This is a genomic window from Streptococcus sp. 2018110, assembly GCF_019754115.1.
Lineage (GTDB): Bacteria > Bacillota > Bacilli > Lactobacillales > Streptococcaceae > Streptococcus > Streptococcus hashimotonensis.
On sequence record NZ_JAIJZO010000012.1, the window covers coordinates 1 to 57,671 of the forward strand.

The 57,671-nt window shown below is 40.0% G+C and carries 52 protein-coding genes and 3 pseudogenes (1 of these 55 running past the window's edge); 46 read left to right on the forward strand and 9 right to left on the reverse strand.

All coding sequences use genetic code 11. The features are described 5' to 3' along the window. The 7 genes from K5Q34_RS07755 to K5Q34_RS07785 form a co-directional block, all read left to right on the forward strand. Nucleotides 1-3,831, forward strand: a 3,831-nt coding sequence (locus tag K5Q34_RS07755; RefSeq protein WP_221864800.1) for a gp58-like family protein, incomplete at its 5' end; no start/stop codon positions are given. A gap of 12 nt (nt 3,832-3,843) precedes the next feature. After that, on the forward strand, nt 3,844-4,050 hold the full coding sequence (locus K5Q34_RS07760) for a hypothetical protein (RefSeq protein ID WP_024411431.1): 207 nt from the start codon (nt 3,844-3,846) through the stop codon (nt 4,048-4,050). A gap of 5 nt (nt 4,051-4,055) precedes the next feature. Further along, complete coding sequence (locus K5Q34_RS07765; RefSeq protein ID WP_105123792.1) at nt 4,056-4,424, forward strand: hypothetical protein; 369 nt, start codon at nt 4,056-4,058, stop codon at nt 4,422-4,424. Continuing rightward, nucleotides 4,402-4,797, forward strand: coding sequence for a holin family protein (locus K5Q34_RS07770; protein ID WP_024388660.1), 396 nt, complete (start codon nt 4,402-4,404; stop codon nt 4,795-4,797). Before K5Q34_RS07765 ends, K5Q34_RS07770 begins: the two co-directional genes overlap by 23 nt. Nucleotides 4,798-4,803: 6 nt before the next feature. Then, complete coding sequence (locus K5Q34_RS07775) at nt 4,804-6,273, forward strand: LysM peptidoglycan-binding domain-containing protein (protein WP_221864801.1); 1,470 nt, start codon at nt 4,804-4,806, stop codon at nt 6,271-6,273. Nucleotides 6,274-6,495: 222 nt separating this feature from the next. After that, nucleotides 6,496-7,737, forward strand: a complete 1,242-nt coding sequence (locus K5Q34_RS07780) for a recombinase family protein (RefSeq protein ID WP_205032537.1) — start codon at nt 6,496-6,498, stop codon at nt 7,735-7,737. Next, entirely contained in the window at nt 7,700-8,992 is a 1,293-nt protein-coding gene (locus K5Q34_RS07785) for a recombinase family protein (RefSeq protein ID WP_253214106.1), read from the forward strand. Before K5Q34_RS07780 ends, K5Q34_RS07785 begins: the two co-directional genes overlap by 38 nt. A 151-nt stretch (nt 8,993-9,143) precedes the next feature. On the opposite strand, the pseudogene K5Q34_RS07790 reads toward K5Q34_RS07785, so the two are convergent. Next, nucleotides 9,144-9,257 (reverse strand): annotated as a pseudogene (locus tag K5Q34_RS07790) (IS3 family transposase); the annotation flags it as partial. A 110-nt stretch (nt 9,258-9,367) separates the two neighbouring features. On the opposite strand from K5Q34_RS07790, the gene K5Q34_RS07795 reads away from it, so the two are divergent. From K5Q34_RS07795 to K5Q34_RS07850, 12 genes and pseudogenes are all read left to right on the forward strand, one after another. Then, the gene (locus K5Q34_RS07795) at nt 9,368-9,982 is read left to right on the forward strand and encodes a CadD family cadmium resistance transporter (protein WP_029179152.1); all 615 of its coding nucleotides are present in this window, start codon (nt 9,368-9,370) and stop codon (nt 9,980-9,982) included. 12 nt (nt 9,983-9,994) lie between these two features. Continuing rightward, on the forward strand, nt 9,995-10,333 hold the full coding sequence (gene cadX, locus K5Q34_RS07800) for a Cd(II)/Zn(II)-sensing metalloregulatory transcriptional regulator CadX (protein ID WP_000711078.1): 339 nt from the start codon (nt 9,995-9,997) through the stop codon (nt 10,331-10,333). 455 nt (nt 10,334-10,788) lie between these two features. Beyond that, nucleotides 10,789-11,238, forward strand: coding sequence for a CopY/TcrY family copper transport repressor (locus tag K5Q34_RS07805; protein WP_221864802.1), 450 nt, complete (start codon nt 10,789-10,791; stop codon nt 11,236-11,238). A gap of 18 nt (nt 11,239-11,256) precedes the next feature. Further along, nucleotides 11,257-12,699 carry a multicopper oxidase domain-containing protein gene (locus K5Q34_RS11985; RefSeq protein ID WP_221864803.1) on the forward strand — a complete coding sequence of 481 codons (1,443 nt, stop codon included), beginning with the start codon at nt 11,257-11,259 and terminating at the stop codon, nt 12,697-12,699. Between the two features lie 8 nt (nt 12,700-12,707). Continuing rightward, a pseudogene (locus tag K5Q34_RS11990) lies at nt 12,708-12,845 on the forward strand (CopY/TcrY family copper transport repressor); the annotation flags it as partial. Nucleotides 12,846-12,864: 19 nt separating this feature from the next. Continuing rightward, a complete protein-coding gene (locus K5Q34_RS07820) occupies nt 12,865-14,994 on the forward strand; it encodes a heavy metal translocating P-type ATPase (protein WP_221864804.1) in 2,130 nt (709 codons plus the stop codon). Nucleotides 14,995-15,363: 369 nt separating this feature from the next. Next, nucleotides 15,364-15,708, forward strand: coding sequence for a hypothetical protein (locus K5Q34_RS07825; protein ID WP_205032540.1), 345 nt, complete (start codon nt 15,364-15,366; stop codon nt 15,706-15,708). Between the two features lie 507 nt (nt 15,709-16,215). Then, the gene (locus tag K5Q34_RS07830; protein ID WP_221864805.1) at nt 16,216-18,816 is read left to right on the forward strand and encodes a GbpC/Spa domain-containing protein; all 2,601 of its coding nucleotides are present in this window, start codon (nt 16,216-16,218) and stop codon (nt 18,814-18,816) included. A gap of 49 nt (nt 18,817-18,865) precedes the next feature. Then, nucleotides 18,866-19,738: a hypothetical protein gene (locus K5Q34_RS07835; RefSeq protein ID WP_221864806.1), complete on the forward strand. Its 873-nt coding sequence runs from the start codon at nt 18,866-18,868 to the stop codon at nt 19,736-19,738. Beyond that, on the forward strand, nt 19,735-20,253 hold the full coding sequence (locus K5Q34_RS07840; protein ID WP_221864807.1) for a hypothetical protein: 519 nt from the start codon (nt 19,735-19,737) through the stop codon (nt 20,251-20,253). Before K5Q34_RS07835 ends, K5Q34_RS07840 begins: the two co-directional genes overlap by 4 nt. A gap of 7 nt (nt 20,254-20,260) precedes the next feature. Further along, nucleotides 20,261-20,770, forward strand: coding sequence for a hypothetical protein (locus K5Q34_RS07845; protein ID WP_221864808.1), 510 nt, complete (start codon nt 20,261-20,263; stop codon nt 20,768-20,770). 7 nt (nt 20,771-20,777) lie between these two features. Beyond that, nucleotides 20,778-21,287 (forward strand): hypothetical protein, encoded by a 510-nt coding sequence (locus K5Q34_RS07850; RefSeq protein ID WP_221864809.1) that lies wholly within the window; start codon nt 20,778-20,780, stop codon nt 21,285-21,287. A 266-nt stretch (nt 21,288-21,553) separates the two neighbouring features. On the opposite strand, the gene K5Q34_RS07855 is transcribed toward K5Q34_RS07850, so the two are convergent. From K5Q34_RS07855 to K5Q34_RS07870, 4 genes are all read right to left on the reverse strand, one after another. Further along, the gene (locus tag K5Q34_RS07855) at nt 21,554-23,272 is read right to left on the reverse strand and encodes a phospho-sugar mutase (RefSeq protein WP_221864810.1); all 1,719 of its coding nucleotides are present in this window, start codon (nt 23,270-23,272) and stop codon (nt 21,554-21,556) included. 90 nt (nt 23,273-23,362) lie between these two features. Further along, nucleotides 23,363-23,932: an ECF transporter S component gene (locus K5Q34_RS07860; protein ID WP_014638079.1), complete on the reverse strand. Its 570-nt coding sequence runs from the start codon at nt 23,930-23,932 to the stop codon at nt 23,363-23,365. Continuing rightward, nucleotides 23,919-24,467 carry a phosphopantothenoylcysteine decarboxylase gene (gene coaC, locus K5Q34_RS07865; RefSeq protein WP_172114754.1) on the reverse strand — a complete coding sequence of 183 codons (549 nt, stop codon included), beginning with the start codon at nt 24,465-24,467 and terminating at the stop codon, nt 23,919-23,921. Before coaC ends, K5Q34_RS07860 begins: the two co-directional genes overlap by 14 nt. After that, nucleotides 24,460-25,155 carry a phosphopantothenate--cysteine ligase gene (locus tag K5Q34_RS07870; RefSeq protein ID WP_172114756.1) on the reverse strand — a complete coding sequence of 232 codons (696 nt, stop codon included), beginning with the start codon at nt 25,153-25,155 and terminating at the stop codon, nt 24,460-24,462. Before K5Q34_RS07870 ends, coaC begins: the two co-directional genes overlap by 8 nt. 299 nt (nt 25,156-25,454) lie before the next feature. Between K5Q34_RS07870 and K5Q34_RS07875 the strand changes: the two genes are divergently transcribed. Then, complete coding sequence (locus tag K5Q34_RS07875) at nt 25,455-27,125, forward strand: formate--tetrahydrofolate ligase (protein ID WP_172114758.1); 1,671 nt, start codon at nt 25,455-25,457, stop codon at nt 27,123-27,125. Nucleotides 27,126-27,168: 43 nt separating this feature from the next. Here the strand turns inward: K5Q34_RS07875 and K5Q34_RS07880 are convergent, their stop codons facing one another. Further along, complete coding sequence (locus K5Q34_RS07880; RefSeq protein WP_114866538.1) at nt 27,169-27,978, reverse strand: PrsW family glutamic-type intramembrane protease; 810 nt, start codon at nt 27,976-27,978, stop codon at nt 27,169-27,171. A gap of 214 nt (nt 27,979-28,192) precedes the next feature. On the opposite strand from K5Q34_RS07880, the gene K5Q34_RS07885 reads away from it, so the two are divergent. After that, complete coding sequence (locus K5Q34_RS07885) at nt 28,193-29,509, forward strand: FAD-containing oxidoreductase (RefSeq protein ID WP_208546509.1); 1,317 nt, start codon at nt 28,193-28,195, stop codon at nt 29,507-29,509. A gap of 269 nt (nt 29,510-29,778) precedes the next feature. Here the strand turns inward: K5Q34_RS07885 and K5Q34_RS07890 are convergent, their stop codons facing one another. Beyond that, nucleotides 29,779-30,510, reverse strand: coding sequence for a PrsW family glutamic-type intramembrane protease (locus tag K5Q34_RS07890; RefSeq protein WP_239016723.1), 732 nt, complete (start codon nt 30,508-30,510; stop codon nt 29,779-29,781). A gap of 267 nt (nt 30,511-30,777) precedes the next feature. Between K5Q34_RS07890 and K5Q34_RS07895 the strand changes: the two genes are divergently transcribed. The 4 genes and pseudogenes from K5Q34_RS07895 to K5Q34_RS07910 all read left to right on the forward strand — a co-directional run bounded on the left by K5Q34_RS07895 (nt 30,778) and on the right by K5Q34_RS07910 (nt 32,834). Then, nucleotides 30,778-31,395: a DUF5052 family protein gene (locus tag K5Q34_RS07895; protein WP_024400873.1), complete on the forward strand. Its 618-nt coding sequence runs from the start codon at nt 30,778-30,780 to the stop codon at nt 31,393-31,395. Then, nucleotides 31,396-31,905: a GNAT family N-acetyltransferase gene (locus K5Q34_RS07900; RefSeq protein WP_172114764.1), complete on the forward strand. Its 510-nt coding sequence runs from the start codon at nt 31,396-31,398 to the stop codon at nt 31,903-31,905. Beyond that, nucleotides 31,895-32,538: pseudogene (locus tag K5Q34_RS07905) on the forward strand (DNA alkylation repair protein). The gene K5Q34_RS07900 and the pseudogene K5Q34_RS07905 overlap by 11 nt, the downstream one beginning before the upstream one ends. An 8-nt stretch (nt 32,539-32,546) precedes the next feature. Further along, the gene (locus tag K5Q34_RS07910) at nt 32,547-32,834 is read left to right on the forward strand and encodes a DUF1905 domain-containing protein (RefSeq protein WP_172114768.1); all 288 of its coding nucleotides are present in this window, start codon (nt 32,547-32,549) and stop codon (nt 32,832-32,834) included. Between the two features lie 294 nt (nt 32,835-33,128). Here the strand turns inward: K5Q34_RS07910 and K5Q34_RS07915 are convergent, their stop codons facing one another. Next, the gene (locus K5Q34_RS07915; protein ID WP_208546510.1) at nt 33,129-33,905 is read right to left on the reverse strand and encodes a glycyl-radical enzyme activating protein; all 777 of its coding nucleotides are present in this window, start codon (nt 33,903-33,905) and stop codon (nt 33,129-33,131) included. A gap of 131 nt (nt 33,906-34,036) precedes the next feature. On the opposite strand from K5Q34_RS07915, the gene K5Q34_RS07920 reads away from it, so the two are divergent. The 19 genes from K5Q34_RS07920 to K5Q34_RS11840 all read left to right on the forward strand — a co-directional run bounded on the left by K5Q34_RS07920 (nt 34,037) and on the right by K5Q34_RS11840 (nt 54,869). Next, nucleotides 34,037-34,780 (forward strand): DeoR/GlpR family DNA-binding transcription regulator, encoded by a 744-nt coding sequence (locus tag K5Q34_RS07920; protein WP_114866534.1) that lies wholly within the window; start codon nt 34,037-34,039, stop codon nt 34,778-34,780. A gap of 12 nt (nt 34,781-34,792) precedes the next feature. After that, entirely contained in the window at nt 34,793-35,764 is a 972-nt protein-coding gene (locus K5Q34_RS07925) for a sugar-binding transcriptional regulator (RefSeq protein ID WP_221864811.1), read from the forward strand. Nucleotides 35,765-35,955: 191 nt separating this feature from the next. Further along, on the forward strand, nt 35,956-36,279 hold the full coding sequence (locus K5Q34_RS07930; protein ID WP_024376531.1) for a PTS lactose/cellobiose transporter subunit IIA: 324 nt from the start codon (nt 35,956-35,958) through the stop codon (nt 36,277-36,279). A 33-nt stretch (nt 36,280-36,312) separates the two neighbouring features. Beyond that, nucleotides 36,313-36,618 (forward strand): PTS sugar transporter subunit IIB, encoded by a 306-nt coding sequence (locus tag K5Q34_RS07935; RefSeq protein ID WP_002935430.1) that lies wholly within the window; start codon nt 36,313-36,315, stop codon nt 36,616-36,618. 12 nt (nt 36,619-36,630) lie between these two features. After that, complete coding sequence (locus K5Q34_RS07940; protein ID WP_221864812.1) at nt 36,631-37,932, forward strand: PTS sugar transporter subunit IIC; 1,302 nt, start codon at nt 36,631-36,633, stop codon at nt 37,930-37,932. A gap of 151 nt (nt 37,933-38,083) precedes the next feature. After that, entirely contained in the window at nt 38,084-40,528 is a 2,445-nt protein-coding gene (locus K5Q34_RS07945) for a glycyl radical protein (RefSeq protein ID WP_024407593.1), read from the forward strand. Nucleotides 40,529-40,542: 14 nt separating this feature from the next. Further along, nucleotides 40,543-41,211, forward strand: a complete 669-nt coding sequence (locus tag K5Q34_RS07950) for a fructose-6-phosphate aldolase (RefSeq protein ID WP_024382948.1) — start codon at nt 40,543-40,545, stop codon at nt 41,209-41,211. 31 nt (nt 41,212-41,242) lie between these two features. Next, on the forward strand, nt 41,243-42,199 hold the full coding sequence (locus K5Q34_RS07955; protein ID WP_221864813.1) for a glycerol dehydrogenase: 957 nt from the start codon (nt 41,243-41,245) through the stop codon (nt 42,197-42,199). Between the two features lie 118 nt (nt 42,200-42,317). After that, the gene (locus K5Q34_RS07960; RefSeq protein WP_024384405.1) at nt 42,318-43,412 is read left to right on the forward strand and encodes a glycerol dehydrogenase; all 1,095 of its coding nucleotides are present in this window, start codon (nt 42,318-42,320) and stop codon (nt 43,410-43,412) included. A gap of 168 nt (nt 43,413-43,580) precedes the next feature. Beyond that, entirely contained in the window at nt 43,581-44,657 is a 1,077-nt protein-coding gene (locus K5Q34_RS07965; protein ID WP_221864814.1) for an aspartate-semialdehyde dehydrogenase, read from the forward strand. Nucleotides 44,658-44,729: 72 nt separating this feature from the next. Continuing rightward, a complete protein-coding gene (gene dapA / locus K5Q34_RS07970) occupies nt 44,730-45,665 on the forward strand; it encodes a 4-hydroxy-tetrahydrodipicolinate synthase (protein WP_044759666.1) in 936 nt (311 codons plus the stop codon). A 399-nt stretch (nt 45,666-46,064) separates the two neighbouring features. Continuing rightward, nucleotides 46,065-47,417: an FAD-dependent oxidoreductase gene (locus K5Q34_RS07975; RefSeq protein ID WP_208546516.1), complete on the forward strand. Its 1,353-nt coding sequence runs from the start codon at nt 46,065-46,067 to the stop codon at nt 47,415-47,417. Then, nucleotides 47,407-48,864, forward strand: a complete 1,458-nt coding sequence (locus K5Q34_RS07980) for a helix-turn-helix domain-containing protein (RefSeq protein ID WP_221864815.1) — start codon at nt 47,407-47,409, stop codon at nt 48,862-48,864. Before K5Q34_RS07975 ends, K5Q34_RS07980 begins: the two co-directional genes overlap by 11 nt. A 228-nt stretch (nt 48,865-49,092) precedes the next feature. Further along, nucleotides 49,093-50,607: a glycerol kinase GlpK gene (gene glpK / locus K5Q34_RS07985; RefSeq protein WP_014638061.1), complete on the forward strand. Its 1,515-nt coding sequence runs from the start codon at nt 49,093-49,095 to the stop codon at nt 50,605-50,607. Nucleotides 50,608-50,682: 75 nt separating this feature from the next. After that, on the forward strand, nt 50,683-52,512 hold the full coding sequence (glpO, locus tag K5Q34_RS07990; RefSeq protein ID WP_221864816.1) for a type 1 glycerol-3-phosphate oxidase: 1,830 nt from the start codon (nt 50,683-50,685) through the stop codon (nt 52,510-52,512). 13 nt (nt 52,513-52,525) lie between these two features. After that, nucleotides 52,526-53,233, forward strand: a complete 708-nt coding sequence (locus K5Q34_RS07995; protein WP_205028126.1) for an MIP/aquaporin family protein — start codon at nt 52,526-52,528, stop codon at nt 53,231-53,233. A 131-nt stretch (nt 53,234-53,364) separates the two neighbouring features. Next, nucleotides 53,365-54,315, forward strand: coding sequence for a VOC family protein (locus K5Q34_RS08000; protein ID WP_205028124.1), 951 nt, complete (start codon nt 53,365-53,367; stop codon nt 54,313-54,315). A 12-nt stretch (nt 54,316-54,327) separates the two neighbouring features. After that, nucleotides 54,328-54,588 carry a hypothetical protein gene (locus tag K5Q34_RS11835; RefSeq protein ID WP_238140152.1) on the forward strand — a complete coding sequence of 87 codons (261 nt, stop codon included), beginning with the start codon at nt 54,328-54,330 and terminating at the stop codon, nt 54,586-54,588. Next, nucleotides 54,576-54,869 carry a hypothetical protein gene (locus K5Q34_RS11840; protein WP_238140151.1) on the forward strand — a complete coding sequence of 98 codons (294 nt, stop codon included), beginning with the start codon at nt 54,576-54,578 and terminating at the stop codon, nt 54,867-54,869. The genes K5Q34_RS11835 and K5Q34_RS11840 overlap by 13 nt, the downstream gene beginning before the upstream one ends. Before the next feature lie 28 nt (nt 54,870-54,897). Here K5Q34_RS11840 and pepF read toward each other — a convergent pair whose 3' ends face one another. Beyond that, entirely contained in the window at nt 54,898-56,688 is a 1,791-nt protein-coding gene (gene pepF / locus K5Q34_RS08010) for an oligoendopeptidase F (RefSeq protein ID WP_221864817.1), read from the reverse strand. 166 nt (nt 56,689-56,854) lie between these two features. On the opposite strand from pepF, the gene K5Q34_RS08015 reads away from it, so the two are divergent. Together K5Q34_RS08015 and nox are read left to right on the forward strand one after the other, a co-directional pair. Next, complete coding sequence (locus K5Q34_RS08015) at nt 56,855-57,193, forward strand: ATP cone domain-containing protein (RefSeq protein ID WP_002935455.1); 339 nt, start codon at nt 56,855-56,857, stop codon at nt 57,191-57,193. A gap of 185 nt (nt 57,194-57,378) precedes the next feature. Continuing rightward, nucleotides 57,379-57,671: the start of a H2O-forming NADH oxidase gene (nox, locus tag K5Q34_RS08020; RefSeq protein WP_171935671.1), read on the forward strand. 1,075 nt of this gene lie beyond the right edge of the window; the window shows 293 of its 1,368 coding nt (coding positions 1-293); it begins with the start codon at nt 57,379-57,381; its stop codon lies off the right edge, out of view.

Below are 57,671 nucleotides of genomic sequence, written 5' to 3' on the forward strand. Positions count from 1 at the left end.
ATCAATGAAGTGACCTATACCAATAATAATCTCAAAACTCGACAGGAGTTAATAGAGTGGGCTAGTAGCAAGTTTCGCTTAGAGGGAATTGATAAACCAAAAGATGCCATCATCATTGAGGCATTTGAGTTAGACGGTCAAACAGTTCATCTAGGCGATACAGTGACTTTAAAAAGCAAGTTACACGGCATTGATGTGAAGAAGAAAGCCATCGCCTATGATTATGATCCTCTAGCTAAGAATTACCGCTCTATCACTTTTGATGATAAGGCAAGTATCGGAACAAGTAAAACTGGCGATAGCTTGACTACCTTAGCAAATAATCTCATTGATGGGAATAAGCGTAGTGAGGATGTTGCCGTTGAAATTGCCCTTGAGAATACCAACAAAGCCTTTGATGCGGAATTTGAGAAACGTCAAGTAGCCATCGATAACGCTATCGAACAGGCTCAAAGTCGTGGGGAAGTCTATGCGGATCGATTAAAGGCTAGCATTGATAATGAACTTTCTTCTATTCACCAACAGATGCGGCAACAGGAAGAGGAGCAGCAACGCACAACTCGTGATTTAATGGCAAAGGCTGGGGTAAATACCAACCTAGCCACAGAAGCCAAACTGAAGGCGGAACAGGCTCAAACTGGGGCAACTGAAGCTCTCAGAAGGGCAGAACAATCCAAGCTTGATGCCATTCAAGAAGCTAACCGATTGACTTCAACGGAGCGTAGTCAAACAGAGTCAAAGATTGCGACAGCTAAATCACAAGCTATCACTGAAGCTAGTCGATTAGTTGATGTAGCAAAAGCTCTATTAGGTGGGCAGTTGGCAACTGTCAGTACCAATCTCTCACAAACCAAGGAGGATATAAAACTTCTTGCGAGTAAGCAACTGGTGGATAGTCTGACTGGTCGAGTAACCAGTGCAGAATCCATGATTCAAGTACAAGCAGACCAAATTTCTCAGCGTGTTAAAACCAGTGATTTTAACCAAGCAAAACAGAGAATCGAAACTGCCGAGTCATCGATTACGCAATTGGGGAATCGCATAACAACTGAAATCAGTCAGGTGGATGCGAAAATTCCAACTAGCCTAGACGGTCTCAATTTGATGACTGGTACTCGTGATTGGTCAAATAAAGGAAATGCATGGCATTTAGGAAACAACTGGTCTACCGAAACAGAGAATTTCAGAGGACTGGTTGTTCGTTCAACCCAAGCAGGGTTCAACGGAAGTCATCAGAATATTGTTGTGAAAGCAGGAGATGTCATTACTTTTAGCTTTTATGCCAAAGCGAATCAGCCACTTTCTTCCATCAAAGTTTCAGCGATTTGGTCCGGTTCGAGTGTCTATCGTGCTCCAGTCGCAAGAGTGAGAGAGTCTGACGATATTATTTCTGTCACCAGTGACTGGAAACGCTACTGGAAAACAGTTCATGTATTATCTGATGGTTCACTCCAATTTCGGACTGAGTACAATGGCAGTACTATCCCAAATGGCAATAAATTCTATGTGGCAGGATTGAAAGTCGCAAAGACCTCACTAGACACAGGTTATTCAGAAAATCCAGCAGATATAGCTGGTGAATTGACCACCCAACGGACACTCATCACTCAAACGGCTTCTGGTGTAGAGCAGATTTCTACAAGATTAACCGAAGCAAATGGAAAGATTTCTAGTAGTGAAACCCAGATTCGACAATTAGTTTCGGATGTATCCTCAAAGGTCAGTCAAACGGATTTTAATAACTTGAAACGGACTGTTGAGGGACATACTACATCCATCCAACAAACACAGCAATCTATTTTGCTTAAGGCTGATAAGACAGTTCTTGAAGGTGTAAAAACAACCGCTGACAATGCCTTGGCTAAGGCCAATGCAAACGCAAGTCAGATTACTCAAACAAAGGCAGATTTAAGGATTTCCAATGACGCCATCTCACAGAAAGTAGCAAAGACTGATTTTAATAGCTTGACTGGTCGAGTAGCAAGTGCAGAAACCACTATCCGAACACATGCTGGGCAAATTGAACAACGACTTACAAGTACGCAAGTTGAATCTGCCATTAACTCAAAAGGCTACCAAACCAAGTCTCAGGTTGATTCCAATATTGCGGGTCGTGGCTATCTTACGAGCAGTTCGTTACAACCCTATGCGACGACAACTAGTGTACAGAATTTGGTTAGAACCACCTCTGATAGTTTTACCCAGCGAATCAGTCAAACGGAAAGCAGAATCCCTACCTCAGTTTCGCATCGCAACTTGATAGCTGGTACTTCGGATAGATGGGGTGCTTATCAGACGATAAATGCCAATAGCAACTGGGTAGCCTCTTTAGGAAGGGTGCAATTTGGAGATGGAAGCGGTATATATGTTGGGTCAAAAGTGCATTTATATGTTCATATCTCAGCGGATGAGATTACCTTTGACCCGGCGGTGACGACTCGTTCTATGAAACTTCAAGGTCCAATCTTGGATAATCAAAATACTTGGACATGGACCAACTGGAATTTGTATCACCCTTTCTACAATAAATGGAGCAGTAATCTAGCGACGGGTAACAACTATCGGTTAATTAAACTAACCTCTACCATCACTCATGAGATGTACCAACACTCTAAAGGTTTTGAACTTCAAGTCAGAATTGATGGGGTTAAGACAGGTAAGTTTCATGTGAGAGCCTTAATGGTATCAACTGGTGATATCTTTCCAGACTATTGGACACCGTCATTAGACGACTTTACGACTGTAACTGCCTTTCATGAAGTGCGGGATACTGTAAGCAGTCACGCTCGGACCATTGGAGATCACACTAATCAAATCAGTCAGGTTGTTCAAACGGCTACTGGGATTGTGACACGAGTTGGCAATCTAGAAACAAGTCGAGCAACAACTGCCACAGTAAATGCCATTCAAACGCAGGTTTCAACACTTGCAGGGGCGTGGTCGGTTCGAAATCTGACCAGTGCAGGGACAGTCCTGAGTCAGCTCAATCTTAATAAGGATGGCACAGTCAAGATTGATGGAAAACTCGTTCAAATTACTGGCACTACCTATATCCAAGATGGTGTGATAGCGAGCGGTAAGATTGCCAGTCTTGATGCAGGCAAGATTACGTCAGGCATCATCTCAGCAGCTCGAATTGGAGCAGAAGCCATTACTGCGGATAAGATAAAGGTTGACCAAGCTTTCTTTACCAAGTTTATGGCTACAGAAGCTTATCTCAAGCAGTTATTTGCCAAATCAGCCTTCATAACCCAAGTGCAGGCAGTGACCCTATCTGCCAACAAAATTTCTGGAGGTATTTTGTCAGCAATCAACGGAGCTATGAAAATCAATCTATCACTTGGAAACATTAAGTTCTATACCAACTCTCCATCCATTTCTCGAGAGGTTAGTGGGTATCCGCATCAATGGGTTTCCTTTGAGACAGGAACATCAAACGGGAAACCATGTGGTGTAACCATTATCGGTTCGAATCGATGGAACAACTGGAATGCCAATGACGGTGGCTTTGTAGGGATTCGAGCATGGAATGGTACTGATACCGACCAAATTGATGTGGTGGGCGATAAGGTACGTTTAGCTAGTGCTCCATATACCAATCCAGATGGCTGGGAAATAGTAACCTTGCCTAACCGATTGAGTATTGATGCCTTTAAAGCATCTGACCGACCAAGTTCTATTTTGAATATCGGAGATATCCGCATCTATCGAAATGGGACAACCTATGTCAGCTTGAAAGATGTCCTTCATCAATTCAATCACAATTTTAAACACTTAGTAAATATCACAGGTCGAGGTGATGTCATCTTGACATGGGATACGATTAAATAAAGGAGTTCACAGATGAATCTAGAACAAATCAACCAATCATTAAAACTAACTATCCAAGAGCTTGTGACCAAGCTATCTGATGAAATCACCGCTAAGAACCTCATTGCCATCCAATTGGTGGAAAGGGATGAGGAACTTAGCCTATTGCGTAAAGAAAAACAGGAATTGACTGAGCTGTTAGAAGTTCAGACAAAACCTGAAGAAAGGAAAGGAGAATAGTTCTCATGGCACTTCTCAATATTGACAAAGTAACAGAGCCATTTGATTTGGAGACAGCTCTCACTTACATGCGTAAGAATGGAGAGTTCATTCGTTGTAAGACAGCAGAGCAGGATTTTTACATGTATCTTGAAGAGGTAAGGCGACCTGCCATAAAAAATGGAAAGCGGCAGTTGGTTACAACAGAAACAGTTTGGGCTTTTAATCAGTGGGGTAGTACGACATTAACTCTGAACCTTTCTGATTTATTCCATGAATGTTTTTATCTGATGCGGTTTGATGAGAACGGTCAACCGGATTGGTCAGACCCTACCATTGTGCAGGAAGGTTCAGTAGAAAGTGAGGTGACTGATGAAGGAACTGTTAACTCTTAATAAGATTTTATTTTCCATGATTGGAGGCTTGATTGGTAGTTTATTTGGAGAGTTGGATGGTATTCTATATGCCCTACTTGTCTTCATTATTATTGACTATCTAACAGGAATTTTTGCGGCGGTTGTAGAGAAACAATTGTCTAGTAGTATTGGTTTTCGTGGCATCTTTAAAAAGATAGCCATTTTATTTTTAGTTTCCCTAGGTCATATGATTGATACTGCAATCATCAAGCAGGGTGGAACAATTCGAACCATGGTCATTTTCTTTTATCTCAGTAATGAGGGGTTAAGTATTTTAGAAAATACCGTTCGAATTGGTCTACCAATACCTGAGAAACTACAAGCAATCTTAAAACAAATCAACGAGAGGTGAGAAGATATGGGAAAACATCTAGTCATTTGTGGTCATGGGCAAGGGCGAACAGGCTATGATCCTGGAGCAGTGAATGCCAAACTAGGTATCACAGAAGCAGGAAAGGTTCGAGAATTAGCCAAGTTAATGTCTAAGTACAGTGGACAACAGATTGATTTTATTACCGAACAAAATGTTTATGATTATCGGAGTATTTCTAGTATTGGTAAGGGATACGACTCAATTACTGAATTGCACTTCAATGCCTTTAATGGTAGTGCCAAGGGGACAGAAGTCTTGATTCAATCTTCCTTAGAAGCGGATAAGAAAGATATGGCTATCCTATCTCTCCTTTCACGTTATTTCCAAAATCGTGGCATTAAGAAGGTAGATTGGCTCTATAATGCCAACCAAGCAGCAAGTCGTGGATACACCTATCGTTTGGTGGAGATTGCCTTCATCGATAATGAACAAGATATGGCGATTTTTGAGAACAAGAAAGAGGACATTGCGAGAGGTCTTGTATCAGCTATAACAGGAGTTGAAGTCAAGACCATAGTTCCCTCGACACCCAGTTCAACCGTTGGGAGTTCAGGAACTCCTTCAAAACCAATCTATCTTGTTGGTGATAGTCTTAGGGTGTTGCCTCATGCGACTCATTATCAGACTGGTCAGAAAATCGCCAACTGGGTTAAGGGGCGCACTTACAAAATCCTCCAAGTGAAGAATGTTCACCAGTCCAACAGTAAGAGAGCTTATCTACTTGATGGGATCAAGTCATGGGTGCTTGAGCAGGATGTAGAAGGAACAACTAAAGGCCATAGTGAGCAGACCTATCAAGCACAGAAAGGCGATACGTATTATGGAATCGCTCGGAAGTTTGGTTTAACAGTTGATGCCCTTCTTGCGGTGAATGGCTTGAAGAAGACGGATATTTTAAGAGTTGGACAAACTCTAAAGGTCAATGCGGCTTCAAGGACAACAACCGCTATTCCAACCAGTGTTGCAAGCCGTGTGGTTGCGTCAGCATTATCCAAGGTCGGTCAAAAGGTGACTGTTCCATCTAACCCTTATGGTGGACAATGTGTTGCCTTGGTGGATAAGATTGTTCAAGAACTTACGGATAAGAATATGTCCTATACTAATGCGATTGATTGTTTGAAGAAAGCAAAATCAAATGGTTTCCAAGTAATCTACGATGCTTGGGGTGTGAATCCTAAAGCAGGTGATTTTTATGTCATTCAGACGGATGGTTTGGTATATGGTCACATTGGTGTCTGTGTGACGGATTCAGATGGAAAAAGTATTGATGGTGTGGAACAGAATATTGATGGGTATTCTGACCATAATAAGAACGGAATCAATGACCAATTGGAAATTGGTGGCGGTGGTATCACTCGTCGTGTGAATCGTCAATGGATGGCGGATGGCTCACTCTACGATTCTACTGGAACAGTTAAACTTGGTAAAGTTGTTGGTTGGTTTAGAATTTCATAATTAAGATATAAGCCTGGTGGGAACATCAGGCTTTATTTTTTTGCCTTTTTTTCAAAAAGTGCGGAAAAATCGCTCCCAAACCTACCTAGTAAAGTAGGAGGAATATTTGTATTCCATGAACTATGGCATAAATTTATCAGGCCGAATTAGTTTGTCTGATAACTTGACTAATATCCTTTTTAGAGTGATATATAGTGTGCCATTACATAGGAAGGAGAGTAAATGTCCGTAAAGAAGATTAGAGTCAATAGACAAAAACATAGGAAGAGAGTCTGTGCCTACATTCGAGTTTCGACGACCAATGGAAGTCAGTTAGAATCGTTAGAAAATCAGAAACAGTATTTTGAAAACCTGTATTCCAATAGAGACGATATTGATTTTGTAGGTGTTTATCATGATAGAGGTATATCTGGTTCTAAGGATAATCGTCCAAATTTTCAAGCTATGATTGAAGATTGTCGTAAAGGTATGATTGATGTTATCCACACCAAGTCTATTGCCCGCTTTGCCAGAAACACGGTTACAGTTCTTGAAATTAGTCGTGAACTGAAGGCAATTGGAGTAGACATATTCTTTGAGGAACAAAACATTCATACCCTTTCAAGTGAAGGGGAAGTGATGCTTTCAGTATTAGCTAGTATCGCGGAGGATGAATTGAGGAGTATGAGTGGTAATCAACGTTGGGCATTTCAAAAGAAATTCCAACGAGGAGAGCTGGTCATTAACACCAAGCGATTCTTAGGATACGATGTTGACGAAAACGATGAATTGATTATCAATCCAGAAGAAGCCTTAATAGTTAGGGAAATATTTTCACTTTATCTTGCAGGAAATGGTACACATCGTATTGCCAAACACTTAAATGAAAAGGGAGTTGCGACTGTTACAGGTGCTAAATGGCATGACACAACAATCCGTCAAATGTTAAGCAATGAAAAATACAAAGGTTCAGTCTTATTGCAGAAGTATTTCCATGATGGTGTGAATGGTCCTAAAAAATTGAACCAAGGAGAACTTGAACAATACTTGATAGAAGATAATCATGAAGCCATTATTTCAAAAGAAGATTGGCAGAGTGTCCAAGATAAGCTGAATAGTAGAAGATGGCAACAAGGCAGAAACAAAACTTATAAATTTACAGGTTTGTTAAAATGTCAGCATTGTGGTTCGACTTTAAAGAGACAGGTTTCTTATAAGAAAAAAATTGTTTGGTGCTGTTCCAAATACATAAAAGAGGGAAAAGTAGCCTGTCAGGGGATGCGAGTGCCAGAAGTAGAAATTTCAAATTGGGAGATAACCTCAACAGTTACAGTAATAGAAAGGGATAGAAATGGGGAAAAGTATTACAGTTATTCCGGCCAAGAAAGTGCAGACCAGCGTTCTACATCAGGTCAGGAAGAAAATCAAAGTAGCCGCATATTGTCGAGTGTCCACCGACCAAGAAGAACAGCTATCAAGTTATGAAAACCAAGTTAATTATTACCGAGAGTATATCTCCAAACACGAGGACTATGAGTTAGTTGACATCTATGCGGATGAGGGCATTTCAGCAACCAATACCAAAAAACGTGATGCCTTTAACCGCTTGATACAAGATTGTAGGGCAGGTAAGGTGGATAGGATTTTGGTCAAGTCAATCAGTCGATTTGCAAGAAACACCCTTGATTGTATAAAGTACGTCAGAGAGTTGAAAGAGCTTGGTGTTGGTGTGACCTTTGAGAAGGAGAATATTGACAGCCTAGATTCTAAAGGTGAAGTTCTCCTGACCATCCTTTCTTCCTTGGCACAGGATGAGTCACGTTCCATTTCAGAGAATGCGACTTGGGGAATCCGCAAAAAGTTTGAACGTGGTGAAGTTCGAGTGAATACCACTAAGTTTATGGGGTATGACAAAGATATGAATGGTAGACTCGTCATAAACCCTCAGCAAGCTGAAACAGTTAAATTCATTTACGAGAAATTCTTAGATGGGTATAGTCCTGAGTCCATAGCTAAGTATTTGAATGACAATGAAATATCTGGTTGGACTGGGAAGGCAAATTGGTATCCAAGTGCTATACAGAAAATGCTTCAAAATGAAAAGTACAAGGGTGATGCCTTATTGCAGAAGACCTTTACCGTTGATTTTTTGACTAAGAAACGAGTTCAAAATGACGGTCAGGTTGACCAGTACTATGTAGAAAATAGCCATGAAGCTATTATTGACAAAGACATTTGGGAATTAGTACAGTTGGAATTGGCAAGGAGGAAAGCCTACCGAGAGGAGCATCAGCTCAAGTCCTATATCATGCAAAATGACGATAACCCTTTTACAACTAAGGTGTTCTGTAAAGAATGTGGTTCAGCCTTTGGTCGAAAGAACTGGACCACCAGTCGAGGTAAACGCAAGGTTTGGCAATGTAACAATCGATATAGGGTCAAAGGACAGATTGGCTGTCAGAATAACCATATTGATGAAGAAACGTTAGAGAAAGCCGTAGTAATGGCTGTAGAACTATTGAGTGAGAACGTGGATCTGTTGCATGGGAAGTGGAATAAGATTATAGAAGAAAATCGTCCGCTAGAAAAGCATTATAGTACAAAGTTGGCTGATATAATAAACAAGCCATCCTGGGAATTCGATTCGTATGAGATGTGTCAGGCATTGGATAGTATTACAATTGTGGAGGATGGACAGATAACTGTCAGATTTTTAGAAGGAACTGAGGTAGACTTGTAACTAGGCTATTACTCTAGTTAATGTTTGCAATTAGACATATATGCATCATACGAGATTTCCAATGGCTCATAAATCGAAATAGTTTTAAGCTCAATCAACGGTCGTGGGGCTGACCCCAAAAAAGTGAGAATTTAATAAAAACACCCTAGGGCTACCGTCTCCGGTATTCAACCGGAGACAGGTAGTCCAATTTTTGTTGGATTCTTTTTTCATTATAATATTTGATGTAATTTTCTACAATTTGAATTACAATATATTTCTGAAACAACACAATACAAATATTGACATGCAATTATTAATTGGTGGATTTTAAGTTGACATCTACAAAGTTTAATGTTAAAATTCATTCAAAAATATATTTGAATGAGGTGTTTTATGATTCAAAATGTTGTTACTTCAATAATCCTGTATTCTGGGACAGCCGTAGACTTACTTATTATCCTAATGTTATTTTTTGCCAAAAGAAAAAGCAGAAAAGACATCATTAACATCTATTTAGGACAATTTCTAGGCTCTGTTAGTCTAATATTGCTAAGTTTGCTTTTTGCATTTGTCTTAGATTATATTCCTAGTAAAGAGATTTTAGGTTTGCTCGGTTTGATTCCAATTTTCCTAGGCCTCAAAGTTTTGCTTTTAGGAGATTCTGATGGAGAAGCTATTGCCAAAGAAGGTTTGAGCAAAGATAATAAAAACCTGATTTTTCTAGTCGCTATGATTACTTTTGCAAGTTGTGGTGCTGACAATATTGGTGTCTTTGTCCCATATTTTACTACCTTAAATTTAGCGAATTTGATAGTGGCTTTACTGACCTTTCTAGTCATGATTTATCTCTTGGTTTTTTCTGCCCAAAAATTGTCACAAGTCCCTTCTGTTGGAGAAACTTTGGAAAAATATAGCAGATGGTTTATTGCCGTTGTCTATTTAGGATTGGGGATGTATATCCTGATTGAAAACAACAGCTTTGACATGCTATGGGCTGTGTTAGGCTAGGAGAAAAAAATTATGAAAAAAGATAGTATCTGTCAAGTGGATGTTATAAATCAACAAAATGTTACAACCGCAACGAACTACCTTGAAAAGGAAAAAGTCCAAAAATCACTTCGCATTTTATCAAAATTTACCGATAATAAACAGATAAATATCATCTTTTATCTCCTTGCCGTCGAAGAACTCTGTGTCTGCGATATAGCCTGTTTATTAAATCTCAGTATGGCATCTGCCTCCCACCATCTTCGTAAACTAGCCAATCAAAACATCTTGGACACTAGAAGAGAGGGGAAAATTATATATTATTTTATAAAAGATGAGGAAATCAGAGATTTTTTTAATCAACTAGGATAACAACTATTTTTACTACTTTTCCATGATTATAGGGAGATTATATATGAAATTTTTGATGAAAATTACTCACAAGAAATACCTACTCGTATCAAATGTTTAAGAAAAAAGTATAGTTAAAGCAAAGCGACCTACGATTATATCAGCGTTTACAGACATTCAAGAGAAATCTCTTGGATGTCTTTTTGGGCTAAAGCAAGGCTATGATTAGCCTTGGCAAATTTGCCTAACAGCTCCAAACCTGTCATCAAATGAAATCGATGACTTATCAGAATGAGTCGTAGCCTTCATCTCACAGTATAGGTAGATGGCTAATTTCATTTTAAAACTTTCAGTTTTAAGGGACTGACCCCAAAAAGTGAGAATTTAATAAAAAGACTTGACATATTTCGTTTACAATAGTAAACTTATTTTGAACATATTCGTTTACATCTGTAAACAACAAGGAGGAAAGGAAAATGTGCACAATAGAACTTAATACTTCTATCACAGATGCTGAATGGGAAGTCATGCGTGTAGTTTGGGCAAATGATCGAGTAACTAGTAAAACAGTCATCTCTGTATTGAAAGAAAAAATGGACTGGACAGAATCCACTATCAAAACGATCTTAGGTCGATTAGTTGAAAAAGGCGTACTAAATACAGAGCAAGAAGGTAGAAAGTTTATTTACACTGCCAATATTGTAGAGAAAGAAGCCGTAAGGGATTATGCAGAAGATATTTTTAACCGTATTTGCAAAAAGAAAGTCGGAAATGTAATAGGAAGCATCATTGAAGATCATGTTTTAAGCTTCGATGATATAGATCGACTAGAAAAAATATTAGAAATGAAAAAATCTTTCGCAGTAGAAGAAGTGGATTGCAATTGTCCAGAAGGACAATGCGAATGTCATTTACATCATCATTAAGAATAAGGAGGAATAAAAATGAGTAAGAAAAAACATATGTTATTAGGTATTGGACTTACAGTCGGATTAACTGCAGTTGGATATATTACACTTTTAGAACCAATGATTAGTTATTTTAATATAAACCAGAGTGCAGTTAATATAGATATTCAAACAAGTAAAACAAAAAGTACACTTCCTATACCACCACTATTAGAGGATAAAAATCCAGATCCTAATATTGCGGATTTTACTTTAGAACCTCAAGAAGGAGAAACTTCATTTTTACCAAATACCAAGACACGAACTATGGGCTACAACGGAAGCTTCTTAGGCCCTGTCATCAGAGTAAGTAAAGGTGAGCAAGTAAATGTGCACGTAAATAACAAGCTAAAAGAAGCAACTACAGTTCACTGGCATGGACTAGAGGTAGAAGGAGAAAAGGATGGGGGCCCTCATCAAGGAATTGAACCAGGAACAACTTGGGAGCCTAGTTTTACAGTAAATCAACAGGCTGCAACATTGTGGTATCATCCGCACTTTGGAGGAAATACTGCTACCCAAGTTTATAAAGGTTTAGCAGGACTATTCTATGTGGATGATGAAGTATCAAAAAGCTTAAATATTCCTAAGGAATATGGAGTAAATGATATACCTTTAGTAATTCAAGATAGAAGCTTTGGCAAGGACGGCAGTTTTATTTATAATACAAATATGATGGATGGAGCAACAGGGGATACTATCATAGTTAACGGAGCTATTAAACCTAATTTAGAGGTTAATAGAGTCAAGATGAGATTTAGAATAGTTAATGGTGCTAATGCAAGTAACTTTAATTTGAAGTTAGATAATAGAGATGGATTCTATCAAATAGCATCTGATGGTGGATTTTTAGAAAAACCGGTTAGTAAGAGAAATATTATGTTATCACCTGGGGAAAGAGCAGAGATAATAGTGGACTTTTCAAAGTATGAAAAGGGAATGCAGCTATCACTTATGAGTAATAAGGAAGCCATTATGACCTTTAATGTTAAAGGCGATGGGAAAGATGATACTGAAGTACCTAGCACTTTAACGAATATAGAAAGAATGTCAGAAGCACAAGCTACTAAGATAAGAAGTTTTGAGCTTCAAGGTATGGGTCACATGGTATCAATAAACGGTAAAAAGTTTGATATGAATAGAATTGATGAAACAGTGAAGCTTGGAGATACAGAGATTTGGGAAATTACAAACCCAGGATCTATGATGCATGAAATGGGACACCCATTCCATATTCATGGCACCCAGGTTCAAATTCTATCAAGAAACGGTAATGCGCCTTCTCCAGAGGAGAGCGGATGGAAAGATACTGTATATATTGAGCCTAACGAAAAAGTAAGACTTATAGTTAAGTTTAATAAGAAGGGTAGTTATATGTACCACTGTCACATTCTTGAACATGAAGAAGCAGGTATGATGGGACAAATTAAAGTAGAATAATAAATAATATTGAAGATCATGTCTTAAGCTTCGATGATATAGATCGACTAGAAAAAATATTAGAGATAAAAAAATCTTTCGCAGTAGAAGAAGTGGATTGCAATTGTCCAGAAAGACAATGCGAGTGTCATTTACATCATCATTAAGAATAAGGAGGAATTTAAAATGAACAATAACAACAAACATTTATCCCACTGTCACCATAATCATGGCGACATGGATCATTCAAAACATGAGCACGTAAGCACGGAAGAACATGGAGACCATAAGAATCAACATCAAGAACATCATGCTGAGCATGATCACAGCGGGCACAGTGGGCATGACCACAGTGGGCATCACGGAGGGCATGAACACCATCATCACGGTAACTTTAAGGAACTTTTCTTAAAATCATTGCCACTAGGAATCATTATTATGCTCTTATCCCCTATGGCTGGGTTTGACCTACCATTCCAGTTTACTTTTCCATATTCTGATATTGTAGTAGCTATTTTATCTACTATATTAATTATTTATGGTGGACGTCCATTCTATCAAGGCGCAGTTGACGAATTTAAACAAAAAGAACCTGGAATGATGGCTCTAGTTTCTTTAGGTATAAGTGTTTCATATTTATACAGTATTTATGCTGTTATCATTACCTACGTAACGGGTGGACACGTGATGGACTTTTTCTTTGAATTTGCTTCATTATTATTAATCATGTTATTAGGTCACTGGATTGAGATGAAAGCTATTGGAGAAGCAGGAGACGCACAAGCAGCATTGGCTAAGTTGGTACCAAAAGATGCTCACGTTGTGTTAGAAGATGATTCAATTGAAATACGTCCAGTTGCTGACTTACAGGTAGGCGATTTAATTCGTGTTCAAGCCGGAGAAAATGTGCCAGCAGACGGAACTATCGAGCGTGGCGAATCACGTGTAAATGAAGCTCTTTTGACTGGAGAATCAAAAGCAGTTAAAAAAGGTCCTGGCGATGAAGTAATCGGAGGCTCAACAAATGGAGAAGGGGTTCTTTATATTAAAGTGAATGAGACAGGTGATCAATCCTTTATCTCTCAAGTACAGACTTTAATTAGCCAAGCTCAAAGTCAGCCTTCCAGGGCAGAAAATATTGCGCAAAAGGTTGCAGGGTGGCTCTTCTATATTGCTGTTATTGTCGCGCTAATTGCTTTTGTAGTGTGGATGATTATTGGAGATATCCCAACGGCAGTTATATTTACTATTACTACATTAGTTATTGCTTGTCCGCACGCATTGGGTCTGGCTATTCCATTGGTAACCGCCCGAAGCACAAGCTTAGGGGCTAGCCGTGGCTTACTAGTAAAAGACCGCCAAGCCTTAGAAATAGCTCAAGATGCAGATGTGATGATTTTAGATAAAACGGGTACTTTAACAACTGGTGAATTTAAAGTATTAGATGTAAAACTTCTTAATGACAAATATACAAAAGAGGAAATCATTGCCTTATTGGCAGGTATTGAAGGAGGATCTAGCCACCCAATTGCTCAATCAATTATAAGTTTCGCCGAGCAGCAAAATATACGTCCAGCATCTTTTGATTCGATTGATGTGATTTCCGGTGCTGGAGTAGAGGGTAAAGCAGGTGGGCACCGTTACCAATTAATCAGTCAAAAAGCCTATGGACGTAATCTTGATATGGATATTCCAAAAGGAGCAACTCTTAGTGTCTTAGTAGAAAACGATGATGCTATTGGTGCTGTAGCTTTAGGGGACGAATTAAAACCAACGAGTAGAGAGTTAGTTAAAGCTCTTAAAAAGAACAATATTCAACCAATTATGGCAACAGGTGATAATGAAAAAGCGGCTCAAGGCGTGGCAGTAGATTTAGGGATTGAATATAGATCAAATCAATCTCCACAAGACAAATATGAGTTAGTTAAAACACTTAAAGATGAAGGAAAGAAAGTTATCATGGTAGGTGATGGTGTAAATGATGCTCCTTCTCTTGCCTTAGCAGATGTTGGTATAGCTATAGGTGCTGGAACTCAAGTTGCATTGGATTCAGCTGATGTCATATTGACTCAATCCGATCCAGGAGATATTGAATCATTCATTGAATTAGCACACAAAACAACTCGAAAAATGAAACAAAACCTATTTTGGGGAGCTGGTTATAACTTTATAGCTATCCCTCTAGCTGCAGGAATTTTGGCTCCTATTGGTATCACATTAAGCCCTGCATTAGGAGCAATCCTAATGTCTGTGTCAACAGTCATCGTCGCCATTAATGCTATGTTATTAAGTTTAGATCCAAAAAATAACGGTTAACAGATCGAATGATTGAAACTCCTTAAAGTATTAAGATACAATAGTTTTACAGGAGAAAAAGAGATGTAAGTACTGGCTCTTTGTAAAATCGTGTTGATAGAAGTAGACGATTGATTTAGATCGAGAAGTAGTATTAGTTGCTGCTGAAGATGATGAAATTATAGGTGCAATTTGGGAGAGATTGCTTGATGCAGATAAAAGAGGCTGAAAAACTAGGAGCACAGAAATCTGCAGGCTATAAAAAAGTCAATAATACTAGAAAGAAGGGATTGAGCTTTACAAAGAATTAAATAAATAACAGAATCGCCGTTTCGTTTTGAGGTGGTGATTTTTTGCTAGTCTTTTTGATAGAAAAAGCATATCTATGAAATGACAGGTGCAGATTTGTGTAAAAAATGTATTTTGAAAGATAGTGTTCTTGTAATAGCATTGTTGCACTATATGCAAATTGATGAGGAACAGGGTAAAAAGTTGATTCAATCAATCCATTCAAGCTATAAGGATTTTCTAAAACATTTTGAAGATGCTGATGTATTTGCGAATCTCTCTTATCAGATATTGAAGGGGAGCTATCCCTACCCAGTTAATGAGGTTGCAGCAGATATGCTAAGGTATGTAGCCTATGACGTTAATAGGTTCCATGCACGGGATAAAGTTGAGGAACTATTAGCTACAGGGGTAGAACCACTTATTGAGGAGATTTTAGAAAGATAGTCAATATTAGGGCTACTGTTCCGTTCCACAGTATAATCTTAAAATCATTTCCACTCCCTTTCGTCTATTAGTATAGAAGAAAGCTCTCAGCACACATAGAAGTTGTGAGTTTATTGGAAAAACGCAACTAGATTGTCCAGCTTGCTCTCTCATTTTTGGGCAAGCTGCTTCCAAGGTCCACAGGACCTTGGAACTCCCAAATACGCATCACGTGGAGTGTGTTGCTCTGCTCGTAAAAGCCTAGAAACCTTTGAATGAAAGGGATAATGAAAAGCCTTGATTGTAAGGCTTTTTGCTTTGTGGTGGGGAAGTATCAGAGTGAGTAGAAGTGATAGTATGAAATTATCTAATTCTGTTTCCAATCCCCTTGTGGGGATATGTTTATTTCTATTGACAAGGAATTTTTAGGAATAGAAGCGTATTCACCCGTTAAAAACAAGACAATAGATTATCCTAATACAATTATGTTATAATGTTCTTTATTAAATAATTTGAAATTGAGGTAATATGAAAAAGAAAAGCACTTTATTACAATCATTTGGACTAGTTCTTTTTAGTACAGTTCTACTGTTACACACAAATAATACCGTATTAGCCGATGATATTGTCAGTACCAAAGGAGATAACACTGCTTATAACTCTAATTCTTCTCCAAATACACTAGATACATCAATTGAAGCTGCCAAGCAAAATGGAATTATCTTAGTTGAAACTAAGGAACAGGTATTTCAAGACGAGACATTAGCTGAGCAAGATACTCAAGAACAAATCAATACAATCAACCAAGCAGTGGAATCTGCAAAAATAGAGGAACAAACATACAAACAAGAGGTTCAGAATTATCAAACTTATCTGGAGGATAAGAGTAAATATAAGCAAGATAGTATCAAGTATGAAAACTACCTAAAGGAAATTGCAGTTTATCGGGAAAACTATCAGCAATATGAGGCTGATAAAAAATTGTATGATGAAACGTTAGTAGCAAACAAAGAAAAACAAGATACCTATCAATCAGAACTTAAGACCTATGAAGAAGCGTCTCGTACATATGAAGATAATCTTCAAGCCTATGAAAATGGTCAATTAACAAATGAAACTCTTCAAAAGCAATATGAAGAAGCGAAACAAAAGTACGAACAAGACTTATTAGCTTACCAAAATTTAAAGAAAAACTATGATCAAGCTCAATTAGACGATTTAGAAGCGGAAAAACGTTATCAACAAGCCCTAGAAATCTATCAAAACCAGCAGAAAACTTATATACTGGCTAAAGCGAGATATGACGAGGAAATGCTGGAAGCTCAAGGGAAACTTGGTCAAACAGGTTACCTAACAGAGGTGCTAGCTCAAAATTTAATTTTCCGATCTGAACCAAATACAACTCAAACTTTTACTGGAAAATACATCTCTCCTGAACAGTTAGCACTTCTATCAAAACATACAAATAACTGGTTTGACCCTGGAACAGTCAACTTTCCAATTTCTACAAAAACGGTTACCACTAAAGGTCAATGGAACGCTGCCTATATGAAAATTGGTGACAGTGTACAAGTTGACTATAGCGGGCTAGAAAATTCTAGTTTCTCAGGTCATAAACTGGCTCGCGTGAGATATACCTATACCCTTTTAAACTCTACACATTATGATAAGTCTGTCATTCTTCAGGCCATTGATGATCCAACTGTTACTGCTTATGTTCATATTTATAATAAAGATGATCGAACAACAGGGTCATTTGAAATAGAAATGAAGGTACAGTTTTTTGACAATGAGGGTAAGGAAATCATTCCAAATGATAAACAGTATGCCTTAACCAGTTTTGCCAGTATCAATTCCCTAAACGGCAGTGGTGAGTATGTCGCAGGATACAATGGTACTTTGTTCCCAATTACCGGTTCTACAATTACCATAAAAGACGGGCGTGCAATGAACTTTTCTTCTACACCTCAAGAAAGCCTAGCATCAGGCTGGGATAGTAATACTAGCCCAGATGCCTACATAGGTGCTATAGTTGGAAAGTCTACCGAAACAATTCGTTTCAACTTTGGAAATAGTAATGGTTTCGCCTATTGGTTCGCCTTTAATAGTGATGTAAAAGCCAAAGGAATACTCGGTCCAGAACCTATTGCACCTATTAAACCGATTCGTGAAGTTATCAATATCCCTAGTGAGCCAGTAAGACCTATTGAGCCTCTAGTTCCCAATTATCAAATCCTTAGCAAACCCATACCTCCTGTAAAACCAAGTGAACCCAAGCTTATCTCTGTTTTACTTCCGCTGGAACCTGTCAAACCAAAAGAAGTGAAAAATCCAAAGGAGCCATTGGTTGTTAAAAAGCCAATCTCTCCGAAGCCAATGGTTGTCTTTTATCATAGAAGTATTTATAGACCACCTACAAAACTACCTTCGCGCTCTAATAAACCAGTAGTAGCAATCAAAACTCTACCAGCGCGTGCTATTCCTCCTGTAACAACCTATCCCGTTAATAAGCCACGAATACATAGCAATCTTGAGCCAAAGTCTCCGATAGTTTCCCATTACCCTACCTATCAACCGTCAATAGTAAACAAAGCAAGCAAGACTTCTCCAAAGGTAAAACCATGGACACATGCTTCAACACCCTCTCTTATGGAAAAGGAGCTAAAAGACAAGCAGGCCAAACTTGATATCAATGATTATTTCCAGAAAAATCTAAACATCGACACTCGAGCTAATTCGGTCAGCACACTTGATTATATTGACTTTTTAGCTAAAAAATTAGGTGAAAAGCATAAAGGAGATCAGGCAAAAATCAATCGTGATTTGGCTATAATGCTTGCTTATAGTAGTTACAGTACAGATAAATTACAAAAATTACTTAATAATTTTGTTGAGCCGTATGACCATATTAATAAAAATAAGATAACTTTAGTGATTGATGCTAATCACAGAGATTCAACTGCACAAATTGATTTTGCGCATACAATGACAACCCTGGCTTCACTTGAAAAGCAAGACAATCATCTGAATAATATGACTAAAGGAATCTTTAGTTTAAAACATCCACAGTACTTGTGGTTATTAGCAAAAAGTGGGAAACTAGGAGAGGCATTGGTACAAGCGGATTAAAGCTTACTATGGTCAGAGTGATTTAAATGAAAAACGGCAGAAACTGTTTTTGGAAAGCTATGACAAGAATACAAAAAAAGCAGGAGAAAAAGCGGCACTTGATATGATTGAGGCGAGCCTGACCATGGGGGGAGTACTAGCCCTTGGCTATGCTTTATTGAATAAGCGGAAACCAAAGGATATTGCTCAAAACCTTGCTATCACAGATAAGGTAGCGCTAGGAGGCACCTTTGACAGATGGCGTCAAAAACCATTTGAAGCTATCAAGGATATTTCTAGTATCTATATTGAAAAAGCTGTAAACAAGGTTAAAGCTATTGTGTCCCCGATTGTCAAAATAGGAAAAAAAGTTGTAAACAAGATTAAAGATACATCTAATTCACTTGTCAAAACAGGAAAAAATATTTTAAAATCAGGAAAAAAACAATTCAATAAATTTATGGAATTTATCTCATCCAAGAAGAAAGGATCTACCTCAAAACCAGCTAAAAAATCTCCCATAAAAGTTTCAAAATCTTTCAGTAAGATTGGTCGTAACATTACAAGACCTATAACTAGAATGCTTCAGAAACTGACAGGAAACTCGAAGGTTTCTCCAAAGCCAAAAGCTTCTGCTAAACCTAAGGCTAGTCCAAAACCCAAACCAACTGCAAAACGCAAAACAAGTCCCAAGCCCAAACCAATTGCAAAACGCAAAGCAAGTCCAAAACCAAAAACTACTGCAAAACGCAACGCAAGTCCGAAACCCAAACCAACTGCTAAACGCAAAGCAAGTCCGAAACCCAAACCAACTGCAAAACGCAACGCAAGTCCGAAACCCAAACCAACTGCTAAACCAAAGGCTAGACCGAAACCCAAACCAACTGCTAAACCAAAGGCTAGACCAAAACCCAACCCAAAATCTAAAGGAAAAAGAAGATGAAAAAGAAATTACTTGCTGCCCTTATCCTAACCTTCCTAAGCCTCTTGCTTTGGGGGATTGGAAAACTGTATATCGCATATAATCTATCACACTATGCAGGGTACTATGTCCAACAGTTGCCTCGGAAAGAGGGGACGAACCCAGAATTAGTCATCATTTTAACTCATTTGGACAGTATTGAAAGACCTTTGACCAATAACTTGTCCTACGACCTTGATGGAAATGGCGCAGTTATTGTAGATAATCAATCAATTCTTTCTTACATGACAGATATGTTTAATTTATATCCAACAGAAGGTAGTGAAAATTATATATTAGATGTCAAAAATGGATCATTTCTCTATCATGTCAAAAATCTTAATTTTCAAGAAAAGGATAAAAGTAAATCCAAGGAGCTAGAAGCCAAAAAACTTCTTGATAAAATCCTACCTCCTATCCTAGAAGCGCAACCTAAACCTAAAATCAACCTTCAAAAACTATTTAACGACAAATACTACAAACAGTTTAATGAATAAATTATCTATGAAAAAGAAAATAATTGTTGCCCTTATCCTAACCTTCCTAAGCCTCCTGATTTTGGGGATTGGAAAGCTGTATATCGCATATAATCTCTCTCACTATGCAGGGTACTATGTCCAGCACATACCTCGGAAAGAGGGGACGAATCCAGAATTAGTAATCATTTTAACTCATCTGGACAGTATTGAAAGACCTTTGACCAATAACTTGTCCTACGACCTTGATGGGAATGGTGCAATTTTATTGGACAAGTCATTAATATTAAGTCAAAGAATAGATATTCATCTTTGGAATCATACTGAGAATAAGAAATATGTTTTCAACAAAGTAGGTAATTTTTCTTATTATTACACTGATGATATCAACAATACAACTTCTGACACACAATATCAAAAAGAGGCGGAATTACTTCTTGATAAAATCCTACCTCCTATCCTAGAAGCGCAACCTAAGCCTAAAATCAACCTTCAAAAACTATTTAATGAGAAGTACTACAAACAATTTAATGAATAAGCTATCTATGAAAAAGAAATTACTTGTTGCCCTTATCCTAACCTTCCTAAGCCTCCTGCTTTGGGGGATTGGAAAGCTGTATATCGCATATAATCTATCACACTATGCAGGGTACTATGTCCAGCACATGCCTCGGAAAGAGGGGACGAATCCAGAAATGGTCATTGTATTAAAGTATCTAAATGATATAGAGAAACCTACTACAAATAACTTATCCTACGACCTTGATGGGAATAGTACAATTTTACTAGATAATTCTATAATATTAAGTAATGGTCCCTACATTCGTATTTGGAATTATACAGAAAATAAAAAATATATTTTCAATAATTTCGGTAGTTATTCTTTTTATTACACTGACGATATAGACAAAAAAAAATATGATTCACAATATCAAAAAGAGGCGGAATTACTCCTCGATAAAATCCTACCTCCTATCCTAGAAGTGCAACCTAAACCTAAAATCAACCTTCAAAAACTATTTAACGACAAATACTATAAACAGTTTAATGAATAAGCTATCTATGAAAAAGAAAATAATTGTTGCACTTATCCTAACCTTCCTAAGCCTCCTGCTTTGGGGGATTCCGTAGGAGAAGTACCCATTTTCTCTAATTAGATAAAATGTAACCTCTGTTATTCTTGTATAACTACTTTACAAGTTTTGAAAATTTGGTATTATCTGTATCATTTATATATTTGTATATTTATGTTCGAGAAAATCTATATGCATAGTTAAGAAAGAAAAGAGCCGCGAAAGCGACTCTTTTTGGTTTTAAATGATTACCCAACAAACTCGTTGATTTCTTTTTCGATGTTGGCGATTTTTTCTTCCGCCTCGGCAAGTGTTTCACCAACTGTTGCGATGTAGAATTTGATTTTTGGTTCTGTTCCTGAAGGACGAACGGCAAACCAAGAATCATCTGCCAAGGTGTATTTCAAGACATCTGATGGAGGAGTAGTGAGTTTTTCAACGTTTCCATCTTTGTCTGTCTTAGTTTGAAGGGCAAAGTCTTCAAAGACCGCGATGTCTGTTGCGTTGAATTGTGCTGGTGAGTTATCGCGGAATTTAGCCATGATTGCCTTGATTTGTTCTGCACCGTCTTTACCAGAAAGAGTAACAGAGATTGTTTTCTCAGCAAAGTAGCCATATTCTTTGAAGATTTCATCGATACCGTCAGCCAAGGTCATGCCACGTGAACGGTAGTAGGCAGCAATTTCAGCAACCATAAGCACAGCCTGGATAGCATCCTTGTCACGTACAAATGGTTTGATCAAGTAACCAAAGCTTTCTTCAAAACCAAACATGTAAGTATGGTTGTGTTTTTCTTCGAACTCTTGGATTTTCTCAGCGATGAATTTGAAACCAGTCAAGACGTTGAACATGGTAGCACCGTAGCTTTCAGCAATCTTAGTTACCAACTCAGTGGATACGATTGACTTAGCAAGGGCAGCGTTTGCAGGAAGTGTGCCTGCTTGCTTGTGGGCTTCAAGGATGTATTTAGCAATGATAGCGCCGATTTGGTTACCAGAAAGGTTCCAGTATGAACCGTCAGCTTGACGAACTTCAACACCAACACGGTCAGCGTCAGGGTCAGTTGCAAGAAGGACATCTGCACCGACTTCACGGCCCAATTCTTCCGCAAGGGCAAATGCAGCTTGGCTTTCTGGGTTTGGTGAAGCGACAGTAGAGAAGTCAGGGTCAGCAGTTGCCTGTGCTTCAACAACTTGGACAGACTCAAAACCAGCCTGTGCAAGGGCACGACGAGCCAACATTTCACCCGTACCATGAAGTGGTGTGTAGACAATCTTCATGTCTTTACCGTATTCAGTAATCAATTCAGGGTTGATGTTGAGGTCTTTGAGTTCTTCAAGATATTTAAGGTCAGTTTCTTCGCCAAGAACTGTAATCAAGCCATTTTCCTTGCTAGCTTCAAGGTCGGCCAATTCAACTGCAAATGGATTGTCAATGGCACGGATGAAGTTGGTCAATGCATCTGCATCAGCTGGTGGCATTTGTCCGCCGTCTTCACCGTAAACCTTGTAGCCGTTGAATTCTTTCGGGTTGTGGCTAGCAGTCACCATGATACCTGCGATGGCATTGTAATGACGAACTGCAAATGACAACTCAGGAGTTGGACGAAGGCTTTCAAATACATAAGATTTGATACCATGCGCTGCCAAAACTTGAGCTGATTCAAAGGCAAATTCTGGCGAGAAGTGACGTGAGTCGTAAGCGATGGCAACACCACGTTTTTTAGCTTCTTCACCTTTTGATTCTACCAATTTTGCCAAACCTTCAGTAGCTTGACGAACTACGAATACGTTGATGCGGTTGGTACCAGCGCCAATATAACCACGCATACCAGCTGTACCAAATTCAAGATTTGTATAGAAGGCATCTTCTTTTGTTTTTTCATCCATTGCGACTAATTCTTCACGCAAGTAATCTGGAAGGTCCGCAAAGTCGAGCCATGTTTGATAGGTTTCTTGATAAGTCATCTCATATCTCCTTAAAAATTTTTATATTAAACGCTTTCATTATACCATGTTTGAAAAGAAAAATCACGCTTTCACGTGATTTTCTGATATTTATTTTTGAACTTTCTGTAAAACTGGAACGATAGCTATGGTTAAGAGACCGGAGATGGTTAATTCTGCAATAGAATTGAATGAGACGATACTAGCTAGTAACAATTTTATATCCCCAGCATATACATTAGAAAATAGGAAGAAGATACCAGTCAAGACAAAAATTGTATTTGTCAAGGTACCAGTAAGACCTGCTAGTAGAAGCCCCTTTTTGTTTTTCATCAATTTGTAAACAAAATATGGTGTAACTCCGATTAAAATACGTGGAACTAAGGCAATCAGGATAGAATTGAAGTTTCCATGTTCTACGAAAGGAGAGAAAACATAACTCATCGGTGAAAGGATTATGCTATTGCGGATGATACTCATTATTCCCATAAAACCACCCAGTTGTGCCCCTAAGCGTGGACCGTAAAGAATGGAAGCGATGATGATGGGAATATGGGTAATAGTCGGTTTTATTGGCAAGATAAAATTAGCAAAAATCATCTGACTGACCACTTCAATGACAATCATGATTGTTAGAAATATTGCAAGAGTCGCAACATCCCTGGATTTATTTGTTTTCATTTAGAACCTCCATTACTTTATTAAGAATCACATCAACCTCGGCCAGAGCGCCTGTACCAAAGTCGCCGCAAGCAAGCAGAGCTTCACGCGGTTTGATTTCCTCAAAACCATACTCTATGAGGGTTTTGATATTTTTCTGGGTAGCAGGATTGAGGTACATGTTAGTATTCATAGCAGGTGCCAGCAGTTTTTTGGTACCAATTGGCAGAGCCAGAGCTGTTGCAGTAATAATGTTGTCAGCCATACCATTAGCTAATTTAGCTATCGTATTGGCAGAAGCAGGGGCAACTAAAAATAAGTCTGTTTCTTTGGCAATATCGATATGCTTGATAAGAGTAGGATTTTCTTCGATCATGACATCTGTATGAACCAGATTTTTTGATAAGGATTGGAGAGTCAAAGGTGTGATGAAGTCCATAGCAGAGCGACTCATGAGGACTGTAATCTGATGACCGAGCTTGGTCAATTGACTGGTTAGGTCAGCTGCTTTATAGGCTGAAATAGAGCCAGTAACGGCAAGTGTGATATTAGCCATTTTTTTCTCCTTTTTCTAGGGTATTTAAAATGAGCTGAGCAATTTCATCTTTTGTCTGTGCTTGAATTTCCCTTGTTTTATCAACTAAATAGGCAATGTGTTGATTTTCTCCAATGTCCTTCAAGTCATTAGCAAGTATATAATCAGCGCCATTTCGTTCAATGCTTTGGCGAGCTACGGCAAATAATTCCTCCTTAGGAACATTAACCAATAGTTTGAAGCCAAAGAGTGTGATAGCTGGATTCCATGTTTTTACATAGGAAATGACCTTGGGAGTTTTTTTCAAGAAAAGAACTTGGTAGTCATCCTTGGATGAAATCTTGCTTTCTGTATTCTGTTTTTTTAGTAGACTAGAGATGTCTTCAGTTGCTCTTAGTTCATCTAAACCAGTCATATAAACAGGTGTATAATCAGATACAGCCATGCTATGAATCAGGGCCTGATGGGTTTTGACTAAAGGTTCTAATGTTTCTTTCAAACTATCAACATTTGTGATTTCGATAATGGTTAAATTCTTCTGAGAATTTGGTTTGACAGCCTGTCTTGTAGTCACAAGAGTAACTTCATGACCACGTTTCAAGGCTTGTTCGGCAATGATTTTTCCAAGATGTCCAGAAGCATGGTTTGTAATAGCGCGGACTTGATCGATAGCTTCGCTTGTTCCGCCTGATGTAATCAATAGTTTCATGTTCATATTTTACTAGAATTTCTATTTTTCGTAAAGTTTGCACTAACTCATTTGCTAATAAATCTGTGACACTGGAAAATGATAACACTAATAAAAAATATAAGGATTAGTCTTAGACGGAAGTATAGAGCTATGATATGATGAGAATACAGTTTTTAAAAATTTGTATCTGTTTAAGTAAGGGAACCTGTAGTTTTTCTGAAAATTCCGTACGTTAGTGAATAAATAGTAAAAAATATGCGAAAATAAGTTGTGGTATGGTATAATGTCCATAAAAAATAAGGAAATTAGGAGCTCTCATGAAAACAGATATTGAAATTGCACAAAGTGTAACCTTGAAACCAATCACAGAAATCGTTGAAAAAGTTGGTATCAGCTTTGATGATATTGAACTTTATGGAAAATACAAGGCAAAATTGTCTTTCGATAAAATCAATGCCGTCAAGGGAAATGCGCCTGGTAAGTTGATTTTAGTAACAGCTATCAACCCAACGCCAGCTGGTGAAGGTAAGTCGACTATTACTATCGGTTTGGCAGATGCTCTTTCTAAAATTGGCAAGAAAACTATGATTGCCCTTCGTGAGCCTTCTTTGGGACCTGTCATGGGGATTAAAGGTGGAGCTGCAGGTGGTGGCTATGCTCAGGTCTTGCCAATGGAAGACATCAATTTGCATTTTACAGGGGATATGCACGCCATTACCACAGCAAACAATGCCCTTTCAGCCTTGATTGATAACCATATCCATCAGGGGAATGTGATTGGGATTGATCAACGTCGTATTATCTGGAAACGTGTTGTGGACCTCAACGATCGTGCCCTTCGTAAGGTAACAGTTGGCTTGGGTGGTCCGCTCAATGGTATTCCGCGTGAAGATGGATTCGATATTACCGTAGCTTCTGAAATCATGGCGATTTTGTGCTTGGCGACGGACATCAATGACTTGAAAGAACGTTTGGCAAATATTGTTATCGGTTATCGTTTCGATCGCAGTCCTGTCTACGTGCGTGATTTGGCGGTGGAAGGTGCTTTGACCCTTATTTTGAAGGACGCTATTAAACCAAACCTTGTCCAAACCATCTATGGCACGCCAGCCTTTGTTCATGGTGGTCCATTTGCTAACATTGCCCACGGCTGCAACTCAGTCCTGGCAACAACAACCGCTCTGCGATTGGCCGACTATACCGTCACAGAAGCAGGCTTCGGGGCTGACCTTGGAGCAGAGAAGTTCCTTGATATTAAGGTGCCGAACTTGCCTAAGGCTCCTGATGCTGTGGTGATTGTAGCGACCCTGCGTGCGCTTAAAATGCACGGTGGTGTAGCTAAGACAGAACTTTCTACTGAAAATGTAGAGGCAGTCAAAGCTGGTTTTTCTAACTTGAAGCGTCACGTTGAAAATATCCAGAAGTACGGTATTCCAGCGGTGGTTGCTATCAACGAATTCGTCTCAGATACAGCTGATGAAATTGCAGCTTTGAAAGAACTTTGTGCTGAAATTGGCGTACCTGTCGAGTTGGCAAGTGTTTGGGCAAATGGCGCTGATGGTGGTGTTGAACTGGCTGAAACAGTTGTTGCTACTATTGATAACCAAGCAGCAAACTACCAACGCCTCTATAAGGCTGAGGATAGCTTGGAAGAGAAAGTGACCAAGATTGTTACGCAAATCTACGGTGGTACAGGCGTTGTCTTTGAGAAGAAGGCTCGTAACCAGCTGGCTGAATTTGCTAAGAATGGCTGGGATAAGTTGCCAGTCTGCATGGCCAAGACCCAATACAGCTTCTCAGATGATCAGTTTGCCCTCGGTGCACCAACAGGATTTGACATTACAGTCCGTGAATTTGTGCCAAAATTAGGTGCAGGCTTTATCGTTGCCTTGACTGGAGATGTCATGACCATGCCCGGTTTGCCAAAAGCTCCCGCAGCTCTCAACATGGATGTGGCAGCAGACGGGACGGCTATCGGCTTGTTCTAACAAGAATGAATATAAAAAATCCGCTCAAAGGCGGATTTTTTGTCTATTCAGATAGTTTCTCAACCGTTTGATAGGCAAGTAAGCCAAGTAAAATACTCAAGATAGGAAACACCGTCTGGAAGATACCAGTGTTGAATGGTGAATTAAAGAGGAAATGGATTCCAAAGCTTGCACCAATCCAAAATACTCCCTGTGCTTTTGATATGCCTGTATTTTTCGTGAGAAGGGCTACTAAACCAATGGCGAAGAGAAGCGTGAAAACCCAATGGGCCCAACCAGCTTGACCAACGCGTTCAAGAATGGTTTCAAAGCCGTCTAACTTATTCATGAACATATCTCTAAAAACAAAGGTGATGTCTTCCACGATTTGGAAACCTAATCCAACAATCACTCCGCTTACCAATGCATTTTTTAGTGTCATTTTTCTACAAATAAGCAGTACAAGTAGAACAGTTAGCCCTTTACCGATTTCTTCTGCCAATGGACCTGAAATAGCTGCGCCCCAGTCATTTAGGAAATTATCACTAGCTTTAACAATTTCGAGTAGGAAATATCCAATAGCTGTATGTCCAAGTTCAGAAAACGAGATGCTACTTGTTAAGCCTAAAAGCCAGCTAAGACCTATAACTTGTTTTGAGATGTTATAGCGTTTAGCTAAGGAATATGTCAGTATTAGTAGGGGGATGATGTAAATAGCGACCAAGGAAATTGTGAGGAGAAAGAGAGGATATTTAGCCTCCATACCATTTGGCTTACCGAATTCTCCAAAGATAATTTTGCAACCGTTGACAAATCCAATCGTTGCTAAGACGACTGGAAGATAGGTTTTACACATTTGAAATTTTTCTTTCATAGTTTGACCTTTCTGTATTAATAAACTAGTGTATAGATACATTGTATCAAAAATGAGTACGTTTTGTCTATAATCTACCTATTTTTTATCTAAGTCTTCTCAGTTGTTGTAATGTTTTTCCTGCAACTAGGACTCCATAATAGGCCGTAGCAGAATTGTGCCAAAAATTTTCTTTTTTGATAGACTAATGTTGAAAAAATGAAAGGAGTATTTTATGGAACAATATGATTTAGTAGTCATTGGTTTTGGAAAGGCTGGTAAGACCTTGGCAGGTAAGCTGTCAGCAGCTGGGAAGAAAGTTGCCTTAGTAGAGGAAAATCCTGCTATGTTTGGCGGGACTTGTATCAATATCGGCTGTATTCCAACCAAGACTCTCTTGGTAGCTGCAGATAAAAACTGGACTTTCGAGCAGGTCATGGAACAAAAAGAGACCGTCACTACTCGCTTGCGGAACAAAAACGAAGCAGTCTTGAAAGGTAGCGGTGCTAGTTTGTATCAAGGACATGCGCGTTTTGTGGCGGACAAGGTTGTAGAGGTATCTGCTGGAGAAGAAAGCCTTCAGTTGACTGCGGAAACGATTGTCATCAATACAGGTGCTAAGTCGCGCGTGCTACCAATTCCAGGTTTGTTGGATACAGCTCACGTGTATGATAGTACAGGTATTCAGAACTTGGAAACTCGTCCTGATAAGTTGGCTATTATCGGCGGTGGTAACATCGGTCTGGAATTTGCTGGACTCTACAGCAAACTCGGTAGCCAGGTGACGGTATATGAAGCCAGCTCTGCTATTTTACCAAGGGAAGAGGAAGTAGTTGCTAAGTTAGCCAAGGAGTATATGGAAGAAGCTGGCGTGACCTTCGTCTTGGGTGCGAAAATCGAGCAAGTAGCAGCTGCGGGCGAGCAAGTTGCTGTGACGGTTAATGGCGAAACGGCAGTCTTTGATGCTGTCCTCTATGCGACAGGTCGTGTGCCAAACACTGCTGACTTGGGCTTGGAAAATACGGCGATTGAGCTTTTGGAAAATGGTGCTGTTAAGGTGGATGACTACTGCGAAACGACCGTTCCAGGTGTCTATGCAGTAGGTGATGTCAATGGCGGTCCACAATTCACTTACACATCCCTAGACGACTTCCGTATCGTCTTTGGCAAGTTGACTGGAACAGGAACTTATAGCTTGAGCCAACGTAAGTCTATTCCAACCAGCGTCTTTATCACGCCTGTGCTTTCTCGTGTTGGTCTGACCGAGAAGGAAGCCAAGGAAGCAGGCTACGACTACATTGCCAATGAACTGCCTGTTGCCAATATGCCACGTGCCCATGTCAATAATGATCTCAAAGGCATTTTCAAGGTTATCGTAGATAAGGAAACGAAGCTTGTTCTGGGTGCAACACTATTTGGTCGTAATTCAGAAGAGTTGATTAACTTGATTACTATGGCCATTGACAATAAGATTCCTTATACCTACTTCAAGACGCAGATTTTCACCCATCCGACTATGGCTGAGAATTTGAATGATGTTTTTAATTTTTAATACTTTAGGGAGGGAAGCTGTCTGCATATACTCAAGTATAATCTGCGGCTTCGTTTCCTAGACTAGTATCAAGATCATCGAGTGACCATTTTTCTTTGATGAATCGTGACCGCCTGTAAGGGGCGGTTTTTTATAATTATCTGCGATTTCTTGGACAGATTGGAATGGGATAAAGATCGGTAATAGATATTGATGAATCAACAACCATTTCGAATACGTGGTTTATAACATAATAAAAGCCTGTCAATGCAGGCTTGTTTTAGTATGTGTTACTGGTGGTGCTGAGTCGTTTCAATTTGGTCTACTTTGAAAAATGCAGCAAGTGCCACGCAGAAACTAAAGCAGAGCATGAGAACGGTTATTTCACCAGAGTCAGATGTTAGTCCTTCGTTGAATGGAGTATTCAAGAAAAAGTGTGCTAAGACAGCCATCAGCATCCAGAAAAGTCCTTGTTTTTTAGATATGCCACTATTTTTTGAGACGAGAGCGACCAAACCGACTGCGAATGCAAGGGAGAAGGCCCAGTGAGTTCCGCCAGCGTGAAGCATACGTTCGATAAGAGTGGCGAAGCCATCTGCTTTAGATTTAAAGATTTGTTGGAAGACATAGAGGCCGTCTTCAATAATCTGGAAACTCAAACCTACAATCATACCGCTGACTACGGCATTTTTTAGAGTAAGTTTTTTGAGCAAGAGGAGTACGAGTAGTACAACTAGGCCCTTACCAAATTCTTCATGGAAGGGGGCGGTGACAGCTGCTCCCCAGTTTTGAATAAATGTTTGAGGTGGTTTGATGATGAATAACCAAAAAGCTCCTAAAAGTGTTTGACCAATACCAGAGAAGTAAAAACTAGCTGTTATACCCAAAATCCAACTGAGATGGATAACTTTTTTAGAAATATCAAAACGTTTCGCTACATAACGAATGATAAGAATCATAGGGAGGACATAAAGTGCAACTAAGGAAATAGTTAGAAAGAAGAGAGGATATTTTCCGTCCATTCCATCCGGTTTCCCAAAAAAGGTAAGAAGAACTTTACAGCCAGAGAAAAAACTCCAAACGGCTAAAAAAATAAGTAGCTTCATTTTGTGTTTAGCACAGAATTGTTTCATAAAATGACTTCCTTTATATTAATTTAGTAGATGTCAGTTATCCCTACCGTGCTATAGTTTATCATAGCCATCTTTTTATTATCTCAGGTCTATCTATTTTTTCTCGGTTTTTGGATTCCATGATATAATAAGTAAAATATGTTGGAGGACTATTATATGAAATTGCAAAAGAAAATCATGTTATCTGTTGTTCTTGGTTTGAGCCTTGTTAGTTTGTCTGCCTGTCAGTCAATTTCTAACTGGTGGAAAAATACCAAGGAAGAATGGATTGGTTTGGAGATGACGGTACGGACATACGATGAAAATTCTCAATTGATAGATGAAATGTCTGGTAAGTCCCTATCGATTTCGCGGAATCAGGAATTTGACTCGGTGGATGCCGAAGGCTATTCCAATGCGGATTCGTCGGTCTTGAAGGTGACACTTGGGAATTACGAAATTGACCACGTAGGCTCATCTTTGATTGCAGCAGAAGAAGGTTTGGAAGACTTGTATGCGAAATATCAGACCACAGTAGATATTGCAAATTACGATCGTGCAATTCCGCTTGTTAACCGTATGGTATCTAGTCTCAAAAATGATTTTACAGGTAAGGCAAAGGTGGTTTTGATTCGTTCGCAAAACGGAACACCGCTTGCTACTTATGTAGGTGATAAAGTGTCTCTTTATGCATCTGATGCACCTAAGACTTCTGAACTCTTGATTGATGGCAAACGGTTAATTATCTATCGCTGTGATTATACCATTTATGATAGAGAATTATTGGAGAACTAGATGATAGACATTCGTTCCGCAAGGATAGAGGATGCTGCAGACCTTGTGTCTCTTTATGCTCCTTATGTAGAAAAGACCGCTATTACCTTTGAAACAGAAGTGCCGACTGTCGAAGCCTTTGCAAGTCGAATTGAAAAGACCTTGGAGAAGTTTCCCTATCTGGTCGCAGTTGAAGAGGGCACTCTTGTTGGTTATGCCTATGCTTCAACCTACTATGCCCGAGCTGCCTATGACTGGACGGTGGAATTATCTGTCTATATCCAGCAAGAAGCACGTGGAAAAGGAATTGGAACTCTTCTCTACAATGCTTTGGAAAGGGAACTGATAGCGCGTGGTTTTAAAAATTTCTTAGCCTGCATTGCCCTACCAAACCCAGCCTCTATAGCACTCCATGAGAAGAGGGGCTATGAACAGGTAGCTCATTTCAAAAAAGTTGGTTATAAATTTGATACATGGCATGATATTGTTTGGCTTCAAAAATCTCTTGTAGGTAAGCAAAATGAAGATTGAAGAATTAGAAAAACGCTTGTTGGCTGTGGCGGATGCCAGTCAAGCTCAACCCATGAAAGCCTATATGAAGAATCACTTTGACTTTCTAGGTGTTCGGACACCTGATCGCCGAACAGTTGCTAGGCAATTTTTCAAAGATTTTAAGGCTCAGGGAATTGACTGGGACTTTGTAGAGGCTTGCTGGTCTAAGCCCTATCGTGAATTTCAATATATCGCCATTGATTACCTAGTGACCAAGAAAAAAGACTTGGTTCTAGCTGATTTAACCCGTTTGAAAAAACTGGCTCAAAGTAAGTCTTGGTGGGATAGTATTGAAAACTAGTCGGTAAGATTGTGTTGGACAATCCAGAGGCCAAGCAGACAATCTTGGAATGGAGTTTGGATGATGATTTCTGGTTGAGACGGATTGCCATTGACCACCAGTTATTGCAAAAAGAAAAGACGGATATGGAACTGTTGGAGAAAATCCTGATCAATAATCTCAATCAGACAGAATTTTTCATCAATAAGGCGATTGGCTGGAGTTTGCGGGATTATTCTAAGACCAATCCTGACTGGGTGCGGGCTTTCCTTGACAAATATAGTTCCCAAATGGCAGGTTTGTCCATTCGTGAGGCAAGTAAATACATCTAGGAGGAGCCATGTCTAAAGTTTATGAATTTGAAGCAGTCATTCATCCCGTACCGGACAAGGGTGGAGCCTATGTCATCTTTCCCTATGATATACGAGAAGAGTTTGGCAAGGGGAGAGTAAAAGTTCATGCCAGATTTGATGGTCAACCCTATGATGGCTCCATTGTCAATATGGGAGTAAAGGATGAAGCAGGCACTATCTGTTACATTATTGGTATACAAAAAGCTATTCGAGCGGCTATTGGAAAACAGGCTGGTGATAGAGTACAAGTAACCATTCAAGAACGAATGGAGTAATCAGGCTTGCAAATCCTTGAAATTATGGTAGAATAGATTCATGCGATGAGCCGAGTAGTGACTTTGTCACTTTCGACGCTAGGGAGGTCTTCATTTAATTGAAACGCAGGAGCGGACCTTGAATAGTTGTGTGAACCTTCTATTCTCATCGGAAACGATGCCCTTGCCCACCCTTGAGGTGGGCTTTTTTTGCATACTAATATGCTTCAGATAATCTATCGGAAGCATATTTCAGTATGTATTTCTATAGGAATGTTATTGGCTCAGCCGAGGAAGTTTTTGTATTTCTCAAAGTTAGAAATAGCAGTTGATATTATGTTTGATGAAGATTGCTTGATAGTCTTTTAAATCTTCTGGATGGAGAGCCTTGACATTGGTCATAGTATAGGTTCGATTGAGAAGCTTATACTTATTTTCTCCAAATTGATGGAAGGGGAGTAGTTGGACTTTGTCAATCTTGAGTTGATTAAAGAGACAGGCGAATTGTTCAGCATCTTCGAGGGAATTATTAAAGTCAGGGATAACAGGGATCCGTAGGACGATTTCTTTCCCGATGGAAAAGGCGTATTGGATATTTTGTATGATAAGGTTATTGTTGACGCCGGTGACTTTTCGATGAGAAATTGTATTGTAATGTTTTAAATCAGTATAGATAAAGTCAACGTATTGGATAAGGTCAACAAATTTGCGGTGTTCTACGAAAGCGGTGGTTTCAATAGCGGTATGAAGGCCGTATTTTTTTGCCTCCATAAGAATAGCTTTCGCAAACTCATATTGGGCAAAAATTTCTCCGCCAGACAGCGTGAGCCCACCACCAGATTCTTCATAAAAATCAATGTCTTTCATGACTTCGGATATGATGTCATCAACAGATTTTTCTTCTCCCATGATGGTCATTTTTTTACTAACAGCATCAAGCATGGGTTCAGGTTTTCGTTTTTGAGATTCTGGATTTGCACACCAAGGACAACGTAGGGGGCAGCCTTTCAAGAAAACCGTCGTACGTATACCAGGACCGTCATGGAGCGAAAAATGTTGAATGTTAAAAATAATGCCTTTTCGTGTATTCATGCTCTTTCTCCTTTTCGATTAATTTGATTTTATCACACAAAAGAAAGTTTTACAATTACGAACGTAAGTTAAAAAGTTGCAAATAGTTGAAAAAGAGTCAAAATTTGATAGAATAATGATGAGGTGATGAAATGGAACGATTAGATAAAATTATACAACTGGTATCACAACATGAAAAAATAGATGTCAATAGTTTGGCGGAGCAACTGGAGGTTTCTAAGGTAACCATCCGTAAAGATTTGGATAAGTTAGAATCAAAAGGTTTATTACGTAGAGAACACGGCTATGCTGTTCTAAATAGTGGCGATGACCTCAATATTCGAATGTCCTTTCGCTATGACGTAAAAAAACGAATTGCAAAAGAAGCAGCAAATCTTATTGCCGACAATGAAACGATTATGATAGAGTCTGGCTCAACTTGTGCTCTCTTGGCAGAAGAAATTTGCAAAACCAAGAGAAATGTGACCATCATAACAAATTCTTATTTTATAGCCAATTATGTGCGACAATATGATAGCTGTCAGATTATTTTATTGGGTGGTGAGTTTCAAAAAGATTCCCAAGTAACAGTTGGGCCGCTCTTACATAAAATGATTCAGTTTTTCCATGTTGATAAGGCTTTTGTAGGAACTGATGGCTATGATAGTGAGCATGGTTTTACAGGTAAAAACTTAATGCGAAGCGAAGTAGTACAGTACATGTCTGACGTTGCTGAAAACATGATTGTGCTAACAGATTCTAGTAAATTTACAAAACGAGGGACAGTTCGCAGATTTGGTTTAAGTCAAGTTGCTCAGGTCATTACAGATACGTCGATTTCTGAAGATCTTGTCAAAGAATTAGAAAATGCTAGAGTCACAGTAAGGCTAGTTTAGGTTGGGGGCAGTATGAAGCAAGAAAAAAGAAGGCAGTTGGCAAAAATAGCCTATCTTTATTACGAAGAGGGGAAAAGCCAAGCTGAGATTGCTGCTGAGACAGGAATTTATAGAACGACAGTCAGTAGAATGTTGACCAAGGCTAAGTCAGAAGGCATTGTAAAAATAGAAATTCAAGATTTTGATAGACGCCTATACCGACTTGAAAAATATGTTCAAGAAAAATATGGATTAAAAGGTTTAGAACTGGTTGAAAACAGCACCGATGAGGACCAGCTTGATTTAGAAAATCGTCTGGCACAGGCTGCAGCCGATATGCTTACCAATCTAATTGATGATGGAAAGAAAGTTGGTTTTTCATGGGGGAGAAGCCTCAGTCTTATTGTAGATAAGATAGGGAATCATCGTATGAAAGCTGTCAAATTTGTTCCAATAGCTGGCGGTCCAAGTCATATCCACGCACGTTATCATGTGAATACTCTGATTTACGATATGGCCAATAAATTTCGTGGAGAATGTAGTTTTATCAATGCGACGATTATCCAGGAGAATCAAGAACTCGCTCAAGGTATTCTTTCTTCTAAATATTTCGAGGAGCTACGTGCTGACTGGAAGGACTTAGATGTAGCAGCAATCGGTATTGGCGGCCGAGTCGATGAAAAAAATCGTCAATGGTTAGACATGTTGACGACAGATGATTTTAAAGCCTTGTCAGATGAAGGTGCAGTCGGTGAAACCTGCTGTCGTGGTCTGAATCAATACGGTCAAGCTGTCGTTGAGGATCTGCAAAAGAGGACCATTGCCATCTCTTTAGATGATTTAAAAGAAGTTCCAGATACCATAGCTCTTGCATATGGGGAGGAAAAAGCCCAAGCCATTTTAGCTGTATTGCGAGCTGGCTACATTCATCATCTGGTAACAGATGAACGAACCATCGTAAAAGTTTTAGAACTGGATAATGATGAGCACGTCCATACAAATTAGCAAGAGAATACTTCAATCGCTTAAAGGTGGTTGAAGTATTTTTTATCCCAAAATATGCACAAAAGTGCAAAAATAAATTAAAACGGAAAATGTTCTATAAATATATTTACGCTATAAAGAGAAAAATGATATGATTTACTTACGAAAGAAATATAATAACTTACAAATAAAACAAATTGGAGGAAAAAGAAATGGAAATGATTATTGCAGATCAATTGATCATGGGATTGATTATTTATGCTGGAGATGCGAAAAGTCACGCCTACCAAGCTTTGTCGCTTGTCAAAGCAGGTGAAGAAGAGCGAGCAGAAGAGGAATTAGAATTGGCAGATGCAGCATTATTAGAAGCTCACAATATGCAGACAAAATTCTTAGCACAGGAAGCTGGGGGAGCAAAATCTGATATTACAGCACTATTTGTCCATTCGCAAGACCATTTGATGACATCTATTACAGAAATCAATTTGATTAAAGAAATCATTGATTTGCGGAAAGAACTAAAAAAAGTTGGGTAAAACAAAAAAAATTATATTTAGGAGGAAACCGAAATGGTTAAAATCGCTCTATTTTGTGCCGCTGGTTTTTCTACAGGCATGTTGGTAAACAACATGAAGATTGCAGCAGCAGACGCAGGTGTCGAAGTAGAAATCGACGCGCATTCTCAAGGGAAAATTGCAGATTACCTTGACGAAATCGATGTAGCTTTACTGGGACCACAAGTAGCATATACGCTTGATAAGTCAAAAGCGCTCTGTGATGAAAAGCAAGTCCCTATTGCCGTGATTCCAATGGCAGACTACGGGATGTTGGACGGGAAAAAAGTTCTTCAATTGGCACTCAGCATGGTTTCATAAAGGAGTATGGTCATGTCCAAAATTGATACACAAAAAATTATTGTCCCAATCATGAAATTTGTGAATATGAAAGGGATCATCGCTCTAAAAGATGGTATGTTGGCTATCTTGCCTTTAACAGTAGTTGGTAGTATTTTCTTAATTTTGGGGCAGTTGCCTTTTGAAGGCTTAAATGCTGCAATAGCTTCTATATTTGGAGCGGAATGGACTGAACCGTTTATGCAAGTCTATAGCGGAACCTTTGCAATTATGGGAGTGATTTCTTGTTTTGCGATCGGCTATTCTTATGCCAAAAATAGTGGAGTTGAGCCTCTCCCTGCGGGCGTACTGTCCTTGTCTTCATTCTTTATCCTCTTGAAATCATCTTATATTCCAGTTGATGGAGAACCAATCAGTGATGCCATCGCAAAAGTATGGTTTGGTGGTCAAGGAATTATCGGTGCGATTATTATTGGTTTGGTAGTGGGCGCTATCTATACGACTTTTATTCAGCGTCATATTGTTATCAAGATGCCTGAACAAGTACCGCAAGCTATTGCCAAGCAGTTTGAAGCTATGATTCCAGCTTTTGTCATCTTTTTGCTATCTATGATTGTCTATATTGTTTCCAAGATGGCGACAAACGGTGGTACATTCATTGAAATGATTTACGATGTGATTCAAGTGCCACTACAAGGTTTGACAGGTTCATTACCAGGTGCGATTGGAATTGCTTTCTTCATTTCCTTCCTCTGGTGGTTTGGTGTACATGGCCAGTCAGTTGTCAATGGTGTCGTTACTGCTTTACTATTGTCAAACCTCGATGCCAATAAGGCCCTTTTAGCAGCAGATAAATTGTCTCTGGAAAATGGTGCCCATATCGTGACCCAACAATTCTTGGATAGTTTCTTGATCATGTCAGGTTCAGGTATTACCTTTGGTATTGTTTTTGCAATGCTATTTGCCGCAAAATCAAAACAATATAAGGCTCTTGGTAAGGTAGCGGCATTTCCTGCACTCTTTAACGTTAATGAACCAGTCGTCTTTGGTTTTCCAATTGTGATGAATCCTGTTATGTTCTTACCATTTGTCTTGGTACCGATCTTAGCGGCTTTCATTGTCTACGGTGCAATCTCAATAGGCTTTATGCAACCATTTTCAGGTGTGACCCTACCATGGTCTACCCCAGCAATCATTTCTGGTTTTATGGTGGGTGGTTGGCAAGGTGCGGTTGTTCAAATCATTATTTTAGCTGTCTCAACTATTGTTTATTTCCCATTCTTCAAAATCCAAGATAAGATTGCCTATGAAAGTGAAATGAAAGAAACAGTTTAGTCAATGATGTCAGACAAAAGAGTTGCACAAATGTGCAGCTAGCTTCGGAAATCTTAGCTCTCACTAGCATCAATTGACAATAACCCCTATTACAGGATATACTTGATTTACAAACGAAACAAAATTAAGTTTCGAAAGAAAGGGTATAACTATGAAAACAGTGACTGAAGTAGCTGGCACTAGCATTAAAACTGAGTATTTTGGAAGTCTGACAGATCGGATGAACAAATACAGAGAAGATGTCCTTGATAAGAAGCCCTATATTGATGCGGAACGGGCTGTTTTAGCAACAAAAGCCTATCAAGAACATAGAGAAAAGCCCAATGTATTAAAAAGGGCCTATATGCTCAAGGAAATATTGGAGAACATGACGCTTTATATTGAGGAAGAAAGTCTGATTGCAGGTAACCAAGCTTCTTCAAATAAAGATGCTCCCATCTTCCCAGAATATACCTTAGAGTTTGTATTGAATGAATTGGATTTATTCGAAAAACGGGATGGGGATGTCTTCTATATTACCGAGGAAACCAAGGAGCAGTTGCGCAGCATCGCTCCATTCTGGGAAAAGAATAATCTTCGTTCACGTGCAGGTGTCTTGCTTCCAGAAGAAGTTCAAGTTTATATGGAAACTGGCTTCTTTGGTATGGAAGGTAAGATGAACTCTGGCGATGCCCACTTGGCTGTCAATTACCAAAAGGTATTGGAACAAGGTTTGCGTGGTTTTGAGGAGCGAGTTCGTGAAGCAAAGGCTAATCTCGATTTGACGGATCCTGCAAGTATTGATAAATATCATTTCTATGACTCAATCTTTATCATCATTGATGCGGTGAAAGCATACGCCGATCGTTTTGTCGCCTTGGCTACCGAATTGGCAGAGAAAGCTCCAACCGCTCAACGCCGTCAAGAACTACTGGAGATTGCACGGATTTGTGCGAAGGTGCCGTATGAACCTGCTGAAACATTTGCAGAGGCAGTGCAATCTGTCTGGTTTATCCAGTGTATCTTGCAAATCGAGTCGAATGGACATTCTCTATCCTATGGACGTTTCGACCAATACATGTATCCGTATGTGAAAGCTGATTTAGAAGCAGGACGTGAAACGGAAGACAGCATCGTCGAACGCTTGACTAACTTGTGGATTAAGACCATTACTATCAACAAGGTTCGTAGTCAATCACATACCTTCTCATCTGCTGGTAGTCCACTATACCAAAATGTAACCATTGGTGGACAAACACGTGATAAGAAGGATGCTGTCAATCCACTTTCTTACCTAGTATTGAAATCTGTTGCCCAAACACACCTGCCACAGCCAAACTTGACTGTTCGCTATCATGCAGGCCTAGATGCTCGCTTCATGAATGAATGTATTGAAGTCATGAAACTTGGTTTTGGTATGCCTGCCTTCAACAACGATGAAATTATCATTCCATCCTTTATCGAGAAAGGTGTCTTGGAAGAAGATGCCTATGACTACAGTGCGATTGGCTGTGTAGAAACGGCTGTTCCTGGTAAATGGGGCTACCGTTGTACAGGTATGAGCTATATGAACTTCCCGAAAGTTTTATTGATTACCATGAATGATGGTATCGATCCTGCATCAGGCAAACGGTTTGCACCAGCCTTTGGTCACTTCAAAGATATGAAATCCTTTGAAGAGCTTGAAACGGCATGGGAAAAGACACTTCGTCATCTAACACGGATGAGTGTTATCGTTGAAAATGCAATTGACATTGCTTTAGAAAGAGAAGTACCAGACATTCTCTGCTCGGCTCTGACAGATGACTGTATCGGTCGTGGCAAGCACCTGAAAGAAGGCGGAGCGATTTACGATTACATTTCTGGTCTGCAGGTTGGCATTGCCAATTTATCTGATTCTCTAGCAGCAATCAAAAAATTAGTCTTTGAAGAAGGACGATTGACTCCAGAAGAATTGTGGCATGCCTTGGAAACAGACTATGCTGGGGAGCGTGGTAAAGAAATCCAGGAAATGTTGATTGAAGATGCACCAAAATATGGTAACGATGATGATTATGCAGACCAATTGGTAACAGCAGCGTATGATATTTATATCGATGAGATTGCCAAATATCCAAATACTCGCTTTGGTCGTGGTCCGATTGGTGGTATCCGTTATTCAGGTACATCATCCATTTCAGCAAACGTTGGACAAGGGCGTGGTACCTTGGCAACTCCAGATGGTCGAAATGCAGGTACACCGTTGGCAGAAGGTTGTTCTCCATCACATAATATGGATAAAAATGGACCGACATCCGTTTTGAAATCAGTTGCCAAATTACCAACGCATGAAATTGTTGGAGGCGTTCTGCTCAATCAGAAGGTCAATCCACAAACACTTGCCAAAGAAGAAGACAAACAAAAATTAATTGCCCTCTTGCGGACATTCTTTAACCGCTTGCATGGCTATCATATTCAGTACAATGTTGTCTCTCGAGAAACCTTGATTGATGCACAACTACATCCTGAAAAACACCGTGATTTGATTGTCCGTGTAGCAGGTTATTCAGCATTCTTCAATGTATTGTCGAGAGCAACACAAGACGACATCATTGGTCGTACAGAACATACATTGTAAAAGAGGTTATTATTATGGAATTCATGCTGGACACCTTAAATATAGAGGAAATACGGAAATGGGCTGAGGTTTTACCCCTTGCGGGGGTGACCTCAAACCCAACGATTGCGAAGAAAGAAGGTGACATTGACTTTTTTGAACGTTTGCACCTTATCCGTGACATCATCGGTCCAAATGCTTCACTACATGTGCAAGTTGTGGCAAAGGATTATGAAGGGATTTTGGCAGACGCTAAAAAAATTCGTGAATTGGCACCGGAAAATGTCTATATTAAGGTTCCGGTAACGCCTGCTGGTTTGGCTGCTATGAAAACATTGAAAGCGCAAGGCTATCAGATTACAGCAACAGCGATTTATACCGTTTTTCAGGGCTTGTTAGCTATTGAAGCGGGTGCAGATTACTTGGCGCCGTACTACAATCGTATGGCCAATCTGAATATTGATTCGAATGCGGTCATCGCTCAGTTATCAGAAGCAATTGACAGGGAGTGTTCGGAAAGTAAAATTTTAGCGGCGTCATTCAAAAATGTGGATCAAGTGAACCAAGCATTTGCAAATGGGGCGCAGGCTATTACGGCAGGTGCAGATATATTTGAAGCAGCCTTTTCTATGCCATCCATTGAAAAGGCGGTAAATGATTTTGCAGATGATTGGTCTGCCATTCATGGAAGATATACTATCTAAACAGTTCTATATTAAAAAATAAGGGGGCACTATGAAACAATTCTCAGGTCTTTCACGCACTATCCAAGGAAATCATCTTTTAGACACTTGTGCGATTGACATTTTGAAAATAGGTCATCGCCCCCTTGTTTTATGTGCAAAACAGGAGTATAATACGACTGTAGAAAACTTTGTGAAAGTCTTAACTTGTCACGGACTCATTGTTAAAATAGCCTATATAGAGGAGTGGGACCAGAACTTGGTTGAAGAATGTGGGGAAGTTGGTTTCCGACATTGTGCAGACCATATTATTGGCATTGGTAATAGTTCTGTGGCAGCTTGTACAAAGTCTGTTGCGGATTTACTAGACTTGCCAGCCGTTCTTATACCGACTTCACCGTTTACCACTCTGCCTCGGCTATCGGTGGAAAATATGAAAAGAGAGCGACCATTGTTTAATGAGTCCATCCAGCTAATTATCGCGGATAGGGACCAATTATTGACACAACCTACCACGGAGTTGATGAATGGAGTGGTCAATACTCTTCTTTATCTAGCAGCCATAAAAGAAGTAAAAAGAAATCATCTATTCAGTTTGGTAGATGATATTCTTATCAGAGGTTTTGAAAGCGTTTTATTTAATAATAGCCTTCAAGCTATAGAGGATTTTGAAGCCCGGATATTATCAAAAGAAGTACAAGATGTCTTAGAAGTTCTTTCTACTTGTGTAACATTAGACCTACCTAGTGATGCTTGGGACGTGATTCAACAAATAGAATCAAAGCTCAGCGAAAGAAGAGAGGATTTAGTGGATGAGCCATTGAAACGAAATCTTGTCCTCTATTTACTTTTGATCTATTTGACTCAGGAATCAGAAGAATTTCAAGCCAGGCTGAAGTGGTGTCAACAGTTGCTTTTGTCTGCCAACTCTAGCAATCTATCGTCGCTGGAGGCAGTTTTCAAGGAAATTGCACTAGAGATGGGAGAAGATTGCTCGACACGTTGCTAGTAGGCATCGCTGTACAATGGCAATATTAAAATTATGAGCTCGTCCTCTTGCTTTCGGCAATGCTAACTTCGTTTATTACTCAATATAACACTATCTATTATTTAAAGGAGGAATTCTTATGAAAGTATTTGCAAGTCCATCTCGCTATATTCAAGGTAAACATGTTCTTTTCCAAGGTGCAGAAGCTATCGGAAAATTGGGAACAAAGCCTTTGATTCTTTGTGATGATTTAGTATATGGGATTGTCGGTGAGAAGTTTTTGTCCTATCTCGTTGAAGAAGGGATGCAAGTCCATCGTGTTGCCTTTAATGGAGAAGCATCTGACAAGGAAATCCAGCGCGTTGTAGAAATCGGAAAAGAACAGGCTAGTGACGTCGTAATCGGTCTAGGTGGTGGCAAGACGATTGACTCAGCCAAGGCGATTGCTGATTTACTAGGAGTGCCAGTCGTCATTGCTCCAACTATTGCTTCAACAGATGCTCCGACATCTGCTTTATCTGTCATTTATTCTGAAGAAGGGGCGTTTGAACGCTATATTTTCTATAAGAAAAATCCAGATCTTGTCTTGGTAGATACAGCGATTATTTGTCAAGCACCGCCACGTCTTTTGGCTTCTGGTATTGCGGATGGCTTGGCGACATGGGTAGAAGCGCGTGCTATTTTACAAAGCAATGGAACAACAATGGCAGGAGGAGGTCAGACGCTTGCTGGTATCGCTATTGCACAAGCCTGTGAACAAACACTCTTTGAATACGGACTTCAAGCCATGGCCAGCTGTGAAGCCAAGGTTGTGACAGCTGCTTTAGAAAATATTGTTGAAGCAAATACCTTGCTAAGTGGTTTAGGCTTTGAAAGTGCAGGTTTGGCTGCGGCGCATGCGATACACAATGGATTTACCGCCTTGGAGGGAGACATTCACCATTTGACACATGGTGAAAAAGTGGCTTATGGGACCTTGACCCAGCTCTTCTTGGAAAACCGTCCGAAAGAAGAATTGGAAAAATACATCCGTTTCTATCAAGCCTTGAATCTTCCAACAACTTTGGAGGAGTTACATTTGGCTGATGCTAGTTATGAAGATCTATTGAAAGTCGGCCAACAAGCGACGATTGAAGGAGAAACAATTCACGGTATGCCATTTGCTATTTCAGCAGAAGATGTAGCAGAAGCTCTGATGGCTGTTGACTACTATGTTCGCTCATTAGATAAATAAGAAGAGCATTAACAGTTGAGCATGTCCATCTAAACTTGTGAATAGAGGTTCGAAGTAATTGCCTTGGGAAATTCTTTCTCAGGGCTTTTCATTTGAAAAAATTATGATATAATTGTTAAATATAAAATATTTAGAAAATTTTGAAGAATTGACTTAAAGGAGATTTCTATGGCCTATGTAGTAGCTGTTGTTGGTGCCACTGGTGCAGTCGGTGCCCAAATGATTAAAATGTTGGAAGAGTCAACACTTCCAATCGAGAAAGTACGTTTCCTTGCTTCTGCCCGTTCAGCAGGCAAGACCTTGCAGTTTAAGGGACAGGATATTGTCATTGAAGAAACAACAGAAACAGCCTTTGAAGGAGTGGATATTGCCCTCTTCTCAGCTGGTGGCTCTACATCTGCCAAGTATGCTCCTTACGCTGTAAAAGCAGGAGCTGTAGTAGTTGACAATACCTCTTACTTCCGTCAAAATCCAGATGTTCCTCTGGTTGTTCCTGAGGTAAATGCTCACGCACTGGATGCCCACAATGGTATCATTGCATGTCCAAACTGCTCAACCATTCAAATGATGGTTGCCTTGGAGCCTGTTCGTCAGAAATGGGGCTTGGAGCGGATCATCGTATCTACTTATCAGGCAGTCTCTGGAGCTGGTATGGGAGCTATCTTGGAAACGCAAGCTCAATTGCGTGCAGTCTTGAATGATGGCGTGGAACCAAAAGCGGTAGAAGCGAACATTCTCCCTTCTGGAGGCGATAAGAAGCACTACCCAATCGGTTTCAATGCGATTCCGCAAATCGACCTCTTCACAGACAATGACTACACTTATGAAGAGATGAAGATGACAAAAGAGACTAAGAAAATCATGGAAGATGACAGTATTGCTGTTTCTGCAACCTGCGTCCGTATTCCAGTCTTGTCAGCTCACTCTGAGTCTGTTTACATCGAAACTAAGGAAATTGCACCGATTGATGAAGTGAAGGCAGCTATTGCATCCTTCCCAGGAGCTGTTTTGGAAGATGATGTGGCAAACCAAGTATATCCGCAAGCGATTAATGCTGTTGGTAGCCGTGATACCTTTGTTGGTCGTATCCGTAAAGATTTGGATAAGGAAAACGGTATTCACATGTGGGTTGTTTCTGACAACTTGCTCAAAGGTGCTGCATGGAACTCTGTTCAAATCGCTGAAACCCTTCATGAGCGTGGTCTAGTTCGTCCAACGGCAGACTTGAAATTTGAATTGAAATAATTTCATTAATCCAAAGTACACAAAAGGCTGCACTCAGCCTTTTTTAGCAACAATCAGTAAGAGAGGAAGCCTATGTCTATTCAAGATTTACGTGATGTAAAAATTATTACAGCAATGATTACCCCTTTCAAAGAAGATGGCTCGATTAATTTTGAAGTTTTACCCGAATTGATTGAGCATCTGTTGTCTCATCACACAGAAGGGATTTTATTAGCAGGAACAACTGCCGAAAGTCCAACCCTGACACACGAGGAAGAACTGGAACTATTTGGTGCTGTGCAAAAAATTGTCAACGGTCGTGTTCCCTTGATTGCAGGTATCGGTACAAACGATACGCGCGACTCGATTGAGTTTGCCAAAGAAGTGGCGGCATTCGGTGGCTTTGCGGCAGGTCTTGCCATTGTGCCATATTACAACAAACCCTCTCAAGAGGGAATGTATCAGCACTTCAAGGCTATTGCGGATGCCTCTGATTTGCCAATCATTATCTACAATATCCCAGGTCGTGTCGTGGTTGAAATGACGCCAGAAACCATGTTACGTTTGGCTGAGCATCCAAACATCATCGGTGTTAAAGAGTGTACAAGCCTTGCCAACATGGCTTACCTAATTGAGCATAGACCTGACGACTTCTTGATTTATACAGGTGAGGATGGCGATGCTTTCCATGCAATGAACTTGGGAGCAGATGGTGTGATTTCTGTTGCATCTCACACGAATGGTGATGAGATGTATGAAATGTTTACAGCCATCGAACAACAAGATATTCGAACAGCAGCAGCTATTCAACGCAGGTTCATTCCGAAAGTCAATGCCCTCTTCTCCTACCCAAGTCCTGCACCAGTTAAGGCAGTTCTCAACTATCTTGGATTTGAAGTTGGTCCACTCCGCTTGCCGTTGGTTCCATGCCCAGAAGAAGATGCCAAACGCATTATCAAAGTAGTCGTTGACGGCGACTACGAAGCAACCAAAGCCACAGTGACAGGAGTCGTACGACCAGATTATTAAAACAGTCAGGGAACTGTTTCAGCAGGTCACCAAGAAATACGAAAGTGACCACAGAAGACCCGAGCTCAAAAACCCGAAAGCGAGGACAGTCTACGGATAGACTGTTTTAACCCGAGCCTGAAAATATGAAAGCGAGGCTTGTTCGGGGGATACGAGTAGACCGGTGGTCTATTCGTACCTGAGCTTGAAAATAAAAAAGCGAAGTATTTTTACGTGAGTTAGAGCATAAAGAGTGAGGAATTTGGAAAACGATTAACCAAGTGGAGCTTCTTGTCATCTTCGTCGTTTTATGTAAATCTACACAAGCACATCAGTTATCTGGTGTGCTTTTCAGTTGCAAGCCTTTTCAATTTTTTGGCATTCTTGATATAATAACTAAAAACGATAAAAGGATTAAGTATGAATATTGTTATTATAGGCGCCTCCTTTGCTGGTTTAAGCGCAGCTTTGGAATGTCGAAAATTGTATCAAAATGCTCAGATAACACTAATTGATAGAGAAAAAGATGTGGCTTACTTTCCAAATACCTTGAATTGGAAAGTGGCAGGAAAAATTTCTGGTTGGGAAGAAGCGAAGATTTCTTTGTTCAGTGAGGTGCAGCATGCAGCTATTTCTTGTCTTTTTGAAACAGAATGTCTCGCAGTTTATCCCGAAATACGAAAGGTAAAGATACGGCATCATCAAGATATAGGTGATATTATTTATGACCGACTAATATTGGCTATGGGAGCGAGTCAAACATGGGAATGGGGAACGGAAGAACTTCAAGACTATCTAATTCGTTCAAAAACGCTATCTCAAGCACAAGCTAGTCTAGAGAAATTGACAGATGCAAAAACAGTTGCAGTGATTGGGGCAGGACAGATTGGTTTGGAAAGCTTGGATGCACTTAGCCAGTTGGATTTGAATTTGCATGTGTTTGAAGCGCAAGATTCACTCCTTGCAAAGTACGTTGATGAGGATATGATTGCGCCGATTCGTCAAGAGATAGAAAAAAGAGGAATCCAACTTCATTTATCCGAAACAGTCAATCAGATAACGATTGATACTCAGGAAGAACAGCTGGTTTGTCATACAGTCACAGGTAACTATCAAGCTGATTTAGTCTTACCATCCACCAATTTGACGCCCAATATTCAGCTAGTGAAAGATAGGCTAAAAGTGACTGCAGAAGGGACTGTATGGGTGGATGAGTTTCTTGAAACAAGCCAAGAGAATATTTTTGCTGTAGGTGATTTGGTTAGTCTCCCAGTAGATTATTTTGGACAGGCATATCTTCCGATGATTCATCATGCGATTATGACAGGGAGGATGGCTGCTCGAAATTTGCAAAAGAGGATTGCACCTATTAAGAGAGTCCAGCGGATTGTTTCTAGTCATGTATTTGGTTATTATATAACTAGCCTTGGCTTGACCGAGAGCGAGGCGAGCTTATGGTTGGAGAGTAAATCAATTCGGATTAGAAGGCCATATAGCCAGTGGGAACCAACTTTAGTAGATTTCAAACTAATTGTCGAAGAAACGAGTGGACGCATCATAGGGGGACAACTCGTTTCTACTGCAGATTATATTGAGCAGATGGATGTACTGTCTCTTGCGATTGCAAAGGATTTGACCGTCTTTGACTTGGTAGAACATTCTTGGCTCTGTCTTCCTGGAAATACTCCTCTGGTCCCCTTCATCGTAGAGGCCGCTCAAGAGTATATTCGGCAATTTTATCAGGTTGATGAGGAGGGTGTCTATGCGGATTGATTCCTTATTGGAAAAGCGTGAGCGCGCCATTTATCAGCTTCTCCTCTACTTAGAAGATAGGAAAGAGGCACCACCACTAAAGGATATTTGTTACTATTTAGAATTGTCAAAATCAACTCTTCTTCGCTATATTGTATCTTTCAATGAAGAAGCAGCCGACTTGGGACTCTCTTTTCAACTCGAAGATGAAAGGGTCTTTTTGAAGAAAAAGGCCAGTTTGAGTCTTCATCGTATCCTAGCCTATCTCTGTCAAACCAGTACCAAATATCAAATTATTGTGTATTTATCTGATAAGGAAGAGGTCTCTATTCAACAGCTGGCTCAAGAATTGCTGATAAGTGAAGCGACTCTGAATCGCCATCTTGCTTCTTTGAACCAGATATTGGCAGAATTTGGTATTGGGATCAAAAGCGGTCGTCTAAAAGGTAGTGAGCTTCAAATACGGTACTTTTTACATCAAATGTTGAGTTTGACTACTAGGGGAGCGGAATTACAAGAAGAGTTTGTGCTTGGGAAAATAGAGGCCTTATTGCCGGTTTTCGAACGCTTCTATCAATCGCCGCTCAATCCCAAGCAAGCCCATCGTCTTTTATTGTGGTTAATGATTTCACAGCAACGCTCTCGATTGCGACAGCTAGATTTTAAGCCCCTTTACAAATTGATGGAACCCTATCAAGAACATAAGTTTTACCGACGTTTGAGAAAGATGTATTTTACACTAAGTCAGCAACAATCCACCTCTTTTCAAGAAGGGGAGATTATGGCGTTGTTTGCTTTCCTGTTTAGTCATTTCATTTTAGCGCCGCATCAATTAGAGCAGGTTCTTGGTTTCGGTGGGCCGATTATGGAAGCTACCTCTTTGGCTCTTCAGAAATTACGGTTATATTTTGAGGAAAATTTACCAGTCTCAGAAGAAGCGCTCTATCATTTGAACCAAATTATGAGCCAGCTATACTTCTTTTATTCTTCCGTTGAACTGGAAGAAGTAGAAGCTTCTAGTTTTTATCCAGAAGCAGAAGACTTGCTAAAAGACGTCTATAAATCAGTTTTTCATAGAAGAGTCGATAAAGAAATAAGGAACTCTTATCTGACAAATATTTCGGATTTGTATATTTATTTTGGTCAGGTCCAGCCTATACAGGTCAAGGTTGCTTTTGCTTCTTCCCTACATGAGGTTCTATCCTATCCTCTCTTGTTGCAACTAAGGGAGAAGTTAGAAGGCAATCGTCAGGTTCTTATTGAGCCCTATCAAGCAGGGTATGACTATGATTTGATCATTACAGATTACCTCGAAAATACAAGCCTTCCAGTTTATTGCCTAGGAAATCGATTGAAAATCCAAGACATTGTACAATTAAAAGCATGGATACAGGATATATACCATCAAAAGTCCTGTCAATCAGAGATTATGGCGACCAAAACTTCTTTTCCTATCGAGCATCGCTAGACAATGTCAGATAGTCTTTGTGAAAAATGTAAGTGCATTTAACCTTGAAAAATTTATTTTATAAACTCTGATAACAGTTGATAGAATCATCTTTCTAGCCACTGCTTATCAGATTTTTTTATTTTTTTGAAAAAAATGATAGGAAAAATTCACAAGAATGGGTTAGAATAGAATTACCAAGAAAGCGGAAGCGTTTTCAAAAAAGATAAACAAACAGGAGGGAGACCTATGTCTACTGAAAAATACATCATGGCCATTGACCAAGGAACTACAAGTTCACGTGCCATTATCTTCAATAAAAAAGGTGAAAAAGTTGGCAGTTACCAAAAAGAGTTTACGCAAATTTTCCCTAAACCAGGTTGGGTTGAACACAACGCCAATGAAATTTGGAATTCTGTTCAGTCTGTGATTGCAGGGTCCTTTATCGAAAGCGGTGTTCGTCCTGATCAGATTGAAGGAATTGGTATTACCAACCAGCGTGAAACAACCGTTGTCTGGGATAAGGAAACAGGTCTTCCAATTTACAATGCCGTTGTCTGGCAATCTCGTCAAACAGCTCATATTGCTGACCAGCTGAAGGCAGATGGTCACGCAGATATGATTCATAAAAAGACTGGACTTGTAGTCGACGCCTACTTCTCAGCAACCAAAGTTCGTTGGATTTTGGATCAAGTTCCTGGAGCGCAGGAACGTGCTGAAAAAGGTGAGATTCTGTTTGGAACCATTGATACTTGGTTGGTATGGAAATTGACCGATGGGAAATGCCATGTGACGGATTATTCAAACGCAGCTCGTACCATGCTCTACAACATTGAAGAGTTGAAATGGGATGATGAAATTCTAAGTTTGCTCAACATTCCAAAAGCCATGTTGCCGGAAGTTCGTTCAAACTCTGAAGTTTACGGTACAACAGCTCCATTCCATTTCTATGGCGCAGAAGTGCCAATCTCAGGTATGGCAGGTGACCAACAGGCAGCTCTATTTGGACAATTGGCATTTGAGCCAGGTATGGTGAAAAATACTTACGGAACTGGTTCTTTCATCGTGATGAATACAGGTGAAGAGATGCAGTTGTCACAGAACAACCTTCTCACAACAATTGGCTATGGTATCGGCGGCAAAGTCTATTATGCGCTTGAAGGATCTATCTTTATCGCTGGTTCGGCGGTTCAATGGCTCCGTGACAGCATGCGAATGGTGACTACATCACCTGAGTCAGAAGAGCTTGCTCGTAAGTCTACCAGCAATGATGAAGTCTATGTTGTTCCAGCCTTTACAGGACTTGGAGCTCCGTATTGGAACTCAGATGCGCGTGGTTCAGTCTTTGGTCTCACTCGTGGTACAACAAAAGAAGACTTCGTCAAAGCAACTCTTCAATCCATTGCCTACCAGGTTCGTGATGTCATTGATACCATGCAATTGGATACAGGTATTGATATTTCTGTCTTGAAGGTTGACGGTGGTGCAGCCATGAATAGCCTCCTCATGCAATTCCAAGCAGATATTTTGGGTATTGAAATCGCACGCGCTCAAAACCTTGAAACTACAGCTCTTGGAGCAGCATTCTTAGCAGGTTTAGCAGTTGGTTTCTGGAAAGATTTGGATGAATTGAAAGAACTCAACGCTGTCGGTCAATCCTTCCAACCAACCATGAACGAAGCTCGTAAAGAACAACTTTACAAGGGATGGAAAAAAGCTGTCGCAGCAACTCAACTATTTGCAGAAGTGGATGAAGAGCAATAAAGGACTTGTTAGCTAGGGGAAAGGATTCTTTCTTCTAGCTAGACAATTCTATTAGAATGTTAGGAAGTGAATCGTATGGAATTTTCAAAAGAAACAAGACGCTTAGCTATTGAGCGAATGCAGGATCGTCAACTTGACCTCTTGATTATCGGGGGTGGTATTACGGGTGCTGGTGTGGCTTTGCAGGCAGCAGCAAGCGGTATGGAAACAGCCTTGATTGAAATGCAAGACTTTGCAGAAGGCACTTCAAGTCGCTCAACCAAATTGGTCCACGGTGGTCTTCGCTACCTCAAACAATTTGATGTGGAAGTGGTATCCGATACCGTATCTGAACGCGCAGTAGTACAAAATATTGCCCCACATATTCCAAAACCAGATCCAATGTTGCTTCCAGTCTATGACGAGCCAGGTTCAACCTTTAGTCTCTTCCGTTTGAAAGTGGCTATGGACCTCTATGACCTCTTGGCTGGCGTCAACAATACCGATATGGCCAATAAGGTCTTGACCAAAGAAGAAGTACTTGAACGCGAACCAAACTTGAAGCAAGAAGGTTTGATTGGTGGCGGTGTTTACCTCGACTTCCGTAACAATGATGCTCGCTTGGTAATTGAAAATATTAAGCGTGCAGCTAAAGACGGTGCCTTGATTGCCAGCCGCGTCAAAGCTGAGAAATTCATCAAAGATGAGGCTGGAAAAGTTGTCGGTATCGTCGCTCGTGACTTACTGACAGATAGCACCTTTGAAATTCGTGCGCGTTTGGTCATCAATACAACAGGCCCTTGGAGTGACGAAGTACGCAACCTCGGTGGCGAAGGTTCAGGTGTCCTTCAAATGCGTCCAACCAAGGGTGTGCACCTAGTTGTTGATAGTTCTCGCTTGTCTGTGCCACAGCCGACTTATTTTGATACAGGTCACGCAGATGGTCGCATGGTCTTTGTCCTTCCACGTGAAAATAAAACCTATTTTGGTACGACAGATACAGACTACACTGGCGATTTGGCCAATCCAATGGTAACTCAAGAAGATGTTGACTACCTGCTTGATATTGTCAACAATCGCTTCCCAGAAGCAAACTTGACCTTGGATGACATTGAGAGCGGTTGGGCAGGTCTTCGTCCCCTCTTGTCTGGAAATGGTGCTTCTGACTACAACGGTGGAAACAACGGCAAACTCAGCGATGACAGTTTTAATAGCTTGATTGAAACCGTCAAAGGCTATCTGAAAAATGAAAAGACTCGTGACGATGTGGAACACGATTTAACACATTTGGAAGGTAGTGTTTCTGAGAAACACTTGGATCCTTCAGCAGTATCACGTGGCTCTGCCCTTGATCGTGATGAAAATGGGTTGCTGACTCTTGCAGGTGGTAAAATTACGGACTTCCGTAAGATGGCTGAAGGAGCAATGGAAAAGGTTGCAGATATCCTCAAAGAAGAACATGGTCGCAGCTTCAAACTCATCAATTCTAAGACCTATCCAGTATCAGGTGGTGAATTGAACCCGGCAAACGTTGTAGAAGAAATCGAACATCTTGCTCAACTAGGTGTGAAGAAAGGTCTTGTCTATGATGATGCGCTTTACTTGGCAAACTTGTACGGCTCAAATGCTCCAAAAGTTTTTGCATTGAACCATAAAGTAGAAGCCGTCTCTGACTTGAACAAGCGTGACTTGCTTTCCCTTCACTATGCTATGAAGGAAGAGATGACCTTGACTGCAGTTGACTATCTTCTCCGTCGTACCAACTACATGCTCTTTATGCGTGAGCAGTTGGATGCGGTAGCACCAGACATTTTGAAAGAAATGGCAGCTTACTATGCTTGGTCAGAAGAAGAAGTTGCACAACAGGAACAATTGTTGGCTGATACGCTTGTTAAGAATGATTTGGCGTATTTGAAAGATAAATAATAAGAGGTGCATAATGACAAATGAATTAATCGGTGAAGTATTGGGAACCGCCTTACTAGTCTTACTAGGTAATGGTGTGGTAGCAGGGGTAGTACTAGATAAGAGTAAGGCCAAGGATGCTGGTTGGATTGTAATCACAATTGGTTGGGGTCTAGCAGTAGCCATGGCAGCTTTTGTGAGTGGTTTATTGGGACCTGCCCACCTCAACCCAGCGGTATCAACTGCAATGGCCTTTGCAGGAAATCTCCCATGGGCTTCTGTAGTCCCTTACATTCTTGCCCAATTCCTCGGAGCCTTTATCGGAAGTATCTTGGTCTACCTCATGTACAAAGATCACTACGATGCAACAGAAGACACTGGTGCTGTATTGGCAACTTTTTCTACTGGTCCTGCCATCCGCAACCTTGTTTCGAATACAACTAGCGAAGCAATCGGAACCTTTGTTTTGGTCTTGGGATTACTGGCTTTCGGTCAGTATGATTTTCCAACAGGTCTTGGCACTTTAATCGTCGGCGGTTTGATTGTTTCCCTCGGAGTTTCTCTTGGTGGTCCAACAGGATATGCCCTAAATCCTGCGCGTGACCTTGGTCCTCGGATCATGCATGCCATCCTTCCATTGAAGCACAAGGGAGATTCGGATTGGAGTTATGCTTGGGTACCAGTAGTTGGTCCAATCATCGGAGGCTTGCTTGCGGCTCTCCTTTATGGTCTCATTTTTTAAGAAATATCCTTCTCTAATCAGCAATGGTTAGGGAAGTTTTTTATTACTTGGCTGTTAATCGTGAGCAAAAGATTATTTTGTATCAATAATTAGTGATAAAATAAGTCTATCATAATCAGTGAGGTCATCTTATGAACAATACAGGTATTCATCACATTTCAAGCTTGGTAGGAAATATTCACCAAGCCTATCATTTTTATCATCATATTCTCGGCTTAAAATTGACTTTGAAGACTGTCAATCAAGAAGATTCAAGCATGTATCATCTCTTTTTCGGTGATGATGAGGGCCGCTATGGAACGGAATTTACCATTTTTGATATGCCCAGTCATCCTAGTCATCGATCTGGCAGTAATCGTTTGGAACGAACTGTTTTTCTGGTTAAAGATTTTGCTGCCTTGGAATTTTGGCAGAAAAGATTGACAGAGTTTGAAGTGGAAAACGAAGGAATTCAGGCCTTTGGAAATGGACATATCTTGAATTTCCAAGATGAGGATGGTCAGTTACTTGGTTTGACCTATCATGACTCAATTGGAGAAATGTTTCCGTATGAAACAGATGAAATTCCGTCGGAATACGCCATTCTTGGTATTGCCAGTCTTCACATGCGAATTCGTGAAGAAAAGGCATTGTTAGATTTGCTGACAGAAACCTTTGGATTTGTCGAGGAAAGCCGATTTGTCTTTGAAGATAAGATGGTGATTTCGCTACTCTTTGACAACACCTTCCAACATCGACTTTATTTGATTCTTGACCAAGAGTCGCCAATCAGCGTGATGGGAGTTGGGTCTATTCATCATATCGCGTTTGGTGTCTTAGATGAGTCCGACTTGGAAGACCTGATTAGTCGCTTAAATCTCATCAATCGTCCACATTCTGGTATTATCAATCGAGATTTCATGCATTCCTTGTACTTCCGAGCGCCAAATTATCTCATGTTTGAGGTTGCGACCATGGCTGGCGAAAGAGAGGCTACCATGCCAAGACAAGATAAGCTACTGGATAAAGTTGAACTGTTCTTGCCAAGTTTTTTTGAAGAGGACAGACAAGAAATCGAAAAAAATCTCTCCCAGCGTTATTAGGAGAAATGAAGTATGGATTATTGCTTTATCAAAGGGACCAGTCCCCGTCTCTTGGTCTTTTTCCACGGCACAGGTGTCAACAAGGAAGCTATGCTCTTTCTTCGGCAACAGCTGGACCTAGAAGCCTCCGCGCTTTCCTTGGATGGAAGTTGGGGCCAGGGTAGGGACAGGCGTTTTTTTGCTCCGCTGATTGATGGTCAGCTGGATCTTGTCGATGTTGAACTGCGCTTGTCGGCTTTTCAAATGGTGCCAACTTCATCATGGGCTTGTTAACCAAACAGCCAAATCTGGCGGACAATTATATCTTGCTCCACCCTTCGGCTTTAGATTATGCGTTTCCTAGGGAAAATAGCAGAGCAGAGATTTTGTTTACACTGGGGCAAAATGACCCATATGTCGACCCAGTCACTCTTGAAAATCTTGTAGATGATTGGCAAGCGTCAGCCTTTCCCAGAGCCATCCTAGCTCGTTTTGACAAAGGGCATTTTTTAAGCCAGGATGAATTGACCTATGTGAGAAATTGGTACCAAGAAAGAACAGACAAAAAGGCCTGAACCAATGTGTTCAAACCTTTTAATTATCTTAGATGAGCGATTCCAATTTATCCACCAATGAACCGACATAGGCGATGGTTTCTTTGAGTGGTTGGTCAGTCGAAACGTCGACACCAGCGTGTTTAGCAAGGTCTTGGGCAGAAAGACTTGCACCGAGTGACAAGGTTTCCAACCATTTTTCAACAACTTCTTCAGGATGTTCTTCCAATTGCTTAGCCATAGCCGTACCGATGGTCAAACCAGCTGAGTAGGTATATGGATACAAACCAATGTAGTAGTGCGGTTGACGCATCCAGATAAGACCTGCATCGTCACCGATTTCAAAGTCTTCACCCCAGAATTCCTTGATGACATCCAACTTGATTTGGCAGAGAATATCACCATTGAGGTATTCTTCATTGTCCAAACGAGTGTAGACTTCACGTTGGAAGGCTGCTTCAAGCAAGTGAGTCACCATGTTGTGGAAGTAAGTACGGCTGATCAACTCGCTAATCAAGTAAGCTTGGAAGCCAGGGTCTTGGTTGTTTTTCAAAAGGGTGTTACATGTCAAGACTTCATTAGCTGTAGAAGGAGCCTCGATGAAGTAGAGGGATGGATCGTAGCTGAGGACGCTTTGTTTCTTAGCCAATTGGAAATGACCAGCGTGTCCCAATTCGTGAGCCAATACCAAGACCTCGTTCATCAAACCTGTCCATGAAAGTAGGATATAGGATGGTCCATCGTAAAGAGTAGCACAGAAGCCACCAGTAGCCTTACCTTCGTTTTGAGCAAAGTCAATCCAACGCTCATCAAATGATTGTTCAATCATTTTCACATAATCTTCACCAAGAATGCCCAAGCAGTCAATCAAGAATTGTTTGGACTCTTCAGGAGTAATGCGTTGATTGTATTCAGATGGTAGGCTGATTTTCAAGTCAGCATGAGTGATTTTATCCAAACCATGAGCCTTGGCAACCAGTTTGACATAGCGACGCATGTGAGGAGCCAATTCTTTCATGATGACATCAATCTGACGGTCAAAGAGATCACGAGAGACATTTTGACTATGCAAGAGGAAGTCAATCGTATTGTCAAATCCACGCAAGCGAGCTTCGATTTGTTCGTTTTTGATATGAGACAAATAAGTTGCTGCAGTTGTATTCTTGTATTTCTTCAAGGTTGAATAGAAACCAGCAGCTGAATTGCGACGGATTTCGGTATCATGGCTGAGTTCATAATCATTTTCAAAGAGCACATAGCTATTGCCGAGCGTTTCGCCATTTGCCTCGAAGTTATCAAAGGTCATATCTTCAAACTTGGTCACACCGTAGTTATTATATGGCTGACCAAAGGTTGGTGCGAAGTTAGAGAGGAGTTCTTCTTGTAGTGGATGAAGCTGATGCGGCTTATCACGTAGGATTGCATCGAAGAAAGCAGCCCATTGTGGTTGTTCTTCTTTTAATTCAAGAAGAAAGGCTTCATCTAATTGACCAAGTTCTGAATAGAGGAAATCTCGTTGAGGACATGCCTTGGCAGAAACCAGGTCGTATTCGTTGGCCAGGCTCGCCAATTCAGTATTCATCTTGTCAACTTCTAATGGCAAAAAGGCATAGTGGGAAAGTCTGCTATCAAGAATAACGATTTTTTCGTATTCTGTTAAGGCGGAAACAATGGTATCCTTATCAGTTAGCTTCCCTTTGTAATTCGATTCGAAAGCTGTCACTTGCTTAGCGTAGGCTGCCAAATTTTCTTTGTAGTTATCAGGGGTCGGAAATAGAATGTCCGTATCCCAAGTTAATTGCACATCAATTTCTTGACGTTTAGGCATTGCGTTTGTCATGATTTTCTCCTTATTTCATTTTAATAGGTCCATTATATCATACTAAAGGGCTTTCAGCGAAAATAAGCCAAGGCAAAATTTATGAAAAAGAATACTTGACAAAATACACAAAAACCTAGATAATGTAAGTATGAAAGGGTTTACTGAAAACCAGAAAGGAGCTTTTATGCAAGTCATTAAACGTAGTGGAGAGATTGTTGAATTTGATCCAGATAAAATCTACCAAGCCATCATTAAAGCTGCACAGACAGTTTATGTCATTGATGAAACTTGGCGGAAAAATCTTGCACAGGTCACAAAGAAAGTAGTGCTTGACTTGGAAGAAGCTCATACAGAGCGACCAACGATTAGCATGGTTCAGTCGCAAGTTGAACACCGTCTTTTAGATGCAGGATATATTTCTATTGCTGAGCATTACATTTCCTATCGCTTGCAACGTGATTTGGAACGTAACGGCTATGGCGATAAGATTATTGTACATCTGCGTTTTGAACAAGTACGTTAAGAGAAGCCTAGAGAAATCTAGGTTTTTTGCTTTTATATATCTTTACATTGTTTAAAGAAAATAGCATTTCAAAAACTTTTTGAAAAAAATGTGATATTCTGAGCATATTTTTTGAAATCGGTAACATTTGTATTGTATAATATAGTTCGTAAAAAAATATATTTTCGAAAGTGAGATTTTACATTATGGCTAAAATCGTTGTTGTCGGTGCTAACCATGCTGGTACTGCCGCAATCAAAACTATGTTGACAAATTATGGTCAAGAAAACGAAATCGTTGTATTTGACCAAAACTCAAATATTTCATTCTTGGGTTGTGGTATGGCTTTGTGGATCGGTGAGCAAATTGGCGGTCCTGAAGGACTTTTCTACTCAAACAAAGAAGAGTTGGAGAGCTTGGGCGCGACAGTATACATGGAGTCACCTGTTACAAACATTGACTATGATGCCAAAACAGTTACAGCGCTTGTAAATGGTCA

Bases quoted from the DNA above. Each gene is read 5' to 3' on its own strand.
- K5Q34_RS07850 (WP_221864809.1), top strand. From the start codon at position 20,778: ATGAAAAAGAAATTACTTGTTGCCCTTATCCTAACCTTCCTAAGCCTC.
- K5Q34_RS07960 (WP_024384405.1), top strand. From the start codon at position 42,318: ATGAAAGTATTTGCAAGTCCATCTCGCTATATTCAAGGTAAACATGTT.
- K5Q34_RS07940 (WP_221864812.1), top strand. From the start codon at position 36,631: ATGTCCAAAATTGATACACAAAAAATTATTGTCCCAATCATGAAATTT.
- K5Q34_RS07900 (WP_172114764.1), top strand. From the start codon at position 31,396: ATGATAGACATTCGTTCCGCAAGGATAGAGGATGCTGCAGACCTTGTG.
- K5Q34_RS07955 (WP_221864813.1), top strand. From the start codon at position 41,243: ATGAAACAATTCTCAGGTCTTTCACGCACTATCCAAGGAAATCATCTT.
- K5Q34_RS07860 (WP_014638079.1), bottom strand. From the start codon at position 23,932: ATGAAAACAAATAAATCCAGGGATGTTGCGACTCTTGCAATATTTCTA.
- K5Q34_RS07965 (WP_221864814.1), top strand. From the start codon at position 43,581: ATGGCCTATGTAGTAGCTGTTGTTGGTGCCACTGGTGCAGTCGGTGCC.
- K5Q34_RS07855 (WP_221864810.1), bottom strand. From the start codon at position 23,272: ATGACTTATCAAGAAACCTATCAAACATGGCTCGACTTTGCGGACCTT.
- K5Q34_RS11985 (WP_221864803.1), top strand. From the start codon at position 11,257: ATGAGTAAGAAAAAACATATGTTATTAGGTATTGGACTTACAGTCGGA.
- K5Q34_RS07925 (WP_221864811.1), top strand. From the start codon at position 34,793: ATGAAGCAAGAAAAAAGAAGGCAGTTGGCAAAAATAGCCTATCTTTAT.
- K5Q34_RS07805 (WP_221864802.1), top strand. From the start codon at position 10,789: ATGTGCACAATAGAACTTAATACTTCTATCACAGATGCTGAATGGGAA.
- K5Q34_RS07795 (WP_029179152.1), top strand. From the start codon at position 9,368: ATGATTCAAAATGTTGTTACTTCAATAATCCTGTATTCTGGGACAGCC.
- K5Q34_RS07765 (WP_105123792.1), top strand. From the start codon at position 4,056: ATGGCACTTCTCAATATTGACAAAGTAACAGAGCCATTTGATTTGGAG.
- K5Q34_RS07780 (WP_205032537.1), top strand. From the start codon at position 6,496: ATGTCCGTAAAGAAGATTAGAGTCAATAGACAAAAACATAGGAAGAGA.
- K5Q34_RS07825 (WP_205032540.1), top strand. From the start codon at position 15,364: ATGACAGGTGCAGATTTGTGTAAAAAATGTATTTTGAAAGATAGTGTT.
- K5Q34_RS07880 (WP_114866538.1), bottom strand. From the start codon at position 27,978: ATGAAAGAAAAATTTCAAATGTGTAAAACCTATCTTCCAGTCGTCTTA.
- K5Q34_RS07910 (WP_172114768.1), top strand. From the start codon at position 32,547: ATGTCTAAAGTTTATGAATTTGAAGCAGTCATTCATCCCGTACCGGAC.
- coaC (WP_172114754.1), bottom strand. From the start codon at position 24,467: ATGGCTAATATCACACTTGCCGTTACTGGCTCTATTTCAGCCTATAAA.
- K5Q34_RS07885 (WP_208546509.1), top strand. From the start codon at position 28,193: ATGGAACAATATGATTTAGTAGTCATTGGTTTTGGAAAGGCTGGTAAG.
- K5Q34_RS07770 (WP_024388660.1), top strand. From the start codon at position 4,402: ATGAAGGAACTGTTAACTCTTAATAAGATTTTATTTTCCATGATTGGA.
- K5Q34_RS07760 (WP_024411431.1), top strand. From the start codon at position 3,844: ATGAATCTAGAACAAATCAACCAATCATTAAAACTAACTATCCAAGAG.
- pepF (WP_221864817.1), bottom strand. From the start codon at position 56,688: ATGACAAACGCAATGCCTAAACGTCAAGAAATTGATGTGCAATTAACT.
- K5Q34_RS07945 (WP_024407593.1), top strand. From the start codon at position 38,084: ATGAAAACAGTGACTGAAGTAGCTGGCACTAGCATTAAAACTGAGTAT.
- cadX (WP_000711078.1), top strand. From the start codon at position 9,995: ATGAAAAAAGATAGTATCTGTCAAGTGGATGTTATAAATCAACAAAAT.
- K5Q34_RS07895 (WP_024400873.1), top strand. From the start codon at position 30,778: ATGAAATTGCAAAAGAAAATCATGTTATCTGTTGTTCTTGGTTTGAGC.
- K5Q34_RS07975 (WP_208546516.1), top strand. From the start codon at position 46,065: ATGAATATTGTTATTATAGGCGCCTCCTTTGCTGGTTTAAGCGCAGCT.
- K5Q34_RS07935 (WP_002935430.1), top strand. From the start codon at position 36,313: ATGGTTAAAATCGCTCTATTTTGTGCCGCTGGTTTTTCTACAGGCATG.
- K5Q34_RS07980 (WP_221864815.1), top strand. From the start codon at position 47,407: ATGCGGATTGATTCCTTATTGGAAAAGCGTGAGCGCGCCATTTATCAG.
- K5Q34_RS07830 (WP_221864805.1), top strand. From the start codon at position 16,216: ATGAAAAAGAAAAGCACTTTATTACAATCATTTGGACTAGTTCTTTTT.
- K5Q34_RS07950 (WP_024382948.1), top strand. From the start codon at position 40,543: ATGGAATTCATGCTGGACACCTTAAATATAGAGGAAATACGGAAATGG.
- K5Q34_RS07840 (WP_221864807.1), top strand. From the start codon at position 19,735: ATGAAAAAGAAATTACTTGCTGCCCTTATCCTAACCTTCCTAAGCCTC.
- glpO (WP_221864816.1), top strand. From the start codon at position 50,683: ATGGAATTTTCAAAAGAAACAAGACGCTTAGCTATTGAGCGAATGCAG.
- K5Q34_RS11835 (WP_238140152.1), top strand. From the start codon at position 54,328: ATGGATTATTGCTTTATCAAAGGGACCAGTCCCCGTCTCTTGGTCTTT.
- K5Q34_RS07890 (WP_239016723.1), bottom strand. From the start codon at position 30,510: ATGGACGGAAAATATCCTCTCTTCTTTCTAACTATTTCCTTAGTTGCA.
- dapA (WP_044759666.1), top strand. From the start codon at position 44,730: ATGTCTATTCAAGATTTACGTGATGTAAAAATTATTACAGCAATGATT.
- K5Q34_RS07920 (WP_114866534.1), top strand. From the start codon at position 34,037: ATGGAACGATTAGATAAAATTATACAACTGGTATCACAACATGAAAAA.
- K5Q34_RS07775 (WP_221864801.1), top strand. From the start codon at position 4,804: ATGGGAAAACATCTAGTCATTTGTGGTCATGGGCAAGGGCGAACAGGC.
- K5Q34_RS08000 (WP_205028124.1), top strand. From the start codon at position 53,365: ATGAACAATACAGGTATTCATCACATTTCAAGCTTGGTAGGAAATATT.
- K5Q34_RS07930 (WP_024376531.1), top strand. From the start codon at position 35,956: ATGGAAATGATTATTGCAGATCAATTGATCATGGGATTGATTATTTAT.
- K5Q34_RS07875 (WP_172114758.1), top strand. From the start codon at position 25,455: ATGAAAACAGATATTGAAATTGCACAAAGTGTAACCTTGAAACCAATC.
- K5Q34_RS07870 (WP_172114756.1), bottom strand. From the start codon at position 25,155: ATGAAACTATTGATTACATCAGGCGGAACAAGCGAAGCTATCGATCAA.
- K5Q34_RS11840 (WP_238140151.1), top strand. From the start codon at position 54,576: ATGGGCTTGTTAACCAAACAGCCAAATCTGGCGGACAATTATATCTTG.
- K5Q34_RS07820 (WP_221864804.1), top strand. From the start codon at position 12,865: ATGAACAATAACAACAAACATTTATCCCACTGTCACCATAATCATGGC.
- K5Q34_RS08015 (WP_002935455.1), top strand. From the start codon at position 56,855: ATGCAAGTCATTAAACGTAGTGGAGAGATTGTTGAATTTGATCCAGAT.
- K5Q34_RS07915 (WP_208546510.1), bottom strand. From the start codon at position 33,905: ATGAATACACGAAAAGGCATTATTTTTAACATTCAACATTTTTCGCTC.
- K5Q34_RS07845 (WP_221864808.1), top strand. From the start codon at position 20,261: ATGAAAAAGAAAATAATTGTTGCCCTTATCCTAACCTTCCTAAGCCTC.
- K5Q34_RS07995 (WP_205028126.1), top strand. From the start codon at position 52,526: ATGACAAATGAATTAATCGGTGAAGTATTGGGAACCGCCTTACTAGTC.
- glpK (WP_014638061.1), top strand. From the start codon at position 49,093: ATGTCTACTGAAAAATACATCATGGCCATTGACCAAGGAACTACAAGT.